Source organism: Spirillospora sp. NPDC048911 (genome assembly GCF_043198015.1).
In the GTDB taxonomy this organism is placed as follows: domain Bacteria; phylum Actinomycetota; class Actinomycetes; order Streptosporangiales; family Streptosporangiaceae; genus Spirillospora.
The window spans coordinates 285,464-339,659 of the sequence record NZ_JBICUD010000012.1 but is presented as its reverse complement, the minus strand read 5'-3'; the positions used below and the strand labels follow the sequence as shown (position 1 = coordinate 339,659).

Sequence of the window (54,196 nt, the reverse complement as noted above, 5' to 3'; positions counted from 1 at the left end):
AGTGGGACGGCGTCCGAGTCATCACCTACGTCTCCGCCGAGGGCGTCCGGGCCAGCGGGCGCCGCACCACCGAGCTCGCGGGCCGCTATCCCGAGCTGTCCGGACTGGCCGATCTCCTCCCCCACCATGACGTGATCCTGGACGGCGAGGTGGTGGCGTTCGAGGACGGGCGGCCCAGCTTCGAACGCCTCCAGCGCCGGATGCACGTCCCGAGGCCCGACCAGCGCCTGATCCGGGAGGTCCCGGTCAGGTACGTGGTGTTCGACCTGCTGTTCCTGGACGGGCACCAGCTCTTCGACCTGCCGTACGCCGACCGGCGGTCGTTGCTGGCCGAGCTCGACCTCGCCGCGGCGGGCCCGGTCGAGTCGCCCCCGTACCTGGACGGCGGCGACGCCGAGCAGGTCGCCGAGTTGCTGGAGTTCACCCAGGAGCAGCGGCTGGAGGGGCTCATGGCCAAGCGCCTGGACTCCCCGTACCGGCCCGGCCGGCGGATGGACTTCTGGCGCAAGGTCAAGAACTTCCTCACCCGCGAGGTCGTCCTCTGCGGCTGGAAGCCCGGCAAGGGCCGCCGGGAGGGCGGCGTGGGCTCGCTGCTCCTCGGCGTGTACGACGAGAAGGGCCGGTTGTGCTTCGTCGGCCACGTCGGGACGGGGTTCACCGACCGGGCCCTGGACGACCTCTACCAGCAGCTCTGGCCGATCCGGCGCCCGACGAGCCCGTTCGACGAGCCCGTGCCCCGCGAGTTCACCCGCGACGCCCAGTGGATTGAGCCGCGTCTCGTCGGGGAGGTGGCCTACGCAGTGCAGACCAAGGACGGGCGGTTGCGCTTCCCTTCATGGCGCGGCCTCCGTACGGACAAGGACCCGCACGAGGTGACCCGTGACCCCTAAGAAGGTGAGCGTCGAGGTCGAGGGACGGCAGCTGGCGCTGTCCAACCTCGACAAGAACCTCTATCCGGAGTTCACCAAGGGCGAGGTGATCGACTACTACGTCAAGATCGCCCCCGTCATGCTGCCGCATCTCACCAACCGCCCGGCGACCCGTATCCGCTACCCCGACGGGATCGACGGCGGCTCGTTCTTCGAGAAGAACGCGCCCGCCCACACCCCGGACTGGATCAGAACCCAGACGTTGCCGACGCCCGGCAGCTCCAAGGGGCGCACGGAACTCGACTTCATCGTCATCGACGACCTGCCCACGCTCGTGTGGTGCGCCAACATGGCCGCGCTGGAGCTGCACGTGCCGCAGTGGAAGGTCGGGCCGCGCGGCGCCGTCCACAGCCCGGACCTGATGGTCTTCGACCTCGACCCGGGGGCCCCGGCGTCGATCGCGGAGGCCTGCGAGGTCGCGCACAAGCTGCGCGAGCTGCTGGCCGACGACGGGCTGGAGTCCTATCCCAAGACGAGCGGGAAGAAGGGCCTGCACCTGTACGTGCCGATCAAGGAGAACGACCGGACCTCCGAGTACGCCAAGGAGTGCGCGGAACGGCTGGCCGCGTCCCACAAGGACCTGGTCGTCAGCCGGATGGAGAAGAGGCTCCGCAAGGGGAAGATCTTCGTCGACTGGAGCCAGAACAACCCGGCCAAGACCACGGTCGCGCCGTACTCGCTGCGCGCGGCCCGGTCGCCGTCCGCGTCCACGCCCGTCACCTGGGAGGAGCTGGAGAAGAGCTCGCCCGGCGATCTGACGTTCTCGCCCGACGAGGTCCTGGAACGGGTCGACGAGCACGGCGACCTGCTCGCCCCTCTGCTCGACAACCCGCAGCGGCTGCCCTGACTCGGCGTCCCGGCGCGGTCTGACCGGCGCTCTGCGCAGTACATGCGTGCCCTATGTGTTCGAACCTGCACTCTCCGGCACCGAATTCCGTCACCATAGGGAGAGGGGACACGGGCTGCGCGGAGAGGGAAGATCAGTTGTCGCAGAACCATCACTACGACGTCGTGGTGCTGGGCGGGGGCACGGCGGGCGAGCTCGTGGCCGCCGGTCTCGCCCGGGCCGGGCGGGACGTCGCACTCGTGGAGAACCGCCTCGTCGGCGGCGAGGCCCCGTACTTCGCCGACCTGCCGTCCAAATCCCTGCTGCTGTCGGCACGGCGCGGCGAAACCTGGGAGCTGGCCACCGCCCGCCGCGACGAGCTCACCAACCACCTCGACGACGACAACACGGGCGCGGCGCTGGCCGAGGCGGGCGTGACCGTCCTGCGCGGCTGGGGCAGGATCGTCCGCCCCGGCGTGATCGACGTGGACGGCACCGAGCACACCTACACCGACCTGGTGCTCTGTACCGGCAGCGAACCCGCGGTCCCGGCGATCGACGGCCTCGCCGGCGTCCCGACCTGGACCAGCGACGAGGCGTTGTCGGTGCCCGACCTGCCCCGGCGCCTGGTGATCCTGGGCGGCGGGCCGATCGGCTGCGAGATGGCCCAGGTGTACGCGGCGTTCGGCTCGCACGTCGCGATCGTCGAGTCGGCCGGGCGGCTGCTGACCGCCGAGGCCCCGTTCGCCGGCGAGGTGCTGGCCGACGCGCTCCGGCGGATGGGCGTCGACCTGCGGCTCGGCGCCGAACCGGCCCGGATCGAACGCACCGACCTGGCCCTGCGGGTGTGGCTGTCGGACGGCGGCACGCTCGACGCCGACCGGATCCTGATCGCCGCCGGGCGGCGCCCCCGCACCGAGGGCCTGGGCCTGGAGACGCTCGGGATCACCGTGCCCCCCGGCCAGGCCGTCCCGGTGGACGAGACCTGCCAGGTGATCGTCCAGACGGACACCGCCGTATCGCCGCCCGAAGAGGCGGCCGAGCCCCGGCCGCCCGCAAGCCCGGCCGAGCCCCGGGCAGCCGCAAGCCGGGCAGAGGCCCGGTCGGCCGCAGGCGGGGCGGAGGTCCCGTCAGCCGTCGGCGGAACCGCGGCACCGTCGGCCGTCGGCGGGGCAGTCCCGTCGACCGCTGGCCGGGCGGAGGCCCGGTCGGCCGCAGGCGGAACCGCGGCACCGTCGACTGCGGGCGTGGCCGCGGCACTGTCGCCCGCCGGGCCGATGCTCGGCGGGGTCTGGGCCGCCGGTGACGTCACCGGCGTGGCCCGCACGACCCACGCGGCCCGCTACCAGGCCCGCGTCGTGGTCTCGAACGTGCTGGGCAAGCGCTGGGAGGCCGACTACCGGGCCGTGCCGCGGGTCGTCTACACCGTCCCGACCGTCTACGCCGTGGGGATCTCGCCCGGCCGGGCCGACGAGCTCGGCATCGACCTGCTCACCGCCGGGTACGATCTCGCCGCCACCGCCAGAGCGGCGGTGGAGGCCGACGAGCGCGGCCGGGTGGAGCTGTACGCGGACCGTTCCCGCGGGCTGCTGATCGGCGCCGCCGCGATCGGCCTCTACGCTGAGGAGTGGATGAGCGAGATCGCGCTGGCCATCCGGGCGGAGACTCCGCTGAGCGTGCTCACCGACATGGTGCACGCGTTCCCCACGTTCGGCGAGTCCATCGAGTCGCCGCTCCGGGAACTGGCCGAGCGCCTCTGAGCGGAGACCGGAGGGTCTCCGAAAGGAGGGACGCACGATGAGCGAGACGAGCGGTCCGGACAGGGAACTGTCACCCGAGGCGCCCGAGGCGGACGTCGCCGAACAGCTGGAGCCGGCCGGGCCCGACGAGGGCGACGAGCAGGGCGCCCAGGAGTGGCCGAAGGAGGTACCGTTCGACGCGGACGAGGCCGACGCCGTGGAGAACGCGCGGGTCGTCCGGACCGACGATGACGACTATCGGTGACATCCTCCTGGGCGTTGTAGGTGACCTGCGAGGTTACTGGCGCGTAGGATGATGGGATTGACTCCCTGCGGCGGGTGAACCCCCTTCCGCCGCAATGATCGGTGATCGGAGAGTGTGGTGACCGCGACCCCGGACGCCCGCCCTCGTGGCACGAGGTTGCCGCGACTGGCGCGGCGCAGGCAGTTGCTCGGCGCGGCCCAAGAGGTGTTCGTCGCCCAGGGCTATCACGCCGCCGCGATGGACGAGATCGCCGAGCGGGCAGGCGTCAGCAAGCCCGTGCTCTACCAGCACTTCCCCGGGAAGCTCGAGCTTTACCTGGCGCTGCTGGACGAGCATGCCGAAGGCCTGGTCAAGACGGTCCGCGACGCGCTGGAGTCCACCACGGACAACAAGCTGCGCGTGCAGGCCGCCATGGCCGCCTTCTACGACTTCGTGGCCGGCGAGGGCGAGGCCTACCGCCTGGTCTTCGAGTCCGACCTGCGCAACGTGGCCCCGGTGCGAGCCCGGGTCGAGCGCGCCAACCAGCAGTGCGCCGAGATGGTGGCCCAGGTGATCCAGGAGGACACCGACGCCGAGAGCGACGAGGCGTACCTGCTCGGCATGGGCCTGGTCGGCATGGCCGAGGTGAGCGCGCGCTACTGGCTCGGCCAGCACCGCGCCATCCCCAAGGAGACCGCCGAGAAGATCATCGCCCGCCTCGCCTGGCGCGGCATCTCCGGCTTCCCGCGCGTCTAGATCGCTCAGGCGGGCGTTCTGGCGGTTCGCTTGCGGCGAAGTCGTCCGGCGGCGGATTTGCTGATCTCCGTGCAACCATCGGAGAAGCAGCCGACAGAAGCAGGGAGAAACGCGTGCAGGTTCGTATCGGCGTCCAGTTCGTGCCCAAGGAGCTCGTGGTCGAGACCTCGCAGACCGCCGACGAGGTGCAGGAGGCACTGGCCGAGGCGCTGCAGGCCGAGCGCGGGGTCTTCGTGCTCAAGGACCAGCGCAACGGCCGGGTCGTGATCCCGGCCGACCGGGTGGGCTATCTGGAGATCACCGAGGAGGAGGGGCGGACCGTCGGATTCGGCGGTACCCAGTACACCTGACCTGCGTTTTGTTTATTCGGTTGAGGACGGGCATATCGATCGCCGACCACGGGACGCGGTAGTCCAGGACCGCTCCCCCCGACAATGGAATGGTGATCGACAATGATCATGACGATCCTCTGGTTCATCGTCGTCGGTGCCATCATCGGAGCCGTCGCCCGGCTCCTTGTCCCCGGCAAGAACCCCATCGGCTTCCTCATGACGATCCTCGTCGGGATCGCCGGTGCGATTCTCGGTGGCGTGGTGGCCAACGCGCTCGGCGCGGGCACCCTTGTAGCACTCGTCTTCGCCCTGATCATCGCCGCCGCCGGCGTGTTCGCGCTCACCGCGATGCAGACGCGTGGCGGTGGACGGACCCGCTGGGGCGCCCGCCGACGGAGTTACTGATCTTCTAGCACCGAAGTCCGGTCCATGATCGGAGGCCCCCGCCCCCTGCGGCGGGGGCCTTCTTCATGCGCCGGCGCGCTGGATGATCTCGGGCCGCAGGACGTCCCGCAGCCCGGTGTAGGGGATCTTGGCGAACGGGGCGGACCGGCTGCAGGCCATGTCGTAGCCGAGCATGGCCATCGAGGTGGCGATCTCGGCTCGCTGCCGGGTCAGGTAGAGCGAGAAGACGCCCTCTCCGGCCAGGCGGTCGGCCGGGATGTTCCACTCCGACTCGGGGGCCCTCCGGCTTCCCTTGCACCCTTCCTGGGTGTTCAGGCCGTTCTTCATGAGGAGGCGGATCAGCGCCTTGGCCCCCGCCAGATTCATCACGTCGGGGCGGAGCATGTCGCGGCTCGTCAGCTCGCGTCCGGTGGCCAGATCGACGGTGACGACGACCGGATAGCCGGTGTTGCGTTGCGTGTCGGTGAAGTTGTAGCGGACGGACGCCAGGCGCGGCCCTGAAAGCCCGGTCTCGTAGTTGGCGGACGGGCGGTGGCTTCCGGCGGCGTCGCCGAACGCCCGGATGTCGCTCTGCGCGGACGTCATCCACGTGTCCACGGGAGCACGCAGCGCCTTGTTGATCTTGGCCTGCAACGCCGCGTCGCCGACCCCGTTCACCTGGGGAAAACGCAGCGAGTAGGTGATCGCCGGGGAGGCCAGCGTCCGCGTCTCGCTGACCGGCCGGACGGCGATGGTGGTGGGCGAGACGCTCGGCCGCGGGCCTGGGCCGCCGTCGTTGGCGGCGTAGACGCCCGCGCCGCCCGCCGCGACGGCCGACGCGATCGCCGCGGCGGCGACCTTGGCCCCGGTGGTGGCCAGCAGGCCGGCGCCCGCCCCGCCCGCACCGGCACCACCCGCTCCGGCCGCGGCGCCGCCCGCCGCTCCTGCTCCCCCTGCCGCTCCCGCTCCACCGGCTGCTCCCCCGGCCGCGACGGCACCGCCCGCGGCGCCGGAGCCCAGCATGGCGGCTCCCAGCGGCAGGAGCGCCGCCAGCGCGACGGCGGCCACCGCGAGTGCCCGGACCCCCCGGGCCTCCCAGCCCGGGCCGTACGCGGCGTTCGCGGCCGTCTCCAGGTCGCTCAGGAACGCCGCGGCACCCGGCGGGCGCTCTTCCGGCGTCTTGGCCATCCCCTGGGCCAGCAGCTCGCGCAGCCCCTCCGGCACGTCCGCCACGGGGATCGGCGCCTCGCGGTGCTGGGCGGCGAGCCCCTCCCCCAGGTAGGGGCGGCGGCCCGTCACGCACTCGAAGAACACGCACGTCGCCGCGTAGACGTCGGTGGCCGGTGTCGCGGGCGCGCCGTGCCACTGCTCGGGCGCCATATAGGAGGGGGTGCCGCCCGCCGCGCCGTCCCCCGCCGACGCCGCGATGCCGAAGTCGATGAGCTTGCTGAGGCCGTCCGGCTGGACGACGACGTTCGCGGGCTTGTAGTCCCTGTGGACGACCCCGACGCCGTGGGCCGCGGCCAGGCCCAGCAGGGAGCCCTTGAGGACGCTCAGGGCCGCCTCAGGCTCCAGGGCGCCGTGCTCCGTGAGGATCGCCCGCAGCGAGACTCCGTTGACCGCCTCCATCACCAGGGCGGCGCCCGCGTCGTTCATGACGAAGCGGTAGAGCCGGACCACGTGCGGATCGGTGACCCGGCCCAGCATCACGGCCTCGCCGCGCAGCCGTTCGAGCTCCCGCCGATCGCCGTCCCGCCGGTTCAGGTACTTGATCGCGACCGGGGTGCCGGCGGTGTCGTGACGGGCGAGCACGACGCGGCCCTGGCCTCCCCTGCCCAGCTCGCGGAGCTCGGTGAAGCCCTCGACCTGCCAGGTCACTTGGCGGCCGCACCCGCCAGCAGCCGCGGGTAGAGGTCCTTGTCGAGCATGTCCTTCACCTTGTCGTACGGCGCGGTGAACGTGAAGTTGTTGCAGCTGGTGCCCGTGGTCGACCAGATCAGCTCCATGCCCTGCTCGGTGAACAGGACCCCGGCCGGGGCGGGCGACTCGATCGGGTCGCCGTCCCGCTTGCCGGGCGAGAAGTCCTTCTTCTCGATGTCGTCGAGCTCGCAGTCCTTCCAGTCGTCCTTGGGGCCGGACAGCGCGTCCCAGAGCTTCTTCAGCCCCTTCTTCTCCAGCGTCTTGGAGTCGAAGACGTCGTCGGCCGTGAGCTCCTTGCCCGCCTTGACGTCCACCGTCACCGGGACGCTGGGCAGCGCGCCCTCCCCCTCGTAGCAGGGGATCATCTGGATGGAGTTGGCGGCCGAGACGAGATCGCCCTTCCGCAGGCCCAGCCGGACCTTGGTCTGGATGACGCTCGACCGGCCCTTGCACTCGGTGCGCTGCTCGGGCAGCAGGGTCGCGGACGCCCACTTGACCGACCAGTCGAGCGGGCCGCGCAGCGCGGCGTTGACCGTCTTGGCGGCCGCCGGGTCGGGCAGTCCGGCGATCTTGACGTACTCGGCGTCCTTGAACTGCACCAGCTTGTCGGCGTACGCGGAGTTGTCGGTGACGACGATCGTGCCCTTCTCCGGCTCGCCGCCCTTCTCGCCGTCCGACGACGAGCATCCGGCGGCTCCGGCAGCCGTGACGGCCACGGCCGCCAAGGCCACGGCACCCTTCAATCCCGCGCGCATCCGTCCGTCCCTCCCGACCGGGGACTCACATCCCACACAATTCCGGCGGGTACAGGATGGCAGGATCTCTGGCCGCATGCGGCCGATCAGAGTGGGTTCCCGGCCCCCGGGGACGGGTACCCAGCACAGCGCATGGAATAGATCGGATCCGGGAACCGTTGAGACTGGTGATCGGCTATTGGTGTATGGAATCAACGGCCGGTACACTGCGTCGCGGAGTGTGACCGCACGCAGCCACGCAATGTGACTGCTTTCAACCCCTGACTGCGGTCGCCGAAGAATTGATTGACGGCTGGTCCCTCCCGCGCGAGCGCGCGGCCACGAGAAGCGACCGGCGGGTTCGCCCCAACAGCTGGGGGCCTGCCGGTACGGATCGTGTCCCTAGGCGGCCCGATCCACCGGAGACCGGCACACGACCGGATACCGGCGGAGGCGGGCCAGGAGCAGCGCCGCCACCGGGAGCGAGGACCCCGCACTATGGAGGCTGAAAGCCCTGACTACCTTTCGTGAACTCGGGGTCGTACCCGAGATAGCCGATGCGCTCGAGACCGAGGGCATCGTCGAAGCGTTCCCCATCCAAGAGCTCGCCCTGCCGATCGCGCTGGGCGGCCACGACATCATCGGCCAGGCCCGTACGGGCACCGGCAAGACCCTCGCCTTCGGCGTCGCGCTGCTGCAGCGCATCACCCACGGCGGCAAGAAGCCCCAGGCCCTGGTGGTCGCTCCCACCCGTGAGCTGGCCCTCCAGGTCACCGACGACCTCCTGGTCGCCGGCGGCAAGCTCGGCACCCGCGTGCTGTCGGTCTACGGCGGCCGCGCGTACGAGCCCCAGATCGACGCGCTCCGCGAGGGCGTCGACGTCGTCGTCGGCACGCCCGGCCGGCTGCTCGACCTGGTCAAGCAGAAGCACCTCAACCTCTCCGAGGTCGGCGTGCTGGTGCTGGACGAGGCCGACCGCATGCTCGACCTGGGCTTCCTGCCCGACATCGAGCGCATCGTCGAGCGCATCCCGGCGCAGCGGCAGACCATGATGTTCTCGGCGACCATGCCGGGCGAGATCGTGGCCCTGTCGCGCAAGTACCTGACCCGGCCGACCAACGTCCGCGCCGAGTCGCACGCCGAGTCCGAGGCGACCCCGCAGGTCGCGCAGCACGTCTTCCAGGCCCACCAGATGGACAAGCCGGAGATGGTCGCGCGCCTGCTGCAAGCCGAGGGCCGTGGTCTCACCATGGTCTTCTGCCAGACCAAGCGGGCCTGTGACCGCGTCGCCGCCGACCTGGCCCAGCGTGGCTTCGACGCGGCGGCCGTGCACGGCGACCTCGGCCAGGGCCAGCGCGAGCGCGCGCTCCGCGCGTTCCGCAACGGCAAGATCGACGTGCTGGTGGCCACCGACGTGGCGGCCCGCGGCCTCGACGTCGACGACGTCACGCACGTGGTCAACTTCGAGTGCCCCGACAGCGCCGACACCTACGTGCACCGCATCGGCCGCACCGGCCGCGCGGGCAAGGAGGGCGTCTCGGTCACGTTGATCGACTGGGCCGACCTCACCCGGTGGAAGCTGATCAACAGCACCCTCGACCTGCCGTTCGCCGCGCCGGAGGAGACCTACTCCACCTCCGAGCACTTCTTCGCGGCGCTCGGCATCCCGGCCGGCACCAAGGGCAAGCTGCCCAAGGAGCAGCGCGGCGAGCGCGCCGGCCTGGCGGCCGAGGAGCTCGAGGACATCGGCGAGACCGGCAAGACCCGCTCCCGTGAGCGGGGCGGCCGCGACCGCTCCGACGACGGCGAGCGGACCCGCCGGCCCCGGCGCAACCGTTCCCGCACCCGCACCCGCGGCGGCAAGCCCGTCGAGGGCGTCGCGACGGACGGCAATGACGGCGCCAAGCAGGCCGAGGCGGGCGTCGCGTCCGCCCCGGAGACGGTGACCGGCAAGGACGGCGACAAGCCCGCCCGCACCCGGTCCCGGTCCCGCCGGCGCACCCGCGGCGGCAAGCCCTCGACCGAGGCCACGGCCGAGACCGCGGAGGCCAAGTCGGCCTGACACCCGATCGGCGCCGCTGACAGCTGCAAGATCACGCCCATCCAGAGCCGTGATCTTGCAGTTGTTTCGTTTCCGGAGCCGTCACGTTCCGCGTGAGGGCCCGCGTCTTGTGAAGGTCTCTCGCGTCCGTTACCGGATGGACGGATGATCGCCGTCGTCCCTTAACCGGCCCGGTCGACTGTTCTCGGCATGAGCACAGGTCAAGGTCCCTCACGCCGCAAGTTCCTCGCCACCGGCGCCGGTGTCGCCGGGGGTGCCGCCGTTCCGAGCACCCGAGCGCGTCGTCGCCGGTCCAGAGCGCCCGGATCACCTACGACATCCTCGACGCGATCGCCTCCGACCCGGAGACCTGGGCCACGACCGCGCTCTTCATCACCTACGACGAGTTCGACGGGCTCTTCGACCATGTGCCGCCGCCGGTGCCGCCGGAGAGCGTGACCGACGAGTACTACGACGGGCATCCGATCGGGTTCGGCTTCCGCGTCCCGATGACGGTCGTCTCGCCGTGGACGGTCGGTGGGTACGTGTGCTCGCAGATCTTCGACCACACGTCCATGACACAGTTCATGGAGAAGTGGCTCGGGGTGAAGGCGCCCGCCATGAGCGACTGGCGCCGCACGGTCTCGGGCGACCTGACCTCGGCGTTCGACTTCAAGACCGCGGGCCGGCGGCCCTCGGTCGAGCGGCCCGGCGCGGTGCCCGCGTTCACCGGCCGCTGGAAGCCCGCACCGCCCGGCGACCAGAAGATGCCGACGCCGGAGCCGGGCACCCGCCCCGCACGCCCGCTGCCCTACCAGCCCGAGGCGACCCTTCGCGTCGCCAAGGGGACCCTCCGCCTGTCTCTCACCAACACCGGTGCCGAGAGCGTGCACTTCTCGCTCTACCCATACGCGGGCGAGCTGCCCAAGCCGCGCCATTTCGACGTCACCCGCAGGATCGAGCAAGTGTTCAAGGGGGGCGACACGTACGACCTCGTCATCATCGGCCCGAACGGCTTCCGTCGCGAGTTCGCCGGGAGAACCCACCCGGATGGCGGCGCCGAGGTCGCGTCCGCCCCGCAGGGCAGCGGCGGCAGCGACCTCTGGATCATCCTGGCGAACGAGGGGGACGAGGAGATCACGTTCACCCTCAAGGCCCTCGCCTACGCCAAGCGCGACCGCCAGGTGAAGGTTAAGCCCGGCAAGCAGCGCAAGGTGCACTGGAACACCGACCACGGCTGGTACGACGTCGAGGTCAAGATCGCCGGGAACACCGAGTTCCGGCGCCGCCTGATGGGCCACGTAGAAAACGGCCGCCCCAGCACCTCCGGCTGACAACCACGCCGGAGCCAGGCAGCCGCCAGCCAGGCAGCCATCGGGCAGGCGTCGGGCGGGCAGGTGGTGGCTGTCGAGTCAAGTGGCCGCTGGGTCAGGTGGGGGTGCGGAGGGTCAGGGCTTGGCGGGGGTGGTCGGTGATCAGGACGGCCACCCTCGGGTCGTTCAGGAAGCGGCGCATCATCGGGTCGGCGTTCACCGTCCAGATCATGGCCGGGAACCCGGCCCGGGCGCACTGGCTCAGCACGCCGATCCGGGCCAGGCGGAAGTTGAGGGCGACCATGTCGGCGCCGCTCTCCCGGATCCGCCGGGTCGGCGCGAAGTCGCCCACCACGCCGCGTTCCCACCAGCTGCGGCCGACCGACAGCGCGGTGGTGACCTGCGGGTACGCCTTCTTGATCATGGCGATCGCGTGGGCGTCCTTGGTGGTCACCACGAAGTCGTCCGGGGCGAACGCGGCCAGCGCCAGCTCGACCATCTCGGCCTCGCAGCCGCGTTCCTTCAGATCGAGATGCCCCTTGGCCCCGCCCGCCGCGATGATCTCCACGGCCTCGGCCACCCGGGGCACCGGGCGCCCGGCCAGCCCGGCGAGCCGCTCGTAGGGGAGGCGGCTCAGCCGCTGCCCGCCCACGTCCGGATCGTGGTGGACGACCAGCTCGCCGTCCCCGGTCCGGCGGACGTCGATCTCGACGTACTCGGCGCCGGAGGCCACCGCCTCGTGGAGCCCGGTGAGCCCCGCCTCGTCCCGCCGGTGCGCGGAGATCGCCGTCACCATGATCCGGACGCTACCACCGAAGACCCTTTACCGGTGTCCGGGCCTGCACATTTAGTACGCTGGCCCCCTGTGAGTAAGCCCCGGTTCCTGAGCTTGTCCGATTCCCCGGCAGAGTCCAGTGAGGGGGCCGGGTAACGATGAGCACCCCCCGGTTCCTGACGCTGCCCAAGGGCGTGCGGCGGACCTTCGTCGAGACCTCGCGCGGCGCGTTCGCCGCGCTTGAGGCGCTGCCCGGCTCAGGCGTGGCCGAACGCTGCCCCGCCCTGCTCGTTCCTGGCTTCACCGGCAGCAAAGAGGACTTCATCTCGGTCCTTGAGACGCTCGCCCGCGCCGGCCGCCGCGTCATGGCCGTCGACATGCGCGGGCAGTACGAGAGCAAGGGCAACCCAGACGATCCCGCCGTCTACACCCGGGCGGCCCTCGGCGAAGACATCGCGGCCCTGGTCGACGCCCTGGGCCCCGAGCCCGTGCACGTCGTCGGCCATTCGTTCGGCGGCCTGGTCACCCGCGAGCCGTTGATCTCCGGGCGGATCCGGCCCGTCTCGTACACGCTGATGAGCTCGGGCCCCGGCGGCGTCACCGGCCCGGCGGCCGCCAAGGCCGAGGCGCTGCGGGACGCCATCCCCGAGCTGGGCCTGCCCCAGATCTGGGCGCTCAGCATCGGCCCGGACGCGGAGGCGCGCGGCGTCCCCAAGGAGATCCTCGCCTTCCTCAAGGCCCGCACGCTGGGCAACTGCCCGCAGGGGCTGATCGGCATGGCGGGCGAGTTGCTCTCCGCGCCTGACCGGATCGACGAGCTGGCCAAGGCCACCGACGACGCGGACGTGCCCGTCCTGGTGCTGTACGGGGAGGACGACGACGTCTGGGATCCCCGCGTCCAGGCCACCATGGCCGAGCGCCTCGACGCCGCCAAGGTCGTGATCCCCAGCGCGGCCCACTCGCCCGCGGTGGAGGCCCCGGAAACGACCGCCAGCGCCCTCACCAACTTCTGGAACCAGGCCGAACGCCGCGTCTACTGACGTGATCGCGCTCACGCCGGGGCGGTGCTGCGTCCCTCGCAATGTAATGACACACTTACTCCAGTTTGTCTCACATTGCGAGGTGGGGAATGCCCGCGACCGTTGCGCCACCCGAGAGCGTCACCTGGCGCGTCCACATCGACCGGTCCATGTGGGTCGGCGGTGTCCGCGGCCTGATGTTGCAGGCCCTGCACCCCATGGCCATGTGGGGCGTCTGGCAGAACTCCAACTTCCAGGAGGACCCTTTCGGGCGCCTGCAGCGCACCGCCGACTTCGTGGGCATGGCCACGTTCGGCAGCCACGAGGAGATCGACGAGCTGGCCGCCAGGGTCCGCGGCATTCACCGCAGCCTGCGCATCCTCAACCACGACACCGGCAAGAAGGAACGCCTCGACCAGCCGGAGTTGCTGCTCTGGGTGCACTGCGCCGAGGTCTACTCCTACCTGCAGGTGGCGCGCAGATCCGGCCTGCCGCTCACCGACGCGATGGCCGACCGCTACCTGGACGAGCAACGCCACACCGCCGGCTACGTGGGCCTGCACGCTGACGACGTGCCGGGCAGCGTGGCCGAGATGGAGGACTACCTGGCCTCCATGCGCCCCCACCTCCGCGTCACCGAGGAGGCCGCTGCCACGGTGAAGTTCCTGATGTGGCCGACCATGCCGGAGAACCTGAAGTTCCTGACCCCCGGCAAGCCCGGCTACTTCCCGTTCGGCGCACTCTGCTACTACTCACTGCCGGACTGGGCGCGCCAGATGTACGGCGCCCTCCCAGAGGTACCCCAGCCCGCCGTAACAGCCGCCCTGAAGTCCTTCCGCACGGCCCTGAGCACCGTCCCAGAACGCCTGCACGACTACGCCTTCATGAAGCCCACCCGAGACATGCTGGAACGAGCCCGCCTCCGCCTGGCCGACGAAGGCTACGACCTCTCCAAGGGCCTCTACGGCCTAAGAGACCCCCGCCGCTGGCCAGCCCCAAGCCCTCTGGTCTCCGCCTGAGCCAGGCCGCGATCGCGGTTGTCTGCTCCTTAGGGCGCCGCCGTGGTGCAGACGCCCCAGCTCAAGCAGCGGTCCGGCAAGTACCTGCACATCTGAGCCCAGCCCGCACGCGAGCGCGTTATCGGGTCGGGAAGCAAGCCGAAGACGAAGCTTCCCGAGAGATCGCGAAGCGATGCCTCGCTCGCCGATTGCACGGTTGACTCGTGAGCCGCCAGGCGAGCGTGTCAGGCCGTGGAATCAATGGGTAGAGCTGCCCAGGAGTCTTTGCGGGGAGCTGCGGCTTGGCCTTCGGGGCAGTGGCGGGCGTAGTCGCACCAGCCGCAGAGGTTGCCTGGACGGGGCGGGAAGACCTCGTCGTACGGGGTGTGGTCGATGGGCGCGCCGTCGCCCTGGCGCGGGCGGGGGATTTTGGTCTTGTACGCCTCGTCCGCGGCGGACGCCTCGGCGGCGATCTGCTCGGCCCGGCGGATGTGGCGCTCCAGCGACTCGTCGGTGTGCTCCCAGACCGCGACCTCGCCGGTGGGGAGGTGGTGCAGCTCCACGCGGCGGCAGGGGCGGCGCAGGACACGGGACGCCGCCACGGCGTAGATCGCCAGGGCGAGGGAGCCGCGGGCGTCGTCGGAGGTGAGGATGTGGCGGCCGGTCTTGTAGTCGACCACCACGAGCTCGGAGCCGCGGGCGTCCAGACGGTCGATGCGGCCTGAGAGGGCGATGCGGTCGGTGCGGGTGGCGACGGTGCGTTCGACGCCCAGCGGTTCGTCGGCGGGGTCGAGGCCCGCGGCGTAGCGTTCGACCATCTCGCGGGCACGCTCGCGCCACTGGGCGGATTGCTGGGGGTCGCGGAAACCCTCGGTGAGCCAGCCCCGGATGAGGAGAACGCCCGCCATGGCGACCGTCCGCTCGTGGACGGGGAGGCGCCACCAGGCCGCCAGGGCGTTGTGCACGCTGGCGCCCACGCTGTTGTGCGCCCACGGCGGGCCCTTGGGCGGCGCCGGACGGTCCAGATAGGTCATCCGGTACCGCCGGGGGCAGTCCAGCCAGGTGTTGAGCCGCGACGGCGTGCAGGTGTAGAGCCGTCGCGGCATGCCTTCGAAGCCGAGCTGCTCGGCACTCACGTCGGCTCCCGAACGTCGGTGTGGGGGCTCAGTCTCCGTCGCGCTCGGTGGCGAGCGCGCCCCAGCTCTCCCAGCGGGCGTCCTCCTCGCCGACCGTGGTCTCCTCGCCCTGCGCCGGCAGGACGCGCAGGTCCTTGGGGAGCGGGGTGAGCAGGGCGCCGATGGAGTTGAGCTGCTTGCGCAGGTCTTCGTAGGCGCCGCCGATCGAGCCCGGACGGCCGCGGTGCAGCGTGTCGCCGGAGAACAGCACGCCGAGCTGCTCGCTGATCACGCAGACGCTGCCCGGGGTGTTGCCCGGCGTGTGCATGATCTCGAGCTGGGCGCCGCCGATCTCGAAGATGCCGCCGTCCTCGAGCCAGATGTCGGGCTCCAGGGCCCGCAGGGCCTTGGCGTCGTCCTCGTCCTCCTCGTCCTTGGCGAGGCGGCCGAAGTAGTCGCGCCAGAGCAGGCGGTCGGCGCGGTGCAGCGCGACCGGCGCCCAGAACTCCTCGTCCTCCTCCCCCGCGGCGGCCACTTCGAGCGCCGCCACCAGGTGGTGCTCGTTGCCGTCGGTGCAGATGACGGCCATGACCTCGCGGTCGCCGACCTGCTTGAGGATGGCCTCGGAGTCGAAGCCCGGGTCGATCACGATGACCCCGTCGTCGTCGCCGACGATGTAGGTGTTGTTCTCGACGTCGTACTCGGTGTCGTCCGGGGTCGTCTTCCCCGACGTCACCACGGTCTCGATGCGCGCGTCCACGTTCCGCACCCTACCGCGCGCGGCGGTGCGCAGGGAGCCGCTCGGAGATCATCGTCTCGAACGCGGCGGGGTCGGTGGTCTCGCTGCCGAGCCGGTCGCCGGTCAGCGCGCCGTGGTCGTCACTGGCGCCGGTGACCACCAGGCCGAGGCCGCCGGCCAGGTCACGCAGGCGCGCCCGGTCGGCGGGCGCGTGGTCGGGGTGATCGACCTCGACCCCGCGGAGCCCGGCGGCGGCGAGTTCCTCGATCACCTCGTCGCCGAAGACATATCCGCGTTTGCGCGCCCGCGGATGCGCCAGGACGCCGACCCCGCCCGCCCCGTTCAGCAGCCGTATCGCGCGGGCGGGGTCGAGCGCGTACCGGTCGACATGGGCCCGGCCGCCCGGCGCGATCCACCGTTCGGTGAACGCGTCGTCGACCGTGGGGACGGCGCCGGCGGCGACCATGGCACGGGCGATGTGGGGCCTGCCGACGGACTCGCCCGCGGCCAGCTCCCGGACCTGCTCCCACGTGACGCCGGCGCCGAGCTCGCGCAGGCGCTCCACCATCCGTTCGGCCCGGATCACGCGGTCGTCGCGGATCCGCGCCAGCTCGGCGGCCAGCTCGGGCTCGTCCGGATCGAAGAGGTAGCCGAGCAGATGGAGGCTGTCGCCGTTCTTCTTGCAGGAGAGCTCGATCCCGGGAACGAACTCCAGCCCGTCAGGCGCCGCCTCGGCGGCCTCCTGCCATCCCGCCACCGTGTCGTGGTCGGTGAGCGCCACCACGTCCAGTCCCGCCTGGCGCGCGCGTCGCATGACCTCGGCGGGCGGACGGGTGCCATCGGAAACGTCGCTGTGGCAGTGCAGGTCGATCCGCATGCACTCGTTCCTACCCGGGCGCCGGTCTACTCGTCCAGGCGCGGGTTGTAGGCGCCGTACGGCAGGTCGAGCTCCATCCCGGGCTCGCGGAGATCGAGCAGGTGCGGGCGCTCCAGCATGAGCAACCCGGCGTCCGCGGGCCACAGCACCGCCCACAGCCAGTCGCCCAGCGCCTCGCCGACGTAGACCGCGCGGTCGGGCTCGGCCGACGGCACCGCCCACATCGGGACGGAGTGGCCGGAGGTCGCGGTGGGCCCGCTGACCTCGACCTTGGCGTGCGGCGGCCCCTCACCGAAGCCCGTCCCGGGATCCGGGCCGTTCATCAGCCCGGCGTAGTAGGCGCCGAGCCCGATGCCCGGCTCTTCGGCGACCAGGAGCATGTCGGCCGGGCCCGACAGCAGCCCCGGGCCGGACAGGGAGACCGCCGCTGCGCGTACGCCACTGCGGTCGTCGCCCACGGCCACGAACCCGGTGATCAGCCAGCCCAGCGGCAGCGGCCAGGGGGTCCAGACCGGGACCCGGGTGTCGCGCAGCACCGCGGCGAGCCCGTCCGGGCCGGGCCTCTTGGCCGGCTGGCGGGGCAGGACGACACCGTGCACACCGCAGCCCCAGTCGCTCGACCAGAGGCTCGGCGCGCGCAGTCGTCCGCCGCAACGCGGGCAGGTGGGCTCCGCCCTCATGACTACCAAGGGTGCGTGGCGGAGTTCGCCACGTCAAGTTCTCGCTGGTAGATAGGGCAAAGAGGAGACAAAATGAGCGCATGCGGGTGCGCTGTGTAGGGGGAATCGTCCACGACGAGGCCGGTCGGCTGCTCGTCGTGCGCCGCGGAACCCCGCCGGGCCTGGGGCTCTGGTCGATCCCCGGCGGACGGGTCGAACCGGGCGAGACCGACGTGGCCGCCGTGGTCCGCGAGCTTCGGGAGGAGACGGGCCTGGAGGTGTCGGTAGGGCCGTTGGCCGGCACCGTGGACAGACCGGGACCAGGCGACATCACATACGAGATCCACGACTACGTCGCGACGCCGATCACCGGAGCAGACGTCACACCGACCGGTGAATCCGCCGCGACACCGGCGGGCGAGGCTGCCGCGCCGGAGCTCCGGGCGGGCGACGACGCGGCTGAGGCGCGCTGGGTGACGCCCGCCGAGCTTCGCTCCCTCCCCACCGTCCCCGGACTTCTCGACGCCCTCAGCGGCTGGGGCCTGATCTAAGGCTGCACGCGGACGGCGCCGCAAAACGTTCAACCTGGCCACGCCCGCTCCTGGCCACGCCCGCGCCTTGCGCCGCCACCTCATCACTGGTGTCGTGGAACGAACGCGACAACAGGGGTCGAGAACCATGCGTAGGACCGGGCCGCTCCTGGCGCTGCTCGCCGGCCTTGCGGTCCTCATCATCATCGCCACGACCGTGCTCGTCCGGACGGTCTCCTCGGACACAGAACCGGACGCCTCACCGCCGCCGCCGCTCACGGCGACCACGGCGGCCCCCGCACCACCGCCGATCCCGCAATCGGCCAACGCCACCTTCGCCTCACGAGTGCCCGGCAGCCGTGCCGTCGTGGCACTGACCGTCAAGGGCGGCAACGCGATCGCGTACGTCTGCGACGGCCGCAGCCTGGAGGCCTGGCTGCGCGGCAAGGTCTATCCCGAAGGCCTGATCCGCCTCCAGGGCAAGAAGGGCATCCTCACCGGATCCGTCCAGGGCGACACCGTCATCGGCGCGGCCAGCCTCTCCCGCAAGGGCGTGATGGGCTTCCGCGCGCCGGTGGTCAGGCCGCCGTCCGGGCTGTACCGCGCGGCCGCGCGGACGACCGAGGGCGCGCAGCTCGTCGGCGGCTGGATCATCCTGCCGAGCGGCGCCCAGGTCGGGCTGGTCAACTACGGCAAGGAGCCTCGTCCAGCACCCGTCCTGAATCCCGGCGCCGGCGCGATCACGATCGAGGACGAGCGGGTCGCGGTCGCGCCCGCCGACCCGGACGCGCCCTGAGGACCGGCACATCCTAAGGAGCACTCCCCTGACGACCTTCGATCCACCCGAGGTGGGTCCCTACAAGGTGGTACGGCGGCTCGGGGCAGGGGGCATGGGCGTCGTCTACCTCGCCCATGCCCCCGGCCGGGAGGTCGTCGCCGTCAAGGTGATGAACCCCGGCTGGGTGGCCCAGCCCGGCTTCGAGATCCGGTTCGAACGGGAGGTGGAGGCGATCCGCCGGGTCGCCCCGTTCTGCACCGCCCCGGTTTTGGACGCCTCCATCGAGGACGACCTCGCCTACATCGTCACCGAGTACGTCGAGGGCAGCACGCTCTGGGAGACCGTCAAGAGGAACGGTCCCCTCGCGGGCGCCCGGCTCGAATCGGTCGCCGTCGGCACCGCCGTGGCCCTCACCGCGATCCACCGCGCCGGCGTCACGCACCGCGACCTCAAGCCGGGCAACGTGATCCTCTCCCCGGAGGGGCCCAAGGTCATCGACTTCGGCGTCGCGCGCCTGGCCGAGTCGACGCCCATCACGGGCGACGTCGCGATCGGCACTCCCCCGTTCATGTCGCCCGAGCAGGCCCTCGGCGAGCAGGTCACCCACGCGTCCGACGTCTTCTCGTGGGGCGCCGTCGTGGCGTTCGCCGCGACCGGGCGGCCCCCGTTCGGCAGCATGACCGGCCCGGAGGTCTTCTATCGCCTCGTCCACGAGCCGCCCGACCTGACCGGCCTCTCCGGCAGCCTCGCCGCCGTCGTCGAACTCGCCATGGACAAGCGTCCCGGCCGCAGACCCACCGCCCGCGACCTGATCGACGTCCTCGTCGCCCACGATGCCGACCCGGAGCCGGACGCCCCTCCCGCGCCCCACCTGCGACTCGTCCCCGACCCCGAACCCGAGTCCGACGACCCCGCCACCACGGACGACACCGCCGTGGCAGGCGACCAGCTCGCGAACGCCGCCCACCCGACCGAAGCTCAAGCCCCACCCGACAACAAACCCGCCCCGGGCGATCAGCCCGCACCACTTGGTGAGCCCGCGGCGCAAGACCAGGCCGCGCCGCACGATCAGGTCGCGCCGCAGGGTCTGCCCGCGACGCATGATGAGTCGGCGGGGGGCGGGGATGGCGCGCCGAGGGATCAGGCTGCGGCCGACGACCGGCTGTCGTCCCACGATCGGTCCGAGGTTCCGGTGACCCGTCTCGATCCTGTCGAACGTGAGGGCGAGCGGGTCACCGAAGCCGAGTCGCCGAGGCAGCGGGCGTTGCGGCGCGCGCTGGTGGGCGGCGTGGTGGTCCTCTGCGTGCTCGTGGCGGCTGGGACGGGTTATCTCGTGTGGGGGCCGCGCACCCCTGCGGGATCCGCCTCGTTCGACGATGACTTCGATGTGAAGCGCGGCTGGCTGGAGCGGGAGCAGGGCGACGGGGTGGCCCGGTACTTCGACGGCGGGTACCTGCTCCAGTTGCCGCCCGAACGCGGCATGGTCACCACGGCGCCGGTCAGGGCGAACGAGATGGGCGACGTCCGGGTGGTGGCCCGGGTGCGCCTGCAGTCCGGCGCCGGGTCGTACGGGATCTGGTGCGGGGGCAATCCGGTCACGCAGGCCACCAACCGGTACGACTTCTACCTCACGAGCGACCGGACCGCCGGGATCGTGAAGGAGTCCCAGGACGGGGTGCGGCAGGAGCTGCGGCCGTTCCAGAAGGCCCCCGGGATCACCGACGGGGAGAACCGGATCGAGGCCGAGTGCCGGTTCGAGGACGGCGTCAGCCGGTTGAAGCTCCGTGTGAACGGGCGGCTGGCCGCCATCTACGACGACCGGACGCGGCCCCACCGGGCGGGCGCCTGCGGGACCGCCGCTCTCTCGGACGCGGGTTCCCCCACGACGATGACGGTGCGGTACGAGTCGTTCAGCGTCCGATCACTTCGGGAGTGACCGGCGGCGCGTCCGGTGCGGCGTCGTCGGCCGGGCTCGCGGTGACGGTCCGGATGTTGAACTTGCGGACCATCCAGGCGATGACGGCCGCGTAGAGGAGCATCGGCGCCACGTCGGCCGCGACGTACTGCCACGGCACCGACCCCTGCTCGATGTCGAGCTTGCCGACGGCGGCCGGGAGCAGGAAGGCCATCAGGTTGTTGAAGACGTGCACGGCGATGGCCGCTTCCAGGCCGCCGGTGCGGATCACCAGCCAGCCCGCGATCGCCCCGAAGAGGAAGACGTCGAGGACGCCCCAGCTGGTGTAGCCGTGACCGGCCGTGAACAGGGCCGCGCCGATGACGATTCCAGGCCATGGTGTGCGGAACACCGTGCTGAACGCGCGGCCGACCTTGCCGGTACGGGTCTCCAGCGTCCAGGAGCCGATGCCCTGGATCAGCCAGCCGCGGAAGATGTACTCCTCGGCCGCCGACTGGAAAGGCACCAGCAAGACAATGATGACGGCGGGCAGGACGAACTCGTCCCAGCCGACCCATTTCTCCGGCTCCGTGGGGTCGGGGTCGGTCACAACGAGGGACGCGCCCCACGAGAACGCGAACGACACGATGCAGAAGAGGACCGCCACGCCGGAGCATCCCAGCAGCCATTTCCAGCGGAGCCTGCCTTCGACGGACGAGACGGTGCCGGGACGGCGGCGCTGCACGGCGAAGGCTGCGAGCGCCACCAGCGGCAGGAGGATCGCCAGCGAACCGAGCTGGAAGGCCAGGTCGGCCGTGTCGTCGCCGAAGATCCCGTCGCCGCTCGGCTCGTACACCCCGCCGTTGACGATCGAGTGCACGACCGCCCCGACGATCATCAGTCCGATCATCAGCGCCAGGGCGCCGACGACGATCAGCAGGGAGCCGAGCAGCGGCCGCCACCAGCGGTGCGCGGCGTTCCGGGCCATCCGGTGGTACCTGACTCCGAGCGGCGCCGGGGTGATCCATGGCTGCTTGACCGGCGGGCCATACCCCGCGTACGCGGGCACCCCATAGGGCTGCTGACCATACGGCTGCGGCTGGCCGTACGGCTGCGGCAGCCCGTACGGCTGCTGGTCATACGGCTGCCGGCCGTTCGGCTGTGGCTGGCCATAGGACGCTTCATACGGCGTCGGCTGACCGTACGGCTGTGGCTGCTGGCCATAGGGCGTCCCGGACGGGCGGCCCTGGCCGTCGTGAGGCTGTGGATGCCCGGGGAGCTGATACGAGGGTCGTTGCGTCTCCCGGTCAGGGTCCGGACTCGCCGTCCCGGAATCCGGCGGCGCCCAGCCGTTGACGTCCGCCGGGTCTGACACGCGCGACCTCCCTGTAGAGCCCTTCAGCACCTGCCAAGAATCGTACGTGGCAAATCCGGCATACCGCCCTGACTAAACCGGTGGTTCGAAGGACCTCGTCCGCTTGAGCCCGGCGGCGCGGCCCTTGGCGGCGATGACCAGGGCCATCTTGCGGGACGCCTCGTCGATCATCTCGTCGCCGAGCATGGCGGCGCCGCGGCGTTCCACGGTCGTGGCGTGCTCGTACGCGTCGAGGATGAGCTCGGCATGGTCATAGTCGTCCTGCGCCGGGGAGAACACCTCGTTGCCCGCCTCGACCTGCGACGGGTGCAGCACCCACTTGCCGTCGAAGCCCAGCGCGGCCGACCGCTGCGCGACGCGCCGGAACGCCTCCACGTCGCGCACGTTGAAGTAGGGCCCGTCGATCGCCTGCAGATCGTGGGCGCGGGCGGCCATCAGGATCCGCATGAGGATGTAGTGGTAGGCGTCGCCCTCGGTGTAGCCGGGCGGCTGTTCCCCCACGACGAGCGTCTTCATGTTGATCGAGGCCATGAAGTCGCCGGGCCCGAAGACGAGCGTCTCCAGCCGCGGCGAGGACGCGGCGATGGCGTCGATGTTGACCATCCCGCGCGCGTCCTCGATCTGCGCCTCGATGCCGATGCGGCCGACCTCGTACCCCATCGCCCGTTCGATCTGGGTGAGCAGCCGGTCGAGCCACCGCACGTGGGAGGGGTCCTGCACCTTGGGCAGCAGCAGGCAGTCGAGGCCGGCGCCCGCGCCCTCCACGACCTCGATCACGTCCCGGTAGGTCCACTCGGTCTCCAGGTCGTTGACCCGGACGGCACGGATCTTGCCCGTCCAGTCGCCCTCGTTGAGGGCGGCGACCACGTTCTTGCGGGCGTCCTCCTTGGCGGCGGGCGCGACCGCGTCCTCCAGGTCGAGGAAGATCTCGTCGGCGGGCAGCCCCTGCGCCTTCTCGATGAAGCGCGGGTTGCTGCCGGGAACTGCCAGCGTGGTACGTCGCGATCGCATGGCCCGGATGCTATCCACGCCGCCTCGCGGGGAGTTATCCACATCGCGTGAACGGAAGTTATCCACAGGCGCGCCATGATCGCTCGCCGGTGGGCGGGGTTGTGAGACGCTGACGGTATGGGTGATGCGCTGGTCGAGGAGGCGGGCAAGAAGTCGGGGCTGCTGTGGCTCGCGCTGCCGGGGCTTCCCCAGCCGCGCGCGGCCTGGCACCTGTGGCATGAGGGCTCCGCCTACGTGCTGACCGGCGGCGAGGGCGAGCAGCCCTTGCCCGGCCTGCCCGAGGCCGAGCAGGTCCACGTGACCCTGCGCAGCAAGGACAAGGGCGGCCGGCTCGTCTCCTTCGTCGCGACGTGCGATCCCGTGCAGCCGGGTTCGGAGTTGTGGAGCACCGTCGCGCCGCTGATGGCCAAAGACCGGCTGAACGCCTCCAGCCACGAGGGCCAGATCGACCGGTGGGCGGTCGAGTCGTACATCATGCGGCTCACGCCCACGGACGAGATCACCGAGGCGCCGGGCGGCTACTCCGGCGACTACGCCGACGTGCGGCCCGTCCCGACCCCCGCGACGACCGCCGGGCCGCCGCCCCGCATGTACGGCGGCAAGAAGCGCAAGGCCGACCGGTGACGCTCGCACACGGATCGAAGACTCGGTCGGCCGAAGGCCCTGTGAAGCGAAGACGCGGCCGATCGAAAGCGCGGTCGATCGAAAGCGCGGTCGATCGAAGGGCGGGTGAAGCGAGACGCGATGGTCGAGGGGGCGGTTGATCGAGGGGGCGTGGCGCGGAGCGTCCGCACTAGAGGGGCAGTTCGCGGCCTTCCGTGACCGCCCGGAGCTTGTCCGGGTTGGCGACGAGGTGGATGGCGGCGACCCTGCCCTGCTCGTCGATGTCCATCGAGAGGGTGGTGATCGGCCCCGCGGGCCCGTCGATGACCAGCCCGAGGTCCCCGTTCAGCGGTACGACGCGAACCCGCATGTCGCTCGGCTGGATGCCCGCGTAGGGCTGCTGGGTGACCGCCGCGAGCCAGCGCGCCACCTTCTCCGCGCCGTGGATCGTCCGCAGGGCGGCCCTGACCTTGCCGCCGCCGTCGGTCCACAGCGCGACATCGGGGGCGAGGATCTCCATGAGCCGGTTGATGTCACCGCCCATGCTCGCGTCCAGAAACCGCTCGGTGGCCTTGAGCCGCTCCCGGGGATCGGCCTCGAACCGCGGCCGCCGCGCCTCGACGTGCTTGCGGGCGCGCGTGCTGAGCTGCCGGACGGACGCCTCCGACCGGTCCAGCGCCCTGGCGATCTCCGCGAACGGGAAGCCGAAGACCTCCTTGAGCACGAACGCGGCCCGTTCGAGCGGGCTCAGGGTCTCCAGCACCACCAGCATCGCCATCGACACCGACTCGGCCAGCTCCGCGTCCTCGGCGACGTCCGGCGAGGTCAGCATCGGCTCGGGCAGCCACGGGCCGACGTAGGTCTCGCGCTGCACCTGGGCCGACCGCAGCCGGTCGAGGGCGAGGTTGGTCGTGATCCGGACGAGGTACGCCTTGGGGTCGGTCACCTTCGAACGATCGGCGCCGGACCATTTGAGCCAGGCGTCCTGGACCGCGTCCTCGGCGTCGGCCGCCGTGCCCAGCATCCGGTAGGCCACCGCGAACAGCAGGTTCCGGTATTCCTTGAACAGCTCGGCCGCGTCATCGCTCACGATCAAGAGAATCTCATGTGTCGCGCCGGGACCGGATCGACCCCCCGGCGGCCGGGATCTCGCACTGGTCCTTGAAGCCCTGCCCGGTCAGGCCCGCGGCCCCGTTGAACCGCGACCGCAGGTTCTCGATCGCGATGATCATGGTGAGCTCGACCAGCTGCTTCTCGGTCAGGTACCGGCGCAGCGCCTCGGTCAGCTCGTCGGTCACCTCGGGCGGATCCGCGCTCATGGCCTCCGCGTACTCCAGGACGAGGCGCTCGTCCTCCTCGAAGAGGCCGCTGTCGCGCCAGTGCGGCACCGCCTCGATCTTCTCCAGCGGCATGCCGTGCATGTTCGACTCCCAGGTGCCGAAGTCCACACACCACGAACACCCGATCTTGACGGCGGCGGCCATGCACGCCAGGTCCTTGAGCCGGTGCGGCACGGACTTCCAGCGCAGCACCTGGGCCTCGAGGATCCCGTACGCGGTCGACACCCCCATGTGGTGGCCCATGGCGCGGCCGGGGTCGAGCTCCTTGCCGAACTTCTTGCGGGTGATCCACGCGCCGAGGCGGTAGACGCGCGTCCTGGGGGGATCCAGCGAGATGCGGGGCATATGGCGGCCTTCCTTTCAGCTCCGGCCCTTCACGGGCTTCTCCAGGTCACCCCCTACGACGGGACAGGCCCGGCGGTTGTGACATCCGTCCGGCGCGGATGTGTCATCGGCCCGGCGCGGATGTGGCAACCGTCCGGCGCGGATGCGACATCCGTCCGGCGAACGCCCGGTGAACCGCCGGCGGTCGGCACTCCCCGGCCCGGGTCAACGCCATGATCGTGGGTAGTGTGCCTCCCATGAGCGGATCCCCGACCCGGGTGTTCATCGCCCGCCTCGCCGGAATCGCCGTGTTCGACCCCGCGGGCGACCAGGTCGGCCGCGTCCGCGACGTGGTGGTCGCGCTCCGGCTCGGCGCTAAGCCGCCGCGCGTGCTGGGCCTGGTGGTTGAGGTGCAGCCGCGGCGGCCGGTGTTCCTGCCGATCACCCGCGTCACGGTCATCGAGTCGGACGCGATCGTGTTCGACGGGCGCCTCAACGTGCGCCGTTTCCAGCAGCGCGCGTCCGAGACGCTCGTCATCGCGGAGATGCTGGACCGGACGGTCACGATGACCGATCCGGAGGAGGCCGTGTCGGTGGTGGACGTGGCGATGGAGCCGACCCGGACGAGGGACTGGCTGATCAGCAAGGTCGCGGTGCGCCGCAGCCGTGGCCGGGGGCTCCGCCGCAGGCAGGGCGAGGTGTTCGTCGTCGACTGGGACGCCGTGACGGGCTTCTCCGCCGTCGAGCACGGCCAGGGCGCCGCCGGCGTGATCGCCGCGTTCGAGAAGATGAAGCCCGCCGACCTGGCCAACTTCGTGCACGACCTGCCGGAGAAGCGCCGCGCCGAGATCGCGCTCGCGCTCGACGATGAGCGGCTCGCCGACGTCCTGGAGGAGCTGCCCGACGACGATCAGATCGAGATCCTCACCAAGCTGGAGGTCGAGCGCGCCGCCGACGTGCTGGAGGCCATGGGGCCCGATGACGCCGCCGACCTGCTCGGCGAGCTGCCCACCGACCAGCGCGAGCAGCTCCTGACCCGGATGGAGCCGCAGGACGCGGCGCCGGTCCGGCGGCTGCTGACCTACCAGGACGACACGGCGGGCGGCCTGATGACCACCGATCCGGTGATCGTGTCGCCGGACGCGAGCGTGGCCGAGGCGCTCGCGCAGATCCGCAACCCCGATCTCAACCCGGCGCTGGCCGCGCAGGTGTACGTGTGCCGGCCGCCCACCGAGACCCCGACCGGCCGCTACCTGGGCACCGTGCACTTCCAGCGGTTGCTGCGCGAGCCGCCGTCGTCCCTGGTCAGCGGCAGCGTCGACACCGAGCTCGACCCGCTGCGCCCGACGATGTCGCTGGAGGCCGTCGCGACGTTCCTCGCCACCTACAACCTCGTGGCGGGCGCCGTGGTCGACGAGAACGGGCACCTCCTCGGCGCCGTCACCATCGACGACGTGCTCGACCACCTGCTGCCCGACGACTGGCGGGAGACCGTGATGGACGCCACGGCCGAGGAGACGGCCGATCCGGAGGAGGAGGCCGTCCGCAGCGGCGAGTTCCCGGTCATCCGCGACGAGATCGACCTGGGGGGCGCCTCATGAGCCCGTCCCGTCTCGACCAGCCGCGCGAGGTCCGCCGCTCCGTCCTGCCCCGGCCGCACTACGACCCCGAGTCGTTCGGCCGGCTGTCGGAACGGATCGCACGCTTCCTGGGCACCGCGCGGTTCCTCGTCTACATGACCGTCTTCGTCGCGGTCTGGATCGTGTGGAACCTGGTGGCCCCGGCGGCGCTCAAGTTCGACCCGTACCCGTTCATCTTCCTGACGCTGATGTTGTCGCTCCAGGCGTCGTACGCGGCGCCGCTGATCCTGCTGGCGCAGAACCGGCAGGACGACCGCGACCGGGTGCAGTACGAGCAGGACCGGGCGCGGGGCGAACGGAGCGTCGCCGACACCGAATACCTCAGCCGCGAGGTCGCCGCGCTGCGGCTGGCGCTGAACGAGGTCGCCACGCGCGACTTCCTGCGTTCGGAGTTGCAGGCGATGCTCAAGGAGCTGGAGGCGGGACGCAAGGACTCCAGCCACAGCCTCTAGGACGGGATCCGCCAGCAGAGGCGGCCACTAGAGGGCGAGAGCCGCCATCGGAGGCGGCCGCTAGAGGACGGGAGCCGCCAGCAAGGGCTCGTCGGCGAGCTTGTCGAGGATGTGACCGAACTGGCGCAGATCGTCCTCGTCCAGCCTGCTCAGCACGTAGTCGCGCACACCCTGCTGGTAGGTGGGGGTGGCGGCGGCCAGCCGGGCGCCGCCGGCCGGGGTCAGCACGGCGAACAGCCCGCGCGCGTCGCTGCTGCACGACTCGCGGCAGACCAGGCCCTCCCGCTGGAGCCGGTCGACGAGCCGGGTGAGGCCGCTGCGGGAGAGCAGCACCCGGTCGGCGAGATCGTTCATGCGCAGCCGGCCGGCCGGGGCCTCCCCCAGGTGCATCAGCACGTCGTACGAGGCGAGCGCGAGATCGTGGTCGGCCAGCAGGTCGGCCTGGAGACGGCGGGAGATCTGGACCTGGGCGCGGAGCAGGGTGCGCCACACGGTCAGCTCGGCGGCCGAAATGGTGCTGGACGGCGTTGTCACGCCCCGATGGTACGGCGCCGGAAGATCGTGCGCGATGCCCGGCGGCCGTGTCGCTCCCACCCCAGGATCACCCCCCGGGGGTTTGCGACCCCGGAGTAACAGGCACCCGCGCGGACTTCATACCATGGGGGGCATGGCCCTCCAGTTGACGACCGAGCAGGTGACCGCGGCGCTCGCCACGGTGAACGATCCTGAGATCCGCAAGCCCATCACCGAGCTCGACATGGTCAAGAGCGTCGACATCGCGCCGGACGGCTCCGTGCACGTCGCCATCTTCCTGACCGTGGCCGGCTGTCCCATGAAGGACACCCTGACCAGCAACATCACGGAGGCCGTCGCCAAGCTGGACGGCGTGACCTCGGTCCAGGTCGAGCTGGACGTGATGAGCGAGGAGCAGCGCAAGGCACTGCGCGAGAAGCTCCGCCCCGGCGACGCCGGCAAGGAGATCCCCTTCGCCAAGCCCAACAGCCTCACCAAGGTCTACGCCGTCGCCAGCGGCAAGGGCGGCGTCGGCAAGTCCTCCGTCACCGTCAACCTGGCCGCCGCACTGGCCGCCCAGGGCCGCAAGGTGGGCGTGGTCGACGCCGACATCTACGGCCACTCGATCCCCCGCATGCTGGGCGTGGAGCACCCGCCCACCAAGGTCGAAGACATGATCATGCCGCCGTCGGCGCATGACGTGAAGGTGATCTCCGTCGGGATGTTCACCGCGGGCAACCAGCCCGTCGTGTGGCGCGGCCCGATGCTCCACCGCGCCCTGCAGCAGTTCCTCGCCGACGTCTACTGGGGCGACCTCGACGTCCTCCTGATGGACCTCCCGCCCGGCACCGGCGACATCGCGATCTCGGTCGCGCAGCTGCTGCCCTCGGCCGAGATCCTCGTGGTCACCACCCCGCAGCAGGCCGCCGCCGAGGTGGCCGAGCGCGCCGGCGCGATCGCCGCCCAGACCCACCAGCAGGTCGTCGGCGTGATCGAGAACATGTCCTACCTCACCTGCGCGCACTGCGGCGAGCGCCAGGAGATCTTCGGCGCGGGCGGCGGCCAGACCGTCGCCGACGCGCTCACCCAGACCCTCGGCACCCGTGTCCCCCTCCTGGGCCAGGTCCCGATCGACCCGCGCCTGCGCGAGGGCGGCGACAACGGTGAGCCCCTCGTCCTCGCCGACCCCGACTCCGGCGCCGGCAAGGAGCTCCGCACCATCGCCGACAAGATCGGCGGCCGCTCCCGCGGCCTCTCCGGCATGTCCCTGGGCATCACCCCCAAGAACAAAATGTGACGCACCACACGCGAAAGAAGGGCCCGCCCCCACCCCGGGGACGGGCCCTTCCCTATGTCCGAACGTCTGATCAGGTGGCCTCGGTGTCGAAGGGAGGGCGTTCGCCGTATTCGAGGCCGCCGACCGTGGTCGCGTAGGGCTCGTCGTCGAAGACGCGGCCGTTGGCGTGGCCCGGCTCGTCGTCGGGGTCTTCGAGGAGGTGCTTGCGGACGAAGGTCTTGGGGTTGAGGTCGGCGATGTCGAAGTCCTTGAACTCCGGGCCGAGGCCGTCCTGGAGATCGGCCTTGGCGCTGTTGGCCATCTGCCGCAACTGCCGCAGCGCCCGGCCCGCCTGACCGGCGACCGTGGGCAGCTTGTCACCGAAGATGACAAGGGCGAGCACGACGAGCACGGCCATCTCGCCCAGTCCGACGTCGAACAACCCGTCCTCCACAAGCACCAGGGGGATCCGGGCCTCGCGGCCCGGATCCCCACAGCGTATCTCCAGCCCGGATGAACCGGATCTGAACGTCAGGCCGCGGCGAGGGTGACCTCGACCGTGGTCTCCTTGCCGCCACGCGTGTACGTGACCTTGATCTTGTCGCCGGGCGCCTTGCTGCGGATCTGCGCGGAGAGATCGGCCGGGCTCTCGATCACCTGGTCGTTGATCTTGGTGATCACGTCGCCGGGCTTGAGTCCGGCGCGCTCGGCCGGGCCGCCCTTGACGATCGGCGGGGTGCCGTTCGACTCGGCATCGCTGATCTTCACGCCGGGGCCGGTGTAGCGCTGGTCCATGCCGATGCCCAGCTGGGTGCGCTTGGCGACGCCGGTCCTGATGATCTCTTCGGCCACGCGCTTGCCATGGTTGATCGGGATGGCGAAGCCCAGGCCGATGCTGCCGCTCTCCTGCCCCCCGTTGAGGGTGGCGATGGCGGTGTTGATCCCGATGACCCTGCCCTTGAGGTCGACCAGCGGCCCGCCGGAGTTGCCGGGGTTGATGGCCGCGTCGGTCTGGATGGCGTTGAGGACCGAGCCGTCACCGCCGCCGCCCTCGCCCCGGGTCGGCACCGCGCGGTTGATCGAGCTGACGATCCCGCTGGTCACCGAGCTCTGCAGGCCCAGCGGCGAGCCGATCGCGACCACCGGGTCGCCGACCGCGAGATCGTCGGAGTTGCCGATGGCCAGCGCCGGCAGCGAGTGCTCGCCCGAGGGCTTGAGCACCGCGATGTCCGACCGCTCGTCCCGGCCCTTGATCGTGGCGGGCAGCTGCTTCTTGTCGTTGAAGACGACCTTGATGCTGCCGCCACCGCCGCCCGCGGCGACCACGTGGTTGTTGGTCACGATGTAGCCGCCGTTGACGATGAAGCCGGTGCCCGCACCGCCCTCGCCGCCGGGCGTCTCGACCCGGATCATGACGACGCTGGGCAGCACCTTCTGGGCGATCCCGGCGATCGAGTCCGGCGGGCGGTTCTTGACGGCCGGGCCGGCGCCCGTGCTGCCGCCGCCGAGGCTGACGCTGGACCCGTCGTCGTCATCGGTCGCCATGACGCCGATGCCGGCGCCGACACCGCCGGCCACCAGCGCGACGATGAGGCCGATGATGGCCAGCACGCCGATGCCGGGACCGCCGCGCACGGGCGCGGGGGGCGGCGGCACTGGGGCCCAGTTGGGGCCGCCCGGCGGCGGGCCGAACCCGCCGGGGCCGCCCATGGGCCGCGGGCCGCCCGGATGCGGCGGGCCCATCGGCCGGGCGCCCGGAGGCGGCGGCACGGGACCGCCCGCGCCGGGGGGCGGGGGCTGGTGGCTCGACTGGGGCGGCCAGCCGTACGGGGTGCCCTGCCGGCCGTCGGCGGGGACGCCCGCACGCGGGTCGTGGTTGTGCGGCACGAAGCCGGGTCGGTGCGGGCCCTGGTCGAGGCCCTCGGGGAGGGGCGTCTCGACCGCAGTGGGCCGGGTGTCACGCGGCCCGTCGTCGGTGCCGAACGCGTCCGGCGGGGCGAACCCCCCGCCCGCCGGGGCGGCACCGTGCTCGGCGGTCCAGCCGGGATCGTCGACCGGCAGGCCGGCGATCGGCTCGACGGTGTCCTGCGCCTGGGGACCTTCCGCCGCCTGCTGGCGGTCGTCCGCCTGGTCCTGCGGGCCGGCGGACTCCGCCCGCTCGGCCCCGTAGCCGGCGACGACACGGTCGTCCCCCGGCGACGCCTTGACCGGCTCGCGGCTCTCTTCCGTCATCCCCATCTCTCCTACGGAGTGGTTCTCGTCATACGCGCTCATGTTGCCCAGCGACGCATGTGGTGAGCATAAGACCTCAGCCGAAGGGGTTGGCCCACGAGCCCAGGCGGCGCAGGCCACGGCCCAGCCGGCCCCAGAAACCCGGACCGTCGCCGGGGAAGGCCTTGATCACCGAATCGGCGGTGCCCGCGGGGGCGTCGGTGAGGACGGTGTAGACGTAGCCGTCCCCCGCCCAGACCGCCCACCGCTGGAGCGAGTCACGCCGGAAGACGGTGCGCCCGTTGCTCCGGGTGCGCTGCCAGCCGGCGAAGCTCCGCTCGTCCAGGCCACCGCGTTGGACGAAGACCGACACGGCCGCCAGGCCGTCCGAGTAGCTGAGGTGGACGGTGGAGTCGTCGGACGTCGCGGCCGCGCGGCGGGCGTCGTAGAGGGTGAGCCGGTCGGGCAGCTCCTGCGGCATGCGCCAGCCGCGGTCGCGCAGGGCACCGACCTCGTCGTCCTCCAACTGGTCTTGCCAGGGCACGGCCGCGGCGGCCTGCGGGACCTCAGGCGTGCTCTCACCGAGCGAGCGACCACCCCGCGACTGGACCTGCCCCCCGCGTGGCGTCGTGATCCGCACCTCACGGAAGCCGGTGGCCGCGACCGCCTGCCCGGCGCCGTCGATCAGCTCCCGGTGCAGCATCAGGCCCGTATCGGTGTCGAGCCAGAACCGCCCGGCCGCGGTGCCGTCCGGGCGGCGGGCCTCGATCACCCGGGCCCGGCGGCCGCAGACGGCGGCGTCGGCGGCGCGGACGACCGAGTAGTTGCGGGTCAGGAGCGCCAGCATCTCCATCGTGAAGCCGGTGAGCGCGCCCCTGATCGCGGACGCGTCCGGATGGAAGGTACGGGTGGTCGCCGTCATCGTGGTCGTGTCGGGCGGCGTGGCCGTCCGGGGCGCCGGCGGCGTGGTCTCCCGCAGGGCCGCGCCGGGCGCGAAGTAGGTGCCCTCGCCGGGCGTGTGCGCCACCGTGACCAGGGAGGTCCTGGCGCCTCCGCCGCCCCAGGTCGTGAGGAACTGCCGGCCCTCGTACGGGACCTGCCGGGCCGCCTCGGCCGCGGCGCGCAGCAGCCGTACCGCCTCGGGCTCGCTGCGGACGCGCCGCGCGGCGCAGGCGTCACCGGCCAGCGCGGCCGCCAGCGCCAGCGCGCCGGCGAGACCCCCCGCCAGCAGTGCGCCCCGCCGTCCGCCGTGTGCGGTGCCGGAGGTCACGGCTCCGGAGAGATCTGGACGGGAAGGTCCTCGTTCACCGGATCGGTGAGGGGGACATCCCCGGACGTCAGCGCGTGTTCGACCGCGAACCGGTCGAACGCGGGGGTCACGGCGGGCGCCTCGCGCTCGCCACCGGCGACGTAGGAGGCGGTGCCCAGCCCGAGAAAGAGCGTGGCGGCGCCGACGGCGAGATAGCGGCGGCGCGGCGCGCGGTGGACCAGTCCGGCCCCGGCGCCGATGCTCACGCCGCGTCCGGCCATCCGGCTCGCGGCGGCGCGGCCGACCGGGCGGTTGTCGCGCGGCCTGGACGACAGCGGCGACCTCTCGCGCGACCCGGCGTGCCGCTGCAGCGGCGGGCGGGCGGGAGACGGCCGGCCCGGTGCCGGAACGGCGCCCTCAGGCGCTTCGTCGCCCGGTACTCGTTCACCAGAAGCGTGCTCGCCCGTGGCCTGCTCACCCGGCAGGCCCGTCGAGGCGCCGGGGCCGACGCCCGTTCCCGTACCGGTGCTCGCCCCCATCGCGCGCAGCCGGGACATCAGATCGCCGGACGGGAGCTCCTCGTCCCGCTCGATCAACGGAAGGTCGGCGAGACCGCGCAACCGGCCCTTGAGACGGCGCAGCGCGTCCGCCTCGGCCCGGCACCGCTCGCAACGCGCGAGATGGGCGAGCGCGCGGTCGCGCTCCTCGTGGCCCAGCTCACCGTCGACAAGAGCGGTCAGACGCTCCCCCAGACAACTCACGCGGCTCCCTCGTCGTTCCGATCAGTCACGCTCGCCCGCGCTGGCGGCCGGGCGTGAACGTCGTGCGTCCGGCGCGGCTAGACGCCCTCCGGCTGCAGCCTGCGGTGCGGTGCGCGGTGCTCGAGCGCGGCTCGCAGCTGCGCCCTCCCCCGGTGGATCCGGCTCCGCACGGTCCCCAGTTTGACACCCAACGTCGCCGAGATCTCCTCGTACGACAGTCCCTCGATATCGCACAGGACCACGGCCGCCCGGTATTCGGGGGCCAGGGCGTCGAGCGCGGCCTGGACGTCGGCGTCGAAATTGCGGTCGTCGAACGCCTGCGCCGGTGTGGGCTCACGGCCCTGCAACCGTTCGGCGGCGTCGTCTCCCAGTCCCTCGAAGCGAATGCGCTGGCGGCGGCGCGCCATGTCGAGGAAAAGGTTCGTGGTGATGCGGTGCAACCAGCCCTCGAACGTGCCCGGCGTGTAGTTGGACAGCGAACGGAAGACCCGGACGAAGACCTCCTGCGTGAGGTCTTCGGCGTCGTGCTGGTTGCCCGTGAGCCGGTAGGCGAGCCGGTAGACGCGCCCGGAGTGCTCGCGGACGACCTCGTCCCACGACGGCGGCGCCCACTCCGCGTCAGGAGCGTTCTCCCTGGCTGCTGCGTTACCAAGCCCCTGCCTGGGGCCGACCCCCACAGCGCCCTTGAATGTAAGTGCTGCGACTCCCATGGTCCCGGGTTGTTCCTCTCTGTGCCTCACGCTGTCGCATTGGAACGACACGGTCGCGCCTGGGCTGGGGCGGTTGTGGACCGACTGTCAGTTAGAACGCCACGAAACGCGAGTTGGTTCCCGGTCAGCGATATGGTCTTTCCAGCATTGAGCCAGGCGGGGGTCCCGCGAGGAGGCAGCCATCGACGCCATTCAGGCCACCCTGGCCTACGTGGAGGAATTCCTCCCCGAAGACGAACCGCTCATCAATGCGCGCCGTCTCGGCGAGGAGATCGGCGCGGTCCCGATCGGTCCCGCCGGGGGCGCGGCACTGCGCTTTCTCGCGGCCATGATCGACGCGCGGACGGTGGTCGAGGTCGGCTCCGGCTGCGGCGTCTCCGGGATCTGGCTGCTGCGCGGCATGCGCAAGGACGGCGTCCTCACGAGCGTCGACGTCGAGCACGAGCACCAGCGGCTGGCCAAGCAGGCGTACGCGGAGGCCGGTCTCGGCACCTCCCGCACCCGGATGATCGTCGGCCGCGCGCTGGAGGTGCTCCCCCGTCTCACCGACGGCGCGTACGACATGGTCTTCTGCGACGCGGCCAAGCAGGAGTACCCCGAGTACCTGACCGCGGCGCTGCGGCTCCTGCGGCCCGGCGGCGTGGTGGCGTTCGACAACGCGCTGTGGCACCACCGCGTGGCCGATCCGGCCCAGCGCGACCCGGAGACGCTGGCGGTCCGCGAGGTCAACCGCCTGGTCCGCGAGGACGAGCGGCTCGTGCCGCTGCTGCTCCCGGTCGGCGACGGCCTGCTGTGCGCCGTCAAGCGCGACGACTGAGCGGACGCATGGGACGCGCGGACGAGCAGGCGTTCCCCGTCCGCACCCGCCTGACCTGGCGCGGCGTCGTCCAGATCACGGCCTGCCTGATCCTGGTGGCCGCCTCGGCGGCGTTCGTCGCGGGCGGCCTGATGCGCGGGATGAGCGCCGGGAGCGTGCTCTTCGTGGTCCTGGGCGTGGCAGGGCTGGTGCTGTTCGGCGCCGGTCTGTTCACGTCCACACTGATCAGCCGCCGCCCCGTACTGGAGCTGGCCGCCGAGGGCGTGCGCCGCCCGGCCCGCTGGCCGCTGCCGCGCCGTGCCGACAAGGTGCTGCCCTGGCCGGAGATCCACGCCATGTGCGCCGTCCGCCGCGGCCTGGCGGGCGCCAAGCGCGGCGAGCAGGACTACCTGATCTTCCTGCCGTCCGCCGAACTGCTCGAAACGGCCCGGACGGCCGACCGGCCCCAGCTGGTGGCGCTGACGCTGCCGGACGTGCCCGCGACCGCCGAGGCCGCCCGCTGGTGCTTCGCCGTCGACGCGAGCTGGACCGCCTCCCTCAAAGAGATCGTCACCGAAGCACGCCGCCACCACCAGATCCCAGTAGTAGACCGCCGCAAACAGTGATTCCCGCCACACCGCGGCAGAGGCGCAATCCCGGCACGCCGGAGGCAGGACGTGACCCCGGCACGCCGGAGGCGGGACGCGGCCCCGGCACACCGGAGGCAGGGCGTGATATTTGCCACGTCGGAGGGCGGGACGTGGTCTCGGCGACGCGTAGAGGATCGAGGCGTGATGCCGGTCACACGGGTAGGTCGGCGGCGAAGACGGGATCGGTCGTGGGCCGCGGCGATCCGCCCGTCGGTTCGATGGTGATCCCGATGCCGCCACCGGCCTTCCCTACGCCGTTCACGACGACGGTCGCGGATCCGGTGTCCGTGAGCCCGGCGGGGCGTGGCTGCCCGGTGCCGAGCAGCCAGAGCTCGTAGGTTCGCCTGGCCGGCGGCACGGGCAGCCCTGACATGATCACGACGGCCCGGCCGGTCTGCCGGGAGACCACGACCGTGCCCGTGCCGCCCGTACGGACGGGGCCGCTGACCGTACGCGCGTCGGGCGCCGCCAGGACCGACTCCACCTGCCGCTGCCGGGCCTCGACCCGTTCCAGGCGGTCCTGGGCGCGGACGGTGATCACCCCCAAGGCCACCGCGACCAGCAGGCACGCGGCCGCCGCGAGAGTGAGCGGACCGGGCGGAAACCCCCGTCCGCTCCGCCTGCCACGGCGGGCCCAGGCGGCCAGGGGCACCTCCTGGCGCGTCCGGGAGATCTCGGCGAGCACCCGCTCCCGCAGCCCCGGTGGCGCGGGCCGGGCGGCGGCGGTGCCCAGGCGCGCGGCCGTCGCGCGCAGGCCCCGCAGTTCGCGTGCGCAGTCGCCGCACTCCGCCAGGTGCTCTTCGAACTGCCGCCGCTCGATCTCCGGAAGGGCGTCGAGGGCGTAGGCCCCGGAGAGGCTGTGCACCGTAGGGAACGCCTGTGTCACGTTCCACCGCCCTTCAGTCGCGCATCCAGATCAGCCTGTGGAGCATTCGCCTCTATCGCGGTCTCCTCTGACAGTCATTCGGCGCCGACGGCATCACGGATCGGTCGGAATCGGACACTTTCCGTCCTGGATTTCGGCAGGGCCCATCTCAGCCCTTGCCGGTGACGCGGCCGTGCAGGACCAGCGCCCAGGCGAGGCAGCCGAGCGCGGCGGTGGAGGTGAGCGCCCGGACGATGTTCCAGGTGACCCAGCGGGCCTCGAACTCCGTGCGGACGGCGGCCAGGTCGGTGATCTTGGCCGGGTCTCCCGCGGCCATCAGCTTGTCGTTCATCGGGACGTTGATCGCCACCGTGATGATGAACATGACCAGGTAGAGCACGAACCCGGCGACGATCCACGGCAGGACCGAGCGGTCGTCGGCCTTCCAGTGCAACGCCGCCGCGAGCCCCGCGAACGCCAGCGCCCCCATGAAGCTGACCATGAACCAGCCGTTGACGATCGCCACGTTGATCCGCTGCATCGCGTCGATGAACGCACGGTCGCCGACCTTGGCCAGCCCCGGCATGACCGCGTAGGAGAACGCCGCGAAAAGGCCCGCCATGAGCCCCGTCGTGACCACCGCGGCGACGAGCGAACCGGTCTGCAGCACCTTGAACATCATTGGCTTCCTCTCAGAGATCCGACGGTCTTCCGTCGTGTCTCCAAGCCAACAGCCAGGCGGAACGCGGCGACATGTCCGAGAGACCAAACCCCATACGCGCCCGTCCAAGCTCGCTAGGCGGGAGCGGCCAGCCAGTTCAGGAGGAGGCGGGCGCCGAAACCGGTGGCGCCCTTGGTGATCTCGGCGTCGTCGGCCGTGGCGCGGCCTGGCCCGGCGACGTCCAGGTGCGCCCACGTGCGGTCGCCCACGAACTCGCGCAGGAAGAGCGCGGCCATGATCGAACCGCCGCCGAAGCCGCGCCGCTCGATGTTGGCCACGTCGGCCACGTCCGACTCGATCGCCTGGCGGTAGTCCTCGACCATCGGCAGCCGCCAGAGCGGCTCGCCCGCGGCGGCGCCGGCGGCCTCCAGCGCGGTGGCGAGCGCGTCGTCGTTGGCGAAGAGCGCGCCCGTCCGCAGGCCGAGCGCGACCTTGGCGGCGCCGGTGAGCGTGGCGACGTCGACGACCACGTCCGGGTCGAGCTCGGCGTCGGCGTAGGCCAGGGCGTCGGCGAGGACGAGGCGCCCCTCGGCGTCGGTGTTGAGCACCTCGGAGGTCGTGCCGCCGAAGTGGGTGATCACGTCGCCGGGGCGCATGGAGGAGCCGGAGGGCATGTTCTCCGCGGCGGCGATCAGCCCGGTGACCCGGGCGCGCACGCCCAGCGCGCGGAGGGCGCCCATGACCGCGATGACCACGCCGCCGCCGGCCATGTCGGTCTTCATCGTCTTCATGTTGTCGTTGGGCTTGAGCGAGAGGCCGCCGCTGTCGAACGTGATGCCCTTGCCGACCAGCACGATGTGCCGTTCGGCGCCCTCAGGACGGTACGAGAGCTCGATCAGGCGCGGCGGGCGGGGCGACCCCGCCCCCACCGCGATCAGGCCGCCGAAACCGCCCTCGGCGAGCTCCTTCTCACCGCGCACCCGGACGGCGAGCCCCGCCTCGGCCGCGATCTCCGCGGCGCGTTCGGCGAGCCAGGAGGGGCCCTTCTCGCTCGCCGGGGTGTTGGCCAGGTCGCGGGCCAGCGCCGCCGTCCGGGCCACCGCCGTGCCGCGTCCGACGGCCGCCGCGTCGGCCTCCGGGCCCGCCTCGGTCAGGACCGCCAGGGCGCCCAGCGGTGCCTTCTTGGGCGGCTGGCCGATCGTGAAGGTGTACGAGGCGAGCAGCGCGCCCTCGACGAAGGCCGCGAGATCACCCGAGGGGACTCCAGCGGCCATCGTCGTCCGGCCCCTGCCGCGGCGCGCGAGCGCGGCCCCCGCCTTGCGCAGGTCGCCGGGCGCGGCCTCGCCGACCCCGTACAGCAGCAGCTCCAGCACCCGGCCGCCCACCCGCACCGGGGTGGACACCACCTCGCCGGGCTCCCCCTTGGCGCCGTGCAACGTCAGCAGCTCGTCCAGCGTGAACGGCAGCAACGAGGCGATCTCGGCGTCCGGAGCCGCCGGCCCGGAGCGCACCGGGACGGCCACCACCTCGGCCCCAAGGCTCTCAGCCGCCTCGGACAATCTGCCGCCGACGCTGCTGACCTTGGTCTCGATGGGCATGGCGCGGACTCCCTCGTCGCTCTGATCGGTGCCTTCACGGGCCTTGCGCTGGTGGCGAACACGGCGAGAGTCCCGGCGTCGCCGCCGGGACCTTCACCGCAACTCGGGGCAGAGGCGCTAGCCGACGACTTCCTTGAGGGCGTCGCCGAGCTCCTTGGCCTCGTCTGCGGAGAGCTCCACGACAAGGCGTCCGCCGCCTTCCAGCGGGACCCGCATGACGATTCCGCGCCCCTCCTTGGTCACTTCGAGCGGACCGTCTCCTGTCCGCGGCTTCATCGCCGCCATGCGTGCATCCCCTTCCTGCCTAGGGCCGCGTGGGGCCTCCGGGCACCGTTGGCCGCGTGGCCGCCTGTCGCATCCGCGTCATCAGTAGTGGTCCATTATCTCGTCTTCCGGGCGCGAAGTGGTAACGATCAGCCTCCAGATCGAGAGACTGCTCCTATGAACGCACGTTCGGCGCTGTTCGATCTGTACGGCGACCACCTTCGGGAGCGGGGCGGAAGGGCCCCGATCGCCGCGCTGGTCCGGCTCCTGGCGGCCCTGGAGATCGCCGCTCCGGCGGTGCGCACCGCCGTGTCCCGGATGGTTCGCCAGGAGTGGCTGGAGCCCGTCCGACTGCCCCCTGGACCGGGGTACGCGCTGACCCCGCGGGCCGTCCGGCGGCTCGACGAGGCCGCCCACCGGATCTACCGCGATCTCGGCCCGTGGGACGGCCGCTGGCATCTGCTGGTGATCGAAAGGGTGCGCGAGCGCGCCCGGCGGGACCGGCTCGCGGCGGGGCTCGGCTACCTCGGCTACGCCCGGCTGGACGAGACCACCTGGATCAGCCCGCGCGCGTCGAGCGAGCTTGATCCGCTGCTGAACGCCGAGTCCGTACGAGCCGAACGGTTCCATTCCGCCTACGAGGGCGACGCGCACGGCCTGGTCGCCCGGGCGTGGGATCTGGACGGTTTGGCCCGCGCGTACGAACGGTGGCTCGCCGACGCCCATGCGCTCTTGGCATGCGATCAGGAGTTCACCGACGAGCAGGCGTTCGCGGTGCGGAGCCGGCTCGTCCACGAATGGCGCAAATTCCTCTTCCGGGACCCGGGACTGCCGCCCGACGTCCTGCCCGAGGGCTGGCCCGGCACGCGCGCGGCTCGGTTCTTCGACACCGAGGCCGCGCGCCTCTTGCCCGCGGCCTCCCGGTTCGTCGAAGGTTGCCTGAGAGAGCTCCCGCGGGGCGACGAGGAGGACGACGAGGATGCCTGAGACCGTGCTGTACGACCTCACCGAGAGTGTGGCGACAATCACACTCAATCGTCCGGACGCGATGAACTCGCTGACGGACGAGACGAAGTCGGCACTGCTGGCAGCCCTCGAACGCGCCGCCGCCGACCCCGAGGTGCGCGCGGTGATCCTCACCGGGGCGGGCCGCGCCTTCTGCGCCGGCCAGGACCTGCGCGAGCACGGCGACAACCTGGCCGCCGGCAAGGGCCTGAACGACACCGTGCGCCGCCACTACAACCCGATCGTGCTGGCCATCGCCGAGATGCCGAAGCCCGTCGTGGCCGCCGTCAACGGCGTGGCGGCCGGAGCGGGCGCCTCCCTGGCGCTGGCGTGCGACCTGGTGGTCTCCTCCGACAAGGCCTCGTTCGCCACCGCGTTCACCGGAATCGGCCTGGCGCCCGACAGCGGCATGTCGTGGACGTTGCAGCGCCGCGTGGGCTGGACGAAGGCCGCCGAGCTGCTGCTTCTCGGAGACCGGGTGAAGGCCCCCGAGGCCCTCGAACTAGGCCTGGTCAACCGGGTCGTCCCCGCCGACGAGCTGGCCCCGGCCGCCGTCGAGCTCGCGCGCCGCCTCGCCGCGGGCCCGACCGTGTCGTACGGCGCCGTGAAGACGGCCCTGCGGCACGCGTCCACCAACGATTTGGCCTCCTCCCTGGAGAAAGAGGCCGAGCTCCAGGACCTGTGCGAGAAGACCAAGGACCACCACGCCGCCACCGAAGCGTTCCTGGCCAAACAACAACCAGCCTTCAAGGGCAACTAACCCAGGCACTTCACCCCTGGCCGGTCATCCGACCGCCACACAACGCCGCTACACCGCGCACCCGGCCATCAGCGTCGCTACGCCGCAAGCTCGGACTACCTGACGCAGCGCCGCAAGCTCGGTTCCGCGCCGCCGCTGTGTTGCGAACGCGGGCTACCCTCAGCCGCTGTGTCGCGAACGCGCACTACCCCGCGCCGCGGCGCCGCGAACGTGGGCTACCCTGCGCCGCTGTGTTGCGAGCTCCGGTGGTGCTGTGGCGCGGGGTTGGGTCATTCGGGGGGCGTCGTCGATCCGCCTGGCTGAGCGCCGCGGAGGTAGAGCAGCACCGCGCGGACGCGCCGGTGGTCGTCGGGGGCCGGTGGGAGGTCGAGCTTGGCCAGGATCGAGCCCACGTGCTTGATCACGGCGGCCTCCGAGACGACGAGCCGGCGCGCGATCGCGCCGTTCGAGAGGCCCTCGGCCATCAGCCCGAGCACCTCGCGCTCGCGTTCGGTGAGGCGTTCGAGCGGCGAGTGCTCGCGCCGCCGCGACAGCAGGCGCCGCACCACCTCGGGATCGATGACGGTGCCGCCGGCCGCGACGCGGTCGAGCGCGTCGATGAACTCGGTCACCTCGCCCACCCGGTCCTTGAGCAGGTAGCCGACGCCGCCGCCGGTCTGCAGGAGCTCGGCGGCGTACGACTGTTCCACGTACTGCGACAGCACGAGGATCGGCAGCTCCGGCCGCTCGGCCCGCAGCGCGAGCGCCGCCCGCAGCCCCTCGTCGCGGAATCCGGGCGGCATGCGCACGTCGGTGACCACGATGTCGGGCAGCTGCTCGGCCACCGCCGTCGCCAGTCCGGGCGCGTCGCCCACGTCGGCGACGACCTCGTGCTCGAACCGGCCGAGGATCTGGCTCAGGCCCTCGCGGAGCAGCACCGAGTCCTCGGCGATCACAACTCGCATGGGATCTCCACCCGCAGGATCGTAGGCCCGCCGGGCGGGCTGGACAGCCGCAGCGTGCCGTCGTACACGGCGACCCGGTCGGCCAGTCCCTGAAGCCCGGTGCCGTCGCCGGGCCTGGCGCCGCCCTTTCCGTCGTCCCGGACCTCCACCACCAGCAGGCTGTCCCGGTGTGTGACCATCACCTGGCCCCGTTCGGCTTCGCTGTGCTTGGCCACGTTGGCCAGGGCCTCGGCGATCACGAAGTAGGCGGCGGACTCCACCCCCTCGTCCGGCCGTCCGGCCAGGTCCACCGCCACGTCCACCGGCAGCGGCGCGCCCTCCGCCAGCGACTCCACGGCCGCCCTCAGCCCCCGGTCGGTGAGCACGGACGGATGGATGCCCCGGACCAGATCGCGCAGCTCGGCGAGGGCGGCCCGCGCGTCCTGCTGAGCCTTGTCGATCAGCTCCGAGGGCGTCTCCAGCCGGGCCAGGCCGAGCGTCATGATCAGCCCGGTGAGGCGCTGCTGCGCGCCGTCGTGCAGGTCCCGTTCGATCCGGCGCCGTTCGGCCTCGAACGCGTCCGCCATGCGGGCCCGGGACGCCCGCACGGCGACCAATTCGTCCTCGACGGGCCGGACGAGCAGCAGCCGCGCCAGCGCCGCCCGGGCCCCGGCCAGAACGGACATCGCGTACAACCCGGCCACGAACAGCGCCAGGCCGGCGGCGACCGTGACCCAGGCCTCCTCGGGCTGGTCGACGGTCCCGTACGGGCCGTACTGCAACTGATCTCCGTGGCCTACCAGATAGGCCGACCCGACCTGCACCGTCGACCCCACGATGATCACGAACGGCACCACCACGTCCACGACGCCGAGCAACACGAACAGCGACGCGAACCCGAACTCCCGCCAGGTGGCGGCCTCCCGCAGGCGGAGCCGCAGCCACGGCGACCACCCCGGCGCGGCCGGTTCGCGGTGCGGGGACGGGGCGGGCCGCGCGTCCAGCCAGCGCAGTCTCCGCCGTTCGACCGCCGCCAGGCCGACCGCCGTCAGCGGGACGAACGCCAGCAGCCCGAGGCCGACCACCAGCGGCGTCAACGCCACACCCGCGGCCCCGACGACCAGCACGACCGCGATCCAGCCGGCAGCGATCGGCGGCCCGGTGACCACGTACGCGATCGACCGCCACGGCCACGACGACAGCAGGAACCGCAGCGGGTTCCCTGCCATGGCGCGCCAAATGGTCATGCCCTGACCGTAGGCGACGCGGCGGCGAGAAGATCACGCAGGCGCTCGTACGAGCGGTCCCAGCTCCATGCGGCCTCGAACGGCTCGATGCCGCCGCGCCGGGGCGGGAGGTCGTTGGTGATGATCAGGCAGCGAGGCACAACTCCGGCTCCTTCCGGCGCTCGTTCAGCAAGGCCCAGCACACGAGGACGGCCGGATAGACCAGGTAGCCCCAGCGGGTCGCGGGCATGAGCGCGGTCGCCAGCAGCAGCCCGAGGGCGAGCCGGAGGGCCGCGCTCCTGACGTCACCGGGCGGCCGGACGATCAGCGAGACGCCCATCGCCAGCGCGGCCAGCCCGAGCGCCACCACCGCCGCCGCATGCCCGAACGCGCCGGTCTCGGCGAGCAGATGCCCAGGCAGCGGGCTCTCGGCGGGCGAGTCCACCCCGGCAAGCCCAAGAGGAAACGCGACGACGTTCTCGAACATCCCCCGGGGATCGGCAAGCGCCGGAACCCCAACCCCCACCGCGACGACGCCCGCGAAAACACCTCCATATCGCCCCAACCGACTCCGCCACACCCCACCCAGCCCCGACGAACCCTGGCCAGGCACTCGCGAACGCAGCGCATCCCACCGGGCCGCGTTCTGGGGTGGAGTTTTCGGGTGTGCGGTGTTTCGCCGGGCGGCGATCAGAGCCAGGCAGACGAGCGCGGCGGGCCAGGCTGTGGCCTTGAGGGTCGCCGCGAAGCCCATGGCCAGGCCCGCTGGCGCTGGACGGTCGGCGGCCGCTAGCGCGAGTCCCGCGCAGACCAGGCCGATCACCGGCAGGTCGTCGCCGCCGACCACCAATGGCAGTGCTACCAGGGGCGAGGCCGCAAGCAGCCTTCCGTCACGTCCGAGCAGGGCCAGGAAGACGCAGCCGAAGATCAGGCGCGCGTCGATGCCCGCGATCGCTGATGGGAGCCCGAACAAGGCCATGCCCGGGAGGTAGGGGTTGTACGACTCGTACGAGCCGCCTGCCAGCTCTTCCGGGCTCAGGTAGGGCGTGCCGTGGGCGAGCAGGTGCGCCCCGGAACGCTGGACGACCGCCACCTCCGGCTGTCCTTGGCCTGTGAGCACGAGGACGGCGAGGGGCAGCACGACGGCGCCGCACAACGCCAGCCAGGCCGCGGCACGCGTACGCCAGAACGCCGCCGCGAGCCCGTACGCGGCGGCCGCGAAGAGCCCCCACACACGGTGCGGGCCGAGCTGGGTGACCGCCGCCGTCACGGCCGCGAAAATGGCGAAGCCCCCGTAGAGGAGGGGCTCCGCGCGGGTCCTGACGACGGGCGGGAGGGTCGGGGTGATCATCGTTCTCCCGGTCTCTGAGCTGCACGTTCACGTGCGATCCAGACAACCGGCCGGGCGAACCTAGATCATTAGACCTGTCCGCCGAATCGGGGGTAGGGCCAGCTCTACCCCCGGCCTCCACCGCCCTCTAGGCACCCCTGGTCAGCGACGTTCGACGGTGACGCCGCCCCGTTCCAGGAGTTCCAGCACCTCGTCGAGAGACGGGTCGGGAGGGTCGCCCACCGTCCAGGCTCGGCGTGCGATCTCGAAGTCGTTCCAGACCAAGGTGAACCGGCCCGCCGTGCCGTATCCCCCGGACATGCAGTCGGACAGCGAGTCCAGACCGATGCCGTAGTAGCCGCCTGGCCCGTTGACCGCCTCACCGATCGCGCAGAAGAACCCCGCGCTCTCGGTCACGAACGTGCCGTCCAGCTCGAACGTCGCGCCGTCCGGCCTGTCGCTGTCGTCGGAACGCACATGCCGCCGCAACGCCACCTGCGTCCATGCGCGACGTCCTCGGCGGCCGTACGGAGCCCAGAGATCGCTCGATGTCAGCGGCCCGGATCTGTGCAGCTCCCAGATCTCCTCTTCCTCGGGCAGCGGCGCGTGTCCGGCCATGAACGCCGACACGAAAAGGCCCTCAGGCACGTAGAGCGCCCGGCTCACGAAGAAGAAATAGCGCCCCAGCACCGTTTCGTCCCGGCCGAGGACCTCCAGCTCGGTCACGTCCGGGGTCTCTGCGTCGCGGTCCGGGAGCACCTGCGGCAGGAAGTCTCCCGGCTCGTACGACCGGACGAGGATGTCGACGCGGCGCCGCCCGTCCTCCTCGAAGGTGCTGTCGTAGAAGCCCGTCATCTCGTCGAACGAGCACAACACCCCGTCGTCGTCCTCGGTCTCGGTGATCAGCCGATAGCGCGCCATTCCCTACCCCCCAAGCCGCTTGGGCACCTTGCCGCCCTCCGGATACCACGGCCCCGGGAAGAGCTGCGGAGACCCGTAGTCGTGTTCGAGGGCATAGCCCAGCTTGCCGTCCGGCAATTCGAGGATCCGGTGATTGGTCCCCGGGACGTCCCATTCTTTGGCACCCTGCCATTTGGCTCTGTTCTGCGGGCCCAGCTCTCGGCCTTCGAATTCCTTCTGGTCGCCGACGTTCTTTCCCTGCGGAATGCGGCCCGCGGCCTGGTCCGACGAGGTGTAACGGCGGGGCGTGGGCGCGTCCAGCGGGGACGGGATCCCGTTGCGCTCGGCGGCGCGCTGTGCCTTGATCTTCTCGTACTCGTTGCCGATCGCGCGGGTGTTGCGGCGGTTCATCGGGTTGGGGTCGGACAGCCTGTACGGGGCGAGCCCGAGCGGGTCGACGAAGTTCGCCGGGTTGTCGACGTAGGCGTGCGGGTTGAGCTGCGGCGCCATGCCCAGTGGGTCAGGGGTCGCGTAGCGGCCCGTCGCCGGGTCGTAATAGCGCTGGTAGTTGTAGTGAAGCCCCGACTCCTCGTCGAAGTACTGGCCGGGGAACCTGAACGGACACCGCACCGTGCCGCTGCCCGCGGAGCCTGATGGGTCGGCGCCCCAGAGGGTGGCTTGGCGATGCCAGGCGAGCACCCCGTCGGGCCCTACGAGCTCGACGGGCGAGCCAACGAGATCGCCGACGATCGCATAGAAGCGTTCGTCCACCCACTCCTGCGAGTCTGGCGTGGTGGTCCGGTCGATCTGCGTGAGCGGACGGTACGTTCCCGGCTCGTACTCCCATGTCGTGGCGCGGGTCGCGAACCCCGTCCGCCCTACGGCCCGCACTCGGTGGACCTGCTCGACGAGATTGGGCCCGTGCCAGGCGTAGGCATAGGTCTCGTCGACGCCTCCGTCCGCGCCCACGTGCTGCTTGCCGATTCGGCGTCCCAGCGGGTCGTAGTGGTAGTACCAGCGGGTGCCGTCCGGAACCTCGACGCCGACCAGCCTGTCTTCGGCGTCCCATTGGAAACGCCAGAGCCGCCGCTGCCCGGACAACGTGACCTGCTCGCGCAACGTCATCCGGCCCTGCGCGTCGTACTCGAACCGGACGCGGCCGGCACGGCGCAGCAGCGTGCCCATCACCTCGCGCGGACCAACAGCGCCACCCTGCCCAACAAGGCCGTCAAGCGCGCCGAGGCCGCCCTGCCCGCCGGGGCCACCCGGCCCGGCAGGGCCACCCAGCCCGGCGGCACTATCCGGCCCGGCGAGGCCGCCCGGCCCGGCAGAGACGTCCTGCCCGGCGGCGCCACCCTGCCGAGCGGTGCCGTCAGGCGCGGCGGGGCCGCCCTGCACGGCAGAGACGTCCTGCGTGGTGGGCCATTCGGCCGCGGTGATGTTGTCGAGCGCGTCGTAGGCGTACCGCTCGCTCCAGTCGCGGCCGCGCACCGCGGTGATCCGGCCACGCGGGTCGAGCTCGTAGGAACGGTCGCCGGCGAGCCGGTCGGACACCCCGGTGAGGGCGCCGTCGCGGCGGTAGCCGTACGCGCGATGCTGGAGCATCCGCGCGGCGCCCTGGCCGGCGGGCTGCGGCGCGGCCCAGATCGTCTGCGTGGCCAGCTGGTCGGAGTCGTCCCACTGCTGTGACAGGATCGCGCCCGCGCCGATCCGGCGTTCGACCTCGCGGCCGAGGTCGTCATGAACGAATCGCACCGTGTGCGTGTGACGGCTCAGCATGCTGTCGAGACGGGACGGCAGGCCGCGCGGGTCGTACGCCCAGGCGCTGCGGACCCCGGTCGGCGTCGTCCGGGCCACGGTGCGGCCGGCGCCGTCGCGCGCGATCGCGACGCGCGCGCCGTTGCAGACCTCGGCGACGACCCGGCCCGCCGGGTCGCGCTCCAGGACCAGGTCGGCGCCGCCGCCCGTCGCGCGGACCAGCCGCCCCATGACGTCGTAGCCGTACGTCGTGACCTGCCCGCCGGAGCGCTTCTCCAGCATGGCGCCGAACGCGTCGCGGACGAACGTCGTCTCCTGCCCGGCGCCGTTCGTGCGGGATTCCAGGCTGCCCACGGCGTCGTACACGTAGCGCACGGTGCGGCCGTCGAAGTCGGTCTCGGCGCGCAGCCGGCCGGCCGCGTCGTACTCGTAGAGCCAGGTGAGCCCCTCGGGCGTGCCGACCCGGACGAGCCGCAGTTCGCCGTCGTAGGTGAACGCGAGCCGCGAGCCGTCCGGGCGGATCGTCGCGATCGGGACGTCGAACGGCCCGTACTCGGTCCGTTCGACGCGGCCCGTCCCGTCGGCGTAGGTGATCGCGTTGCCCTCCGGGTCGTGCGTCCACCGCTGCTCGGCGCCGCCTGGCTCCGTCCGGGACTCCAGCAGCCCCTCGACCGTCCAGGTCAGCGTGGTGGTACCGGTCCGGTCGGTGATCCGCGTCGGCCGGCCCAGCGCGTCGTAGGCGTACCGGACCGTCGCGCCCGCGGAGTCACTGATGGACGTAGGCCGCCCCGCCGCGTCGTTCTCCGCCTGGAACATCAGGACGCCCGACGGCCCGGTGACCGTCGTGACGCCGCCCCGGTCGTCGTAGGCGTACGCGGTGACGGTGCCCGCCGGATCGGTGAGGCGGGTCATGTTGCCGCGCTCGTCGTACTCCATCGCCCAGAACGTCTCGTCCGGCTGCCTGACCAGGACGGGCAGGCCCGGCCCGGCGTACTCGGCCGTGGTACGCCGCCCGTCCGGGAAGGTCACGGACGTGACGCCGCCGAGGTCGTCGTAGGTGTAGCGCGTGGTGTTGCCGAGCGCGTCCGTCCGGGAGAGCACCTGGTCGAACGCGTCCCACTCGGTCCGGACGGAGTGGCCGAGCGCGTCGGTCTCCTCCACGACCTGCCCGGCCTCGTTGTAGCGGTACGTCGTCGCCTGGCCCACGCCGTCGGTGAGGATCGTGCGGCGCTCGTCCGGCCGGTAGTCGAGCGTCGCGTCGAGGTGGCCGCCGGTGCCCTGACCGCGCACGGCCCGCCCCTGCTCGTCGTAGGTGTAGCGGTACCAGAAACCGTTACGGTCTTCCCAGCCGGTGAGCCGGGCGTGCTCGTCGTAGGTCAGCTTGAGGGGACGCCCGGACGAGTTGACGACCTCGGCGAGGTTGCCCGCCGCGTCGTAGCCGTAGCGGACGAGGACAGTGCCGTCCGCCAGGCGCAGCGCGGTGACGTGCCCTTCCTCGGTCTCGACGGTCACGTGATAGCCGGCGCTGTGCTTGATCTCGCTGAGGACGCCGTCCTCGTACTCCAGATCGACGCGGTTGCCGTTGCGGTCGGTGACGGCCCTCAACGGCAGGCGCGACCAGCCATACTCTTCGCCCGGCGCCGGAAAGTGCAGCGTGCGGCCCGCCAGCGGATCGGTGAGCGTGTACCCGCCCTCCGAGGTCAGGACCAGCTGGTGCCGCGCGCCCGCGACTGGCTGGAACCGCACGTTCGGCACGATGGCCGCCGGGAAGCGCAGGATCGTCGCGTCGGCCGCGAGGAAGTGCACCCCTTGGGCGTCGAGCTCCAGCGCCTGGTCGAGCGACGACGCCCACGTACGCCCGAACAACCGCCCGGCTCCGTAGGTGGAGACATGCGTGCGCCCGATGTTGAACGGAAGGGTCGCGTCCAGCGCCGCGTCCAGCTGGGTGAGCAGGACCTCGCCCGTGACGACGTTGATCGGGTCGCGCGAGGTCGAGGAGTTGTCGGGGGTACGCGCCCGCGACTGGTCGCTGCCCTGCCGCCGCTGGCCGCCGTCGCCGCCACGCCGCCCGTTGCCGCCGGGGCCACCGCGGCCACCGGTGCTCGGGCCGCCGTGACCGCCGCGCCGCCCGCCCGGACTGGGGAACAGATCCCCGGCGACCTTCTTGAAGACCCCGCCACCGGCGGCTCCGGCGCCACCACCGCGACGGCGCCTAGCCATGGCTCGAAACGGTCACAACAGGATCCTCCCCAGCAAGGGCCGAAAACCCGCTGAGAATAACAAGGCACCTACCGATAGGCCCCCCTCCGGTGGCAATCCGCCAGATGGTCGTCCACGAGCCCGCAGGCCTGCATGAGCGCGTACGCGGTCGTGGGCCCCACGAAACGGAACCCGTTCTTCTTCAGCTCCTTGGCCAGAGCCTTCGAGCCCTCCGTGGTCGCCGGGACGTCCGCCGTGGACTTGGGCGCCGGAGCGTCCGGATCGGCATAGCGCCAGGCCGTCGCCGCCAGACCGCCCGCCAGATCGAGCGCGGCCCGGGCGTTAGCGACGGCCGCCTCGATCTTGGCCCGGTTGCGCACGATCCCCGCGTCCGCCAAGAGCCGCTCGACATCGTCAGGGCCGTACCCCGCGACCTTGGCCATGTCGAAATCGTCGAACGCGGCGCGGAAACCCTCCCGCTTGCGCAGGATCGTCAGCCACGAGAGCCCCGACTGGAACGCCTCCAGGCACAGCCGCTCGTACAGCCCCTGGTCGTCGGTGACCGGGCGCCCCCACTCCTCATCGTGGTAGGCGACATAGTCCGGCGTCGACATGCCCCACGGACAACGGGCGAGCCCGTCGTCACCCCGGATCGCAGTGCTCATCTGCCCGTTCTACCGTCCGCCTCTGACAAAGCCGCCAGCCTCCTGAGCCCGAGCCGCATGAAGAGCCGCGTCACCGGCCCGACGACCAGCCATCCGACCCGTCCCAGCACCCCGAGCGGCAGATCGATGCGTTCGACCCACAGCACCCGGCTCCCGATCCCGATCTGCGTCACCTCGAACCAGGCGTCGCCCCGCACGACCTTCCCGGTGTGCCGCACGACCACCCGCCGGCCCGGCACCCACTCGGTGATGACCATGGTGTCGAGGAACCCGACGGGCCCCACGCCCGTCCACCCCGCCAACTCGGCGCCGACCTCATGCCCGCCCTCGGCCCGCGTGAACGGCATCCACTCCGCATGCCGGGGCCAGTCGGTCAGGACCCCGAACAAGGCGTCCGCCGGCACCGCCGCGTACGCCTCCGCATGGACCGCGACCCGGCTCACGACCGCTCGTCCCGTCGCACGACCGCGGCGTTCGACTCATGGTCGTCGAACAGCTCCGCCTCGAAGATCTCGTCCTCCTCGAACGAGGGCTCCTCCCTGTTCACCGGCCGCTCCCCCGGAAAAGCCGCCTCGGCCTTGGCCCAAACCGAGGCCCCGCCCTCGTCCCGCTCAGACACAACCCCGCCACCGTCCGGCGGCGCAGTAAAGCTAGGCGGCTCCCCACCAGCAACCGGCTCGTCGTGGCCGGACGCCGGCCCGCCCTCAGGAACCTGCTCCCTCGCAGACGGCTCGGCGGAGGCGGACGGCTCGACGAGGAACGGCGGCTCATCGTCGTCCAGTGGCCCCACGATCGGCGGCCTCCCACCAACGGGTGGTTCGGCGTCGCTCGAGGGCGGCCCGACCTCGGGCGCCTGCTCTGTCGCGGACGGCTCGTCCCCCAAGGACAACGGCGCGGCGGGCGGCTCGTCATCGGCGAGCGTCGGCGCGTCAGCAAGTGGCTCATCGTCAGGCAACGCCGCGACCGGCGGCTTTCCGTCAGTGAGCGGCTCGTCCTCTAGCGGCGCCACGACCGGCGGCCTGGCCTCGGGCGGCTGCGGTGTCGCGGACGGCTCGTCGTGATCAGGCAGCCAGGCGGTAGAGGGCTCACCACCGGCGGGCGGCTCGTCATCTAGTGGCGCCACGGTCGGGGGCTCTTCGGCGGCGGGGGGCGCTGTGTGGCTGGGCAGCGAATCGGCAGGGGGGTCGTCGTCGGGCTCGAGGGGCGGCGCGAAGGAGGGGAGTGGCGGGAGCTCGTTTTCGGTGGTCGGGGGCTTTGTGAAGGAGAGGTGCTCGGCGGGTATTTCAGAGGGGATGCCCAGGCGGTTGTAAAGGTCCGCCAGTTGCTGCTCCAGGGCTGCCATGCGGGTTTCACGTTCGGCCAGGGAGTAGGCGAGGCGGCGCATGGCCTCGTCTGTTGCGCCTACCTGGTAGCCCCAGATGCCGCGCGGGAGGCGGAGGAGCGCCGCGTCCGTGCCGGTGAGCTGGTGGCCGGGGAGCGGAGGGTGGTCGGGGTGGGTCGCGGCCAGTTCGCCGCCTTTGCCCATGGCGAGCACGACGACGGCGCCCAGCACGGCCAGGCCGGCCAGGACGAGGACCACAACCACGATCATGCTCCGATCTGTCTACGCCTTCGCATGACGATCGTGCCATGTCCTGGAGGGTGAGGCCGCATGACCATGGACAGCGGAGGGTCGGACGCGAAGCCCCCGCGACCCAGGTGATCGCGGGGGCAGGGGTCGTCAGGGGTGGAGGCGGTGCCAGGGGCCGGTGACGGCGAAGGTCACTCCGGGCGTCTGGCGGTTGGCGTACAGGGTGCGGCCGTCCGGGGAGAAGGTGACCCCGGTGAACTCGCTGTCGTTGAAGGCGTTGCGGCCGAACGCGAAGGACTCGCCCTTGCGGGTGGTCCCGATGAGGTACTGCTCGCCGTCGCCGTCCTCGGCGAGGATCACGCCGCCGCCGTACGGGGAGACGGTGATGTTGTCGGGGCCGTCGAACTTGCCGCCCGGCTTGAAGACGAGCTCCAGCTCGATCGTGTTGGCCCGGGGGTCGTACTTCCAGACCTGGCCCGCGTGGTCGGCGGCGGCGCCGTCGGACGTGCGCGAGTAGCTCGCCACGAAGTAGGCCTTGCCGTGCCCCCACCAGGCGCCTTCGAGCTTCTGGCTGCGGGTGATCGTCTCGAACTGCTTGCGGGTGGACGTGGCGGCCGCCGAGGGGTCGGGCACCTTCACCCAGCGGCAGTGGAACGTGGCGCCGGGCTCCTGGACCACGGAAAGGTCGGGCAGGTCCCGTACGTTCAGCGCCTCCAGCCGGCCGCCCTCCAGGTAGGAGTGGTACTCGCCGCGGTGGGCGCGCGGCCGGAAGCGGTAGAAGAGGCCGAACGGCTTGCTGGCGTCCTCGGTCAGGTAGGCCGTGTGCGTGTGCGGGTCGATGGCGACGGCCTCGTGCGCGAAGCGGCCCATGCCGGTGATCGGGACGGGCTTGGTACGCCTGCCGCGCGGGTCGACCTCGAAGACCCAGCCGTGCGACTTGGTCTGCCCGGTGAAGCCCTCGGTCTCCTCGCAGGTCAGCCACGTCCCCCACGGGGTGCGGCCGCCGGCGCAGTTGGTGGCGGTGCCGGCGAGGCTGATCTGCTGATCGACGAGGTTGCCGTGCCGATCCACCTCCAGGGTGGTGGTGCCGCCGAACGCCGCCGGGTCGTACACCAGCTCGACGGGCGCGACGGGCTTGACGCCGCTGCCGGTCTGCTCGTGGTTGCGGACGAGGCGGATCGTGTCGTGGCGCCGGCCGGAGAAGGTGGCCGTGCCATCGTGCTTGCCCGGCACCCGCACACCGTCGGTGATCAGGTCGCCCTCGGCGGAGAGCGTCGTGTACGAGAAGCCCTTCGGCAGGTCGAGGATCCCCTCGGGGTCCGGGATCAGCGGGCCGTAGCCGTAGGCGTCGGCGCCGGCGGACGTCTGGAAGACCGATTCGAGGCTGCCGGCCAGGGCGATGGACAGCGCGCCTGCCGCGCCGCCCTTCATGACCCCGCGACGGGACACGGACATGGGGACTCCTTCACGTTGAGGGGATCACGCCGGAGCCTGACCGCGTCCCCTGAACGCGAGGTGAACGGCTGGGGGTCTGATGACAAACCCCCAGCGCACAGCTCAGATCTCGGCCTCCGCGTAGTCTTCGGCGGTCGGCTCGATGCGCGGTTGGGAGCGTTCCAGGAGGTCGAACGCCTCGTTCACGTCGGCCGTCCAGCCGATGGCGTCGAAGATCTTCGCGCGGGCGAAGCCTTGATCCATCAGACCCGTCATGAGCTCGCGGAGCGGGTCGTACACGCCGTACGGATCGAGGATCACGACCGCCTTCTCGTGCATGGCGAGCACGCGGGCGGTCCAGACCTCGAACAGCTCCTCCAGGGTGCCGATCCCGCCGGGGAGGATGAGGAACGCGTCGCTGCGCCGGTCCATCTCGCCCTTGCGGGAACGCATGTCCGGCGTGACGATCAGCTCGTCGTTCTCCTCGTCGGAGATCTCGACGCTGACGAGCCCCTCGGGGATGACGCCGACGGTGCGGGCGCCGCCCGCGCGGGCGGCCCTGGCCACCGCGCCCATGCACGAGACCTGGGCGCCGCCGCTGACGAGGGTGTGGCCGCGGTCGGCCAGTTCGGCGCCCACCCGGGTGGCCAGCTCCAGATACTTGGGGTCGATCTTGCTGCTGGACGCGCAGAACACGCAGACGGCGAGTCCCATCAGGTGCCGTTCCGCCCTTCGGCGGCCGCCTGCTGGACGGCCTGTTCCTCCTCGCGCCGGCGCGCCTCCTGCTCGTGCGCCTCGACGATCACCCGGACGACCTCGTCGGGGTCGTCGGTCAGGTGGAAGAGGTCGATGTCGGCGGGCGAGATCTTGCCCGAGGACAGCAGCGAGGTCTTGACCCACTCGACCAGGCCGCCCCAGAACTCGGTGCCGACCAGCACGATCGGGAACCGGGTGACCTTCTTGGTCTGGACGAGCGTGATCGCCTCGAACAGCTCGTCGAGGGTGCCGAAGCCGCCGGGGAGGACGACGAAGGCCTGCGAGTACTTCACGAACATCGTCTTGCGGACGAAGAAGTAGCGGAACTCCAGCGAGATGTCGCAGTAGGGGTTGATGCCCTGCTCGAAGGGCAGCTCGATGCCCAGCCCGACCGACAGCCCGCCGTTCTCGTCGGCGCCCTTGTTGCCGGCCTCCATGATCCCCGGCCCGCCGCCGGTGATCACCGCGTACCCCTCGTCCACCAGCCGCGCGCCGACCTGTTCGGCGAGCTTGTACTCCTCGGAGTCGGGCTTGGTCCGGGCGCTGCCGAAGATGCTGACCGCCTTGGGCAGCTCGGCCAGCAGCCCGAAGCCCTCCACGAACTCCGACTGGATCCGCAGCACCCGCCAGGGGTCGGAGTGGACCCAGTCCGCGGCCTCGCGGTCGTCGAGCAGCCGCTGGTCGGTGGTGGTCTGCGGAACGGCCCTTCCCCGCAACATCGCGGGCCCCTGCCGTCGGCTCCGGGGACTCAACTCGGATGTCATGACCT

General features: G+C 71.7%; 56 protein-coding genes and 1 pseudogene (1 of these 57 only partly in view). 23 read left to right on the top strand and 34 right to left on the bottom strand.

All coding sequences use genetic code 11. The annotated features are described in order from the left end of the window. The 7 genes from ligD (ACGFNU_RS42825) to ACGFNU_RS42795 form a co-directional block, all read left to right on the top strand. Positions 1-890: the 3' portion of a non-homologous end-joining DNA ligase gene (gene ligD, locus ACGFNU_RS42825; RefSeq protein WP_392602374.1), read on the top strand. Its footprint begins 85 nt before the window's first position; the window shows 890 of its 975 coding nt (coding positions 86-975); its start codon lies off the left edge, out of view; its stop codon occupies positions 888-890. Beyond that, positions 880-1,776 carry a non-homologous end-joining DNA ligase gene (ligD, locus tag ACGFNU_RS42820; protein WP_392602373.1) on the top strand — a complete coding sequence of 299 codons (897 nt, stop codon included), beginning with the start codon at positions 880-882 and terminating at the stop codon, positions 1,774-1,776. The genes ligD (ACGFNU_RS42825) and ligD (ACGFNU_RS42820) overlap by 11 nt, the downstream gene beginning before the upstream one ends. Before the next feature lie 137 nt (positions 1,777-1,913). Next, entirely contained in the window at positions 1,914-3,515 is a 1,602-nt protein-coding gene (locus tag ACGFNU_RS42815; protein ID WP_392602372.1) for an FAD-dependent oxidoreductase, read from the top strand. A 37-nt stretch (positions 3,516-3,552) separates the two neighbouring features. Continuing rightward, positions 3,553-3,759 (top strand): hypothetical protein, encoded by a 207-nt coding sequence (locus ACGFNU_RS42810; protein ID WP_392602371.1) that lies wholly within the window; start codon positions 3,553-3,555, stop codon positions 3,757-3,759. A gap of 117 nt (positions 3,760-3,876) precedes the next feature. Then, a complete protein-coding gene (locus ACGFNU_RS42805) occupies positions 3,877-4,494 on the top strand; it encodes a TetR/AcrR family transcriptional regulator (protein ID WP_392602370.1) in 618 nt (205 codons plus the stop codon). A gap of 113 nt (positions 4,495-4,607) precedes the next feature. After that, on the top strand, positions 4,608-4,844 hold the full coding sequence (locus ACGFNU_RS42800; protein WP_392602369.1) for a DUF3107 domain-containing protein: 237 nt from the start codon (positions 4,608-4,610) through the stop codon (positions 4,842-4,844). Between the two features lie 102 nt (positions 4,845-4,946). Beyond that, a complete protein-coding gene (locus tag ACGFNU_RS42795; RefSeq protein WP_392602368.1) occupies positions 4,947-5,231 on the top strand; it encodes a GlsB/YeaQ/YmgE family stress response membrane protein in 285 nt (94 codons plus the stop codon). A 63-nt stretch (positions 5,232-5,294) separates the two neighbouring features. Here the strand turns inward: ACGFNU_RS42795 and ACGFNU_RS42790 are convergent, their stop codons facing one another. The 3 genes from ACGFNU_RS42790 to ACGFNU_RS42780 all read right to left on the bottom strand — a co-directional run bounded on the left by ACGFNU_RS42790 (position 5,295) and on the right by ACGFNU_RS42780 (position 8,576). Further along, a complete protein-coding gene (locus tag ACGFNU_RS42790) occupies positions 5,295-7,088 on the bottom strand; it encodes a serine/threonine-protein kinase (protein ID WP_392602367.1) in 1,794 nt (597 codons plus the stop codon). Next, the gene (locus ACGFNU_RS42785) at positions 7,085-7,885 is read right to left on the bottom strand and encodes a hypothetical protein (RefSeq protein WP_392602366.1); all 801 of its coding nucleotides are present in this window, start codon (positions 7,883-7,885) and stop codon (positions 7,085-7,087) included. Before ACGFNU_RS42785 ends, ACGFNU_RS42790 begins: the two co-directional genes overlap by 4 nt. 475 nt (positions 7,886-8,360) lie before the next feature. Next, entirely contained in the window at positions 8,361-8,576 is a 216-nt protein-coding gene (locus tag ACGFNU_RS42780) for a hypothetical protein (RefSeq protein ID WP_392602365.1), read from the bottom strand. On the opposite strand from ACGFNU_RS42780, the gene ACGFNU_RS42775 reads away from it, so the two are divergent. The 3 genes and pseudogenes from ACGFNU_RS42775 to ACGFNU_RS42765 all read left to right on the top strand — a co-directional run bounded on the left by ACGFNU_RS42775 (position 8,475) and on the right by ACGFNU_RS42765 (position 11,239). Next, positions 8,475-9,926: a DEAD/DEAH box helicase gene (locus ACGFNU_RS42775; protein WP_392602454.1), complete on the top strand. Its 1,452-nt coding sequence runs from the start codon at positions 8,475-8,477 to the stop codon at positions 9,924-9,926. The two genes, ACGFNU_RS42780 and ACGFNU_RS42775, sit on opposite strands and share 102 nt — an antisense overlap. Positions 9,927-10,195: 269 nt before the next feature. Continuing rightward, positions 10,196-10,501 (top strand): annotated as a pseudogene (locus tag ACGFNU_RS42770) (alkaline phosphatase family protein); the annotation flags it as partial. After that, positions 10,481-11,239 carry a phospholipase domain-containing protein gene (locus ACGFNU_RS42765; RefSeq protein WP_392602453.1) on the top strand — a complete coding sequence of 253 codons (759 nt, stop codon included), beginning with the start codon at positions 10,481-10,483 and terminating at the stop codon, positions 11,237-11,239. The pseudogene ACGFNU_RS42770 and the gene ACGFNU_RS42765, both read left to right, overlap by 21 nt. Positions 11,240-11,333: 94 nt before the next feature. On the opposite strand, the gene ACGFNU_RS42760 is transcribed toward ACGFNU_RS42765, so the two are convergent. Beyond that, positions 11,334-12,014 (bottom strand): glycerophosphodiester phosphodiesterase, encoded by a 681-nt coding sequence (locus tag ACGFNU_RS42760; RefSeq protein ID WP_392602364.1) that lies wholly within the window; start codon positions 12,012-12,014, stop codon positions 11,334-11,336. Between the two features lie 137 nt (positions 12,015-12,151). On the opposite strand from ACGFNU_RS42760, the gene ACGFNU_RS42755 reads away from it, so the two are divergent. Then, entirely contained in the window at positions 12,152-13,033 is an 882-nt protein-coding gene (locus tag ACGFNU_RS42755) for an alpha/beta fold hydrolase (protein WP_392602363.1), read from the top strand. A gap of 89 nt (positions 13,034-13,122) precedes the next feature. Next, on the top strand, positions 13,123-14,031 hold the full coding sequence (locus tag ACGFNU_RS42750) for an oxygenase MpaB family protein (RefSeq protein ID WP_392602362.1): 909 nt from the start codon (positions 13,123-13,125) through the stop codon (positions 14,029-14,031). 224 nt (positions 14,032-14,255) lie between these two features. Here ACGFNU_RS42750 and ACGFNU_RS42745 read toward each other — a convergent pair whose 3' ends face one another. The 4 genes from ACGFNU_RS42745 to ACGFNU_RS42730 are packed head-to-tail and all read right to left on the bottom strand — an operon-like array spanning position 14,256 to position 17,421. Further along, the gene (locus ACGFNU_RS42745; RefSeq protein WP_392602361.1) at positions 14,256-15,146 is read right to left on the bottom strand and encodes a RecB family exonuclease; all 891 of its coding nucleotides are present in this window, start codon (positions 15,144-15,146) and stop codon (positions 14,256-14,258) included. A gap of 28 nt (positions 15,147-15,174) precedes the next feature. Continuing rightward, on the bottom strand, positions 15,175-15,885 hold the full coding sequence (locus ACGFNU_RS42740; protein ID WP_392602360.1) for an MBL fold metallo-hydrolase: 711 nt from the start codon (positions 15,883-15,885) through the stop codon (positions 15,175-15,177). 10 nt (positions 15,886-15,895) lie between these two features. After that, the gene (locus ACGFNU_RS42735) at positions 15,896-16,741 is read right to left on the bottom strand and encodes a PHP domain-containing protein (RefSeq protein ID WP_392602359.1); all 846 of its coding nucleotides are present in this window, start codon (positions 16,739-16,741) and stop codon (positions 15,896-15,898) included. A 26-nt stretch (positions 16,742-16,767) separates the two neighbouring features. Beyond that, positions 16,768-17,421 (bottom strand): DUF6758 family protein, encoded by a 654-nt coding sequence (locus ACGFNU_RS42730; RefSeq protein WP_392602358.1) that lies wholly within the window; start codon positions 17,419-17,421, stop codon positions 16,768-16,770. An 80-nt stretch (positions 17,422-17,501) separates the two neighbouring features. Between ACGFNU_RS42730 and ACGFNU_RS42725 the strand changes: the two genes are divergently transcribed. The 3 genes from ACGFNU_RS42725 (at position 17,502) to ACGFNU_RS42715 (ending at position 20,644) form a co-directional block, all read left to right on the top strand. Then, complete coding sequence (locus ACGFNU_RS42725; protein ID WP_392602357.1) at positions 17,502-17,951, top strand: NUDIX hydrolase; 450 nt, start codon at positions 17,502-17,504, stop codon at positions 17,949-17,951. A gap of 127 nt (positions 17,952-18,078) precedes the next feature. Then, a complete protein-coding gene (locus ACGFNU_RS42720; RefSeq protein WP_392602356.1) occupies positions 18,079-18,726 on the top strand; it encodes a hypothetical protein in 648 nt (215 codons plus the stop codon). A 52-nt stretch (positions 18,727-18,778) separates the two neighbouring features. Next, on the top strand, positions 18,779-20,644 hold the full coding sequence (locus ACGFNU_RS42715) for a serine/threonine protein kinase (RefSeq protein ID WP_392602355.1): 1,866 nt from the start codon (positions 18,779-18,781) through the stop codon (positions 20,642-20,644). On the opposite strand, the gene ACGFNU_RS42710 is transcribed toward ACGFNU_RS42715, so the two are convergent. Both ACGFNU_RS42710 and ACGFNU_RS42705 read right to left on the bottom strand, forming a co-directional pair. Next, entirely contained in the window at positions 20,619-21,977 is a 1,359-nt protein-coding gene (locus ACGFNU_RS42710) for a type II CAAX prenyl endopeptidase Rce1 family protein (protein ID WP_392602354.1), read from the bottom strand. The genes ACGFNU_RS42715 and ACGFNU_RS42710 overlap by 26 nt on opposite strands. A gap of 72 nt (positions 21,978-22,049) precedes the next feature. After that, complete coding sequence (locus ACGFNU_RS42705; RefSeq protein WP_392602352.1) at positions 22,050-22,988, bottom strand: HpcH/HpaI aldolase/citrate lyase family protein; 939 nt, start codon at positions 22,986-22,988, stop codon at positions 22,050-22,052. Between the two features lie 117 nt (positions 22,989-23,105). Between ACGFNU_RS42705 and ACGFNU_RS42700 the strand changes: the two genes are divergently transcribed. After that, positions 23,106-23,612 carry a hypothetical protein gene (locus tag ACGFNU_RS42700; RefSeq protein WP_392602351.1) on the top strand — a complete coding sequence of 169 codons (507 nt, stop codon included), beginning with the start codon at positions 23,106-23,108 and terminating at the stop codon, positions 23,610-23,612. A 169-nt stretch (positions 23,613-23,781) separates the two neighbouring features. On the opposite strand, the gene ACGFNU_RS42695 is transcribed toward ACGFNU_RS42700, so the two are convergent. After that, entirely contained in the window at positions 23,782-24,681 is a 900-nt protein-coding gene (locus ACGFNU_RS42695; protein ID WP_392602350.1) for an RNA polymerase sigma-70 factor, read from the bottom strand. A gap of 13 nt (positions 24,682-24,694) precedes the next feature. After that, positions 24,695-25,276 carry a carboxymuconolactone decarboxylase family protein gene (locus ACGFNU_RS42690; RefSeq protein WP_392602349.1) on the bottom strand — a complete coding sequence of 194 codons (582 nt, stop codon included), beginning with the start codon at positions 25,274-25,276 and terminating at the stop codon, positions 24,695-24,697. A 236-nt stretch (positions 25,277-25,512) separates the two neighbouring features. On the opposite strand from ACGFNU_RS42690, the gene ACGFNU_RS42685 reads away from it, so the two are divergent. Together ACGFNU_RS42685 and ACGFNU_RS42680 are read left to right on the top strand one after the other, a co-directional pair. Beyond that, a complete protein-coding gene (locus ACGFNU_RS42685) occupies positions 25,513-26,856 on the top strand; it encodes a magnesium transporter MgtE N-terminal domain-containing protein (protein WP_392602348.1) in 1,344 nt (447 codons plus the stop codon). Further along, the gene (locus ACGFNU_RS42680) at positions 26,853-27,347 is read left to right on the top strand and encodes a DUF1003 domain-containing protein (RefSeq protein ID WP_392602347.1); all 495 of its coding nucleotides are present in this window, start codon (positions 26,853-26,855) and stop codon (positions 27,345-27,347) included. The genes ACGFNU_RS42685 and ACGFNU_RS42680 overlap by 4 nt, the downstream gene beginning before the upstream one ends. Positions 27,348-27,407: 60 nt before the next feature. Here the strand turns inward: ACGFNU_RS42680 and ACGFNU_RS42675 are convergent, their stop codons facing one another. After that, entirely contained in the window at positions 27,408-27,881 is a 474-nt protein-coding gene (locus ACGFNU_RS42675) for a MarR family winged helix-turn-helix transcriptional regulator (protein WP_392602346.1), read from the bottom strand. A 133-nt stretch (positions 27,882-28,014) separates the two neighbouring features. Here ACGFNU_RS42675 and ACGFNU_RS42670 point away from each other — a divergent pair, with 133 nt between their 5' ends. Next, positions 28,015-29,157 (top strand): Mrp/NBP35 family ATP-binding protein, encoded by a 1,143-nt coding sequence (locus ACGFNU_RS42670; RefSeq protein WP_392602345.1) that lies wholly within the window; start codon positions 28,015-28,017, stop codon positions 29,155-29,157. Positions 29,158-29,227: 70 nt separating this feature from the next. Here the strand turns inward: ACGFNU_RS42670 and ACGFNU_RS42665 are convergent, their stop codons facing one another. From ACGFNU_RS42665 to sigE, 5 genes are all read right to left on the bottom strand, one after another. Further along, positions 29,228-29,578: a sec-independent translocase gene (locus tag ACGFNU_RS42665; protein ID WP_392602344.1), complete on the bottom strand. Its 351-nt coding sequence runs from the start codon at positions 29,576-29,578 to the stop codon at positions 29,228-29,230. A gap of 89 nt (positions 29,579-29,667) precedes the next feature. Then, positions 29,668-31,368 carry a S1C family serine protease gene (locus tag ACGFNU_RS42660; protein ID WP_392602343.1) on the bottom strand — a complete coding sequence of 567 codons (1,701 nt, stop codon included), beginning with the start codon at positions 31,366-31,368 and terminating at the stop codon, positions 29,668-29,670. Positions 31,369-31,444: 76 nt separating this feature from the next. After that, positions 31,445-32,617 (bottom strand): MucB/RseB C-terminal domain-containing protein, encoded by a 1,173-nt coding sequence (locus ACGFNU_RS42655; protein ID WP_392602342.1) that lies wholly within the window; start codon positions 32,615-32,617, stop codon positions 31,445-31,447. Beyond that, positions 32,614-33,357, bottom strand: coding sequence for an anti-sigma factor family protein (locus ACGFNU_RS42650; RefSeq protein WP_392602341.1), 744 nt, complete (start codon positions 33,355-33,357; stop codon positions 32,614-32,616). Before ACGFNU_RS42650 ends, ACGFNU_RS42655 begins: the two co-directional genes overlap by 4 nt. Before the next feature lie 77 nt (positions 33,358-33,434). Beyond that, positions 33,435-34,067 (bottom strand): RNA polymerase sigma factor SigE, encoded by a 633-nt coding sequence (gene sigE, locus ACGFNU_RS42645; protein WP_225994021.1) that lies wholly within the window; start codon positions 34,065-34,067, stop codon positions 33,435-33,437. 211 nt (positions 34,068-34,278) lie between these two features. Between sigE and ACGFNU_RS42640 the strand changes: the two genes are divergently transcribed. Further along, positions 34,279-34,884 (top strand): O-methyltransferase, encoded by a 606-nt coding sequence (locus ACGFNU_RS42640; RefSeq protein ID WP_392602340.1) that lies wholly within the window; start codon positions 34,279-34,281, stop codon positions 34,882-34,884. An 8-nt stretch (positions 34,885-34,892) separates the two neighbouring features. Continuing rightward, the gene (locus ACGFNU_RS42635) at positions 34,893-35,489 is read left to right on the top strand and encodes a hypothetical protein (protein ID WP_392602339.1); all 597 of its coding nucleotides are present in this window, start codon (positions 34,893-34,895) and stop codon (positions 35,487-35,489) included. 175 nt (positions 35,490-35,664) lie between these two features. Here ACGFNU_RS42635 and ACGFNU_RS42630 read toward each other — a convergent pair whose 3' ends face one another. The 4 genes from ACGFNU_RS42630 to ACGFNU_RS42615 all read right to left on the bottom strand — a co-directional run bounded on the left by ACGFNU_RS42630 (position 35,665) and on the right by ACGFNU_RS42615 (position 38,922). Further along, positions 35,665-36,399, bottom strand: a complete 735-nt coding sequence (locus ACGFNU_RS42630) for an anti-sigma factor domain-containing protein (RefSeq protein ID WP_392602338.1) — start codon at positions 36,397-36,399, stop codon at positions 35,665-35,667. A 148-nt stretch (positions 36,400-36,547) separates the two neighbouring features. Continuing rightward, positions 36,548-37,060, bottom strand: a complete 513-nt coding sequence (locus ACGFNU_RS42625; RefSeq protein WP_392602337.1) for a DUF1772 domain-containing protein — start codon at positions 37,058-37,060, stop codon at positions 36,548-36,550. 113 nt (positions 37,061-37,173) lie between these two features. Next, a complete protein-coding gene (locus ACGFNU_RS42620; RefSeq protein WP_392602336.1) occupies positions 37,174-38,637 on the bottom strand; it encodes a leucyl aminopeptidase in 1,464 nt (487 codons plus the stop codon). A 117-nt stretch (positions 38,638-38,754) separates the two neighbouring features. After that, positions 38,755-38,922 (bottom strand): DUF3117 domain-containing protein, encoded by a 168-nt coding sequence (locus ACGFNU_RS42615; protein ID WP_151568744.1) that lies wholly within the window; start codon positions 38,920-38,922, stop codon positions 38,755-38,757. Between the two features lie 156 nt (positions 38,923-39,078). On the opposite strand from ACGFNU_RS42615, the gene ACGFNU_RS42610 reads away from it, so the two are divergent. Together ACGFNU_RS42610 and ACGFNU_RS42605 are read left to right on the top strand one after the other, a co-directional pair. Next, positions 39,079-39,888 (top strand): PaaX family transcriptional regulator C-terminal domain-containing protein, encoded by an 810-nt coding sequence (locus tag ACGFNU_RS42610; RefSeq protein ID WP_392602335.1) that lies wholly within the window; start codon positions 39,079-39,081, stop codon positions 39,886-39,888. Further along, the gene (locus tag ACGFNU_RS42605) at positions 39,881-40,666 is read left to right on the top strand and encodes an enoyl-CoA hydratase-related protein (protein ID WP_392602334.1); all 786 of its coding nucleotides are present in this window, start codon (positions 39,881-39,883) and stop codon (positions 40,664-40,666) included. Before ACGFNU_RS42610 ends, ACGFNU_RS42605 begins: the two co-directional genes overlap by 8 nt. Positions 40,667-40,935: 269 nt before the next feature. Here the strand turns inward: ACGFNU_RS42605 and ACGFNU_RS42600 are convergent, their stop codons facing one another. The 12 genes from ACGFNU_RS42600 to ACGFNU_RS42545 form a co-directional block, all read right to left on the bottom strand. Then, positions 40,936-41,610: a response regulator gene (locus ACGFNU_RS42600; RefSeq protein ID WP_392602333.1), complete on the bottom strand. Its 675-nt coding sequence runs from the start codon at positions 41,608-41,610 to the stop codon at positions 40,936-40,938. Further along, on the bottom strand, positions 41,598-42,836 hold the full coding sequence (locus tag ACGFNU_RS42595; RefSeq protein ID WP_392602332.1) for a sensor histidine kinase: 1,239 nt from the start codon (positions 42,834-42,836) through the stop codon (positions 41,598-41,600). The genes ACGFNU_RS42600 and ACGFNU_RS42595 overlap by 13 nt, the downstream gene beginning before the upstream one ends. Further along, complete coding sequence (locus tag ACGFNU_RS42590) at positions 42,833-42,976, bottom strand: hypothetical protein (RefSeq protein WP_392602331.1); 144 nt, start codon at positions 42,974-42,976, stop codon at positions 42,833-42,835. Before ACGFNU_RS42590 ends, ACGFNU_RS42595 begins: the two co-directional genes overlap by 4 nt. Beyond that, positions 42,961-44,166, bottom strand: a complete 1,206-nt coding sequence (locus tag ACGFNU_RS42585; protein WP_392602330.1) for a hypothetical protein — start codon at positions 44,164-44,166, stop codon at positions 42,961-42,963. Before ACGFNU_RS42585 ends, ACGFNU_RS42590 begins: the two co-directional genes overlap by 16 nt. Positions 44,167-44,307: 141 nt before the next feature. Continuing rightward, positions 44,308-45,066: a barstar family protein gene (locus ACGFNU_RS42580; protein ID WP_392602329.1), complete on the bottom strand. Its 759-nt coding sequence runs from the start codon at positions 45,064-45,066 to the stop codon at positions 44,308-44,310. Between the two features lie 3 nt (positions 45,067-45,069). Continuing rightward, positions 45,070-49,023: an RHS repeat-associated core domain-containing protein gene (locus ACGFNU_RS42575; RefSeq protein WP_392602328.1), complete on the bottom strand. Its 3,954-nt coding sequence runs from the start codon at positions 49,021-49,023 to the stop codon at positions 45,070-45,072. A 68-nt stretch (positions 49,024-49,091) separates the two neighbouring features. Continuing rightward, complete coding sequence (locus tag ACGFNU_RS42570; RefSeq protein WP_392602327.1) at positions 49,092-49,667, bottom strand: DNA-3-methyladenine glycosylase I; 576 nt, start codon at positions 49,665-49,667, stop codon at positions 49,092-49,094. Continuing rightward, a complete protein-coding gene (locus ACGFNU_RS42565) occupies positions 49,664-50,110 on the bottom strand; it encodes an SRPBCC family protein (protein ID WP_392602326.1) in 447 nt (148 codons plus the stop codon). The genes ACGFNU_RS42570 and ACGFNU_RS42565 overlap by 4 nt, the downstream gene beginning before the upstream one ends. Then, a complete protein-coding gene (locus ACGFNU_RS42560; protein ID WP_392602325.1) occupies positions 50,107-51,258 on the bottom strand; it encodes a hypothetical protein in 1,152 nt (383 codons plus the stop codon). Before ACGFNU_RS42560 ends, ACGFNU_RS42565 begins: the two co-directional genes overlap by 4 nt. A 129-nt stretch (positions 51,259-51,387) precedes the next feature. Further along, positions 51,388-52,692: an alkaline phosphatase PhoX gene (locus tag ACGFNU_RS42555; protein ID WP_392602324.1), complete on the bottom strand. Its 1,305-nt coding sequence runs from the start codon at positions 52,690-52,692 to the stop codon at positions 51,388-51,390. A gap of 102 nt (positions 52,693-52,794) precedes the next feature. Next, the gene (locus tag ACGFNU_RS42550) at positions 52,795-53,385 is read right to left on the bottom strand and encodes a TIGR00730 family Rossman fold protein (protein WP_392602323.1); all 591 of its coding nucleotides are present in this window, start codon (positions 53,383-53,385) and stop codon (positions 52,795-52,797) included. Next, positions 53,385-54,191: a TIGR00730 family Rossman fold protein gene (locus ACGFNU_RS42545; protein ID WP_392602322.1), complete on the bottom strand. Its 807-nt coding sequence runs from the start codon at positions 54,189-54,191 to the stop codon at positions 53,385-53,387. The genes ACGFNU_RS42550 and ACGFNU_RS42545 overlap by 1 nt, the downstream gene beginning before the upstream one ends. Positions 54,192-54,196 lie beyond the last annotated feature (5 nt).

Coding starts and splice junctions, on each gene's coding strand:
- ACGFNU_RS42760 (WP_392602364.1), bottom strand. CDS start 12,014: ATGGTGACGGCGATCTCCGCGCACCGGCGGGACGAGGCGGGGCTCACC.
- ACGFNU_RS42580 (WP_392602329.1), bottom strand. CDS start 45,066: ATGGCGCGCTATCGGCTGATCACCGAGACCGAGGACGACGACGGGGTG.
- ACGFNU_RS42610 (WP_392602335.1), top strand. CDS start 39,079: ATGAACGCACGTTCGGCGCTGTTCGATCTGTACGGCGACCACCTTCGG.
- ACGFNU_RS42755 (WP_392602363.1), top strand. CDS start 12,152: ATGAGCACCCCCCGGTTCCTGACGCTGCCCAAGGGCGTGCGGCGGACC.
- ACGFNU_RS42555 (WP_392602324.1), bottom strand. CDS start 52,692: ATGTCCGTGTCCCGTCGCGGGGTCATGAAGGGCGGCGCGGCAGGCGCG.
- ACGFNU_RS42560 (WP_392602325.1), bottom strand. CDS start 51,258: ATGATCGTGGTTGTGGTCCTCGTCCTGGCCGGCCTGGCCGTGCTGGGC.
- ACGFNU_RS42600 (WP_392602333.1), bottom strand. CDS start 41,610: ATGCGAGTTGTGATCGCCGAGGACTCGGTGCTGCTCCGCGAGGGCCTG.
- ACGFNU_RS42575 (WP_392602328.1), bottom strand. CDS start 49,023: ATGGCTAGGCGCCGTCGCGGTGGTGGCGCCGGAGCCGCCGGTGGCGGG.
- ACGFNU_RS42810 (WP_392602371.1), top strand. CDS start 3,553: ATGAGCGAGACGAGCGGTCCGGACAGGGAACTGTCACCCGAGGCGCCC.
- ACGFNU_RS42670 (WP_392602345.1), top strand. CDS start 28,015: ATGGCCCTCCAGTTGACGACCGAGCAGGTGACCGCGGCGCTCGCCACG.
- ACGFNU_RS42705 (WP_392602352.1), bottom strand. CDS start 22,988: ATGCGATCGCGACGTACCACGCTGGCAGTTCCCGGCAGCAACCCGCGC.
- ACGFNU_RS42750 (WP_392602362.1), top strand. CDS start 13,123: ATGCCCGCGACCGTTGCGCCACCCGAGAGCGTCACCTGGCGCGTCCAC.
- ACGFNU_RS42785 (WP_392602366.1), bottom strand. CDS start 7,885: ATGCGCGCGGGATTGAAGGGTGCCGTGGCCTTGGCGGCCGTGGCCGTC.
- ACGFNU_RS42570 (WP_392602327.1), bottom strand. CDS start 49,667: ATGAGCACTGCGATCCGGGGTGACGACGGGCTCGCCCGTTGTCCGTGG.
- ACGFNU_RS42545 (WP_392602322.1), bottom strand. CDS start 54,191: ATGACATCCGAGTTGAGTCCCCGGAGCCGACGGCAGGGGCCCGCGATG.
- ACGFNU_RS42595 (WP_392602332.1), bottom strand. CDS start 42,836: ATGACCATTTGGCGCGCCATGGCAGGGAACCCGCTGCGGTTCCTGCTG.
- ACGFNU_RS42730 (WP_392602358.1), bottom strand. CDS start 17,421: ATGAGGGCGGAGCCCACCTGCCCGCGTTGCGGCGGACGACTGCGCGCG.
- ACGFNU_RS42735 (WP_392602359.1), bottom strand. CDS start 16,741: ATGCGGATCGACCTGCACTGCCACAGCGACGTTTCCGATGGCACCCGT.
- ACGFNU_RS42720 (WP_392602356.1), top strand. CDS start 18,079: ATGCGTAGGACCGGGCCGCTCCTGGCGCTGCTCGCCGGCCTTGCGGTC.
- ACGFNU_RS42765 (WP_392602453.1), top strand. CDS start 10,481: ATGACACAGTTCATGGAGAAGTGGCTCGGGGTGAAGGCGCCCGCCATG.
- ACGFNU_RS42585 (WP_392602330.1), bottom strand. CDS start 44,166: ATGATCACCCCGACCCTCCCGCCCGTCGTCAGGACCCGCGCGGAGCCC.
- ACGFNU_RS42725 (WP_392602357.1), top strand. CDS start 17,502: ATGCGGGTGCGCTGTGTAGGGGGAATCGTCCACGACGAGGCCGGTCGG.
- ACGFNU_RS42620 (WP_392602336.1), bottom strand. CDS start 38,637: ATGCCCATCGAGACCAAGGTCAGCAGCGTCGGCGGCAGATTGTCCGAG.
- ACGFNU_RS42635 (WP_392602339.1), top strand. CDS start 34,893: ATGGGACGCGCGGACGAGCAGGCGTTCCCCGTCCGCACCCGCCTGACC.
- ACGFNU_RS42625 (WP_392602337.1), bottom strand. CDS start 37,060: ATGATGTTCAAGGTGCTGCAGACCGGTTCGCTCGTCGCCGCGGTGGTC.
- ACGFNU_RS42550 (WP_392602323.1), bottom strand. CDS start 53,385: ATGGGACTCGCCGTCTGCGTGTTCTGCGCGTCCAGCAGCAAGATCGAC.
- ACGFNU_RS42685 (WP_392602348.1), top strand. CDS start 25,513: ATGAGCGGATCCCCGACCCGGGTGTTCATCGCCCGCCTCGCCGGAATC.
- ACGFNU_RS42690 (WP_392602349.1), bottom strand. CDS start 25,276: ATGCCCCGCATCTCGCTGGATCCCCCCAGGACGCGCGTCTACCGCCTC.
- ACGFNU_RS42795 (WP_392602368.1), top strand. CDS start 4,947: ATGATCATGACGATCCTCTGGTTCATCGTCGTCGGTGCCATCATCGGA.
- ACGFNU_RS42700 (WP_392602351.1), top strand. CDS start 23,106: ATGGGTGATGCGCTGGTCGAGGAGGCGGGCAAGAAGTCGGGGCTGCTG.
- ACGFNU_RS42615 (WP_151568744.1), bottom strand. CDS start 38,922: ATGGCGGCGATGAAGCCGCGGACAGGAGACGGTCCGCTCGAAGTGACC.
- ACGFNU_RS42680 (WP_392602347.1), top strand. CDS start 26,853: ATGAGCCCGTCCCGTCTCGACCAGCCGCGCGAGGTCCGCCGCTCCGTC.
- ACGFNU_RS42605 (WP_392602334.1), top strand. CDS start 39,881: ATGCCTGAGACCGTGCTGTACGACCTCACCGAGAGTGTGGCGACAATC.
- sigE (WP_225994021.1), bottom strand. CDS start 34,067: ATGGGAGTCGCAGCACTTACATTCAAGGGCGCTGTGGGGGTCGGCCCC.
- ACGFNU_RS42660 (WP_392602343.1), bottom strand. CDS start 31,368: ATGACGGAAGAGAGCCGCGAGCCGGTCAAGGCGTCGCCGGGGGACGAC.